Source organism: Hyphomonas oceanitis, assembly GCF_036964545.1.
GTDB lineage: Bacteria > Pseudomonadota > Alphaproteobacteria > Caulobacterales > Hyphomonadaceae > Hyphomonas > Hyphomonas oceanitis.
This window is the reverse complement of record NZ_JBALTL010000001.1, coordinates 840,445-898,115: the sequence shown is the minus strand read 5'-3', so window position 1 is coordinate 898,115 and position 57,671 is coordinate 840,445. Positions and strand designations below refer to the sequence as shown.

Below are 57,671 nucleotides of genomic sequence, written 5' to 3'. Positions count from 1 at the left end.
CCGGGGCCTTACAGCTTGGTAAAGCAGAACTTTCCGAAGTGTTGAAATCTCAACAGATCGGCGTTTCCGGGAAAGTTTTCTGACCCCTCCAAACCTGCCGCATCCGCTTTCCCGTAAGGGGAGTTCATGTATGTTGAGCGGCAGGGAAGTGCACGCCAAGAAAAAAGCAAAAAAAGTTCATGACAGACGAAATCCTGCCGCCGACCACAAAGGCGCCGCCTGTATCGGCCTTCCATGTCGATGACAGCGAGGCTGACAAGCATATCGTCGACGTGCTGATCGAGGAGCGCTGCCCGCGTATCCGGGAGCATTGGTCATGGCCGGTGGTACGTCCGGCGCTCTACAAGGTTCTCGGCTATGGCAAGGCGCGGCGGATGGCTGACGAGATTGTCCAGCTGAACGGGCGACAGTCCTTTGACCTCCTGTCAGACCAACTGTCCTTTGATCTCACGATTGATGGCATTCAGCGTATGCCGAAAACCGGCCGACTCATCATTGCCGCCAACCATCCGACGGGCCTTGCAGATGGGGTCGCCGTCTGGGACCTGCTGAAACAGGTGCGCGACGACATCATCTTCTTTGCCAATGCGGACGCGGTACGGGTGAATCCGAAATTCGAGGATGTCATCATCCCCGTCGAATGGGTTGCCGCCAAGCGCACGCCCGCCAAGACCCGCGAGACACTGAAGCGCGCGGCTGAAGCTTTCAGCGATGAGAAATGTGTCGTCATCTTCCCCTCCGGGCGGCTTGCCCGGCGTGTCGATGGTAGGTTGCAGGAAAAGGACTGGTTCTCGACGGTCATTGGTCTTGCCCGCAAGCAAAAGGCCCCGATCCTGCCGCTCAATCTCGATGCGAGAAATTCGGCGCTTTACTATCTCTTCTGTGACCTCAATGACGAGCTGCGCGACATCACGCTCTTCCATGAATTGCTGAACAAGCGCGGTTCGAAATTCAGCATGATATTTGGCCAGTTGATCGACCCGGCCGGGCTTGAAGGTGATGCAGGTGTTCTGACGGAGAAACTGAAGCTCCATGTCGCTTATGACCTTCTCACCAACCCCGACGCCGTGTTTACGCCGTAACGCTGTAGTGCTGGCAGCAAGCCTCACTTGAACTTGCCAGCGATGCGCTCTAGACGCGCTCGCCATGCTTGAAATCATTCCTGAAACACCCGCGCTACACGCCGTTGCCATCGAGTCCCTGTTCGATGTCACGTTCGGTCCGGGCCACTTCGCCAAGACGGCCGAACGTCTGCGCGAATTCTCTCACTCCCTGCCGGAGATCAGCCGCGTGGCTGTCTTGGATGGCGAGATTGTGGCTGTATGTCGTGTGTGGCCGCTTGTGGTCGGGGAGGCCCGAACGCGGGCCCTGTTTTACGGACCGGTTGCCGTGACGCCGGAACAGCGCGGCAGCCGGCTTGGCCAGGCTGTGACAGTAGCTGCGCTTGAGGCGGGTAAAGCTCGAGGCTGGCCTGCGGCGGTGCTCATTGGTGCGCCAGCCTATTTCTGTGAGATCGGTTTTGAAGTGACGCCGCGCGGGCAGCTTGTTTTTCCCGGTCCACAGGACCAAGGCCGCGTCATGGTGAAAAGCCTTGCAGGTGATGCGAGCCAGCTCTCAGGTCTGGTCACGGCGCTCTAGAAAGAGGGGGCTCAGCCCTTCTTGGGACGTTGATCCAGAGGCAGGGAATATTCCGCCGGCACGCCGTCAAGATACATGCCCTCGTGGAACAGTTCGCCCTGCATGTCGCGCGCGGTGCCGGGGCCGTTCAGGAAGCCCCTCGCGAACAGGCCCGCCATAACGACGCCGCTATCGGGAAGTGTCAGCACGCCATAGCCTTCATAGACGCCATCATTGGTCTCGCCTTGATAGCTCGCCATCAGGGCCGGGCCTTCATAGATATCCTCGGCATATTGCTCGATTGGCGGATAAGCGGCGGCGACTTCAAGGGCTCTGGCTTCCGCCGCGCGCGCGGCAAGCTGGTCTGGGGTAAGGGCTTCAGGCAGCGCCGCACTGTCTGATTCCGGTACCGGAGCGACCGGATCCTGCGGCATGGGGGCGCGAGGGCCGCATGCAACACACATTATCGCTACCAAGCTGGCGAGCGTCGTTCGGGAATCTGGCATGGCGGCCTCCTTGTGATGCGTTGGCAGTGTATCACACCGTGGGCTTAGACGACACATCCGCTCCGGGGCATGATTGCCAATTTCGCCTGCGCGCATTAGTTACCAATCAGGGCGTCTTGTGCATGGGGGTGACAAATGACGGATCTCCGCCTGATCCAGTATTTTGAAGCCGTCTACAGGCTTTTGAGTTTTTCCAAGGCCGCCGAGGAACTCCATCTGACGCACTCGGCCGTCACGCGCGCCATCAAGACCCTCGAAGACGCCTGGGACACACCGCTCTTCTATCGCACCACGCGCTCTGTCGTCCCGACAGAGGCGGGTGAGCGCCTGTATCCGCGGGCGGTGGAATTGCTGGCCTTTTCAGCGACTGTGATGCGCGAGACCGTATCCGGCGACCGGGAGCTAAAGATTGTCGGCGGGCCTATCGCCTATGACATCCTCCTGCCGACCGTCATCAATGCCTATCGACAGGTCGCGCCCCGCATGCGCGTTCGGGCCGATGTGATGTCGCCCCACGCCGCTGTTGAGGCCTTGGTGCAACGACATGCTGACGTGGTCATTTTCAACATGTCGACGCTGCAAGCCATGCCGCACGCCAGCCGGCTGCGATTTCACGAGATCATGTCTGAGCCCTACATCATGGTGTTCAGGCCAAACCATCCGATCATGGAGATGGACAACCAGTTTGAATCACTTCTGGCCTTTCAATGGGCCTTCCCTGGCTATCTTGACTATCTGGACGGTCAGCTTCCGGACGGAATGGCCGAAGCCTTGGCCAGCGCGGATGCGCCGCAATATACGCTCTACAGCCCGACCGCCTGCATGAACCTGTCGATGATGTCCGATATCCTGACCATTGTTCCGGTCTCTCTTGCGCAGGCCAATCTCGATAGCGGTCGCCTCGCCGGAAGGCGGCTTCCGGGGATCCCCGATTATCGTGTGGGGCTGGGCTTCCGGCGAGAGGCGGAACAGGAACCCCATATTCGCGATCTTCTGGGGTGTGTTGATTCCGTTGCACGAACGCTTAGCCGCGAAAATGCTCAACGGTTGAAAGAGTTATCGTGATTTCCCCTCAAAGGTTAACTTGAGACTGTTGCGCACAAATAAGCAACAATTACTCAATTGTACTCAGGAGTGTGCTGTCGTAACTGACCTTGGTCTTTGTGATGTGGCGCGTCCCCCACCCAGAGCCGCATCACGGCTAAAAGGCACTTTGCCAGGCAGTGTATCCCCGCTGCCTGGCATTTGCAGTTTTACGAGACCCATTCTCCCAATCGATTGTTTGATGCGAATTGAAGCGGCTGCCTATTGGCCCTCACGCCGCCACGCCAGAATCAACAAGATCACCAGCAGCGCCGCCGCAAGAATGCCTGGCAGCAGCGGTTGGCTCGTGGACGAGCGAACCGCATAGGCGCCGCGCTCACGCAGGCCAAGCCAGTTATTGCCAGCCGCCGCACCGCGTGCGCTTACGCGGCGTATATCCGGAATATCCGTACCCGCTGCATTCAGTCGGAATACGCCACCGCCGGTCTGTTTCGCGAAAGGCGCCATTATCTCGGTGCTGGACTGAAGGTCGGCATATTCCTTGGGATTGGCCGGGCCGTTCAACGCCACGGCTTCCAGCCCGCCAGCTTCGGCCCGGTAGAGTCCCAGCTGGTCAATAGGCGCTTCGGCCGTGAAGATGCCGGGGGCCTTCTGTCGCCAGATCGGTTCGAGAATGCGCCCTTCAGGTGTTTCAAGCTGGAGCGGCGGCGCCGTGTCGAGCAGTGTGCGCAGCTCCATCTTGGCGGTATCGCCTTCAGCCACGAGGCTGAGCCGGCGCTCTTCAAGCTCCGGCTCTTTCATCATCCAGTGGACGGTGCGCCGGATCAATTCCGAGAAGGGGCCGCCACCATCATGACCGCGCGCCCAGAGCCAGATCTGGTCGGACATCAGCATGCCCACGCGGCCCTTGTCGACACGGTCCACAATAAAGAGTGGCTTGTCGTCCGGTCCGCTCATCAACACGTCGCCAGCCTGTGCGGTGGCCTCGATATAGCGCATCCAGCCGCCCCATTTCTGGCCATCGAGCGGCGCCGTCACAGCGTGGCGCTTGCCAACTTCGGTCAGCTTCGGGATGAACTCGCCGGTGCGGATGCGTCCGGTCGGGGCGGCGGGCAGGACAGCGGCGAGGGGAGAGCGGGCGAGGCTTCCCGGCCCGGCGAAAGGCTCGCCTGCCGCAATCAGCAGGGCGCCGCCATCGGTTACATAGCGGGCCATGTTCGCGAGATAAGACTGGGTGATGACGCCCCGGCGCTCATACTGGTCGAAGATGATCAGGTCGAAATCCTTCAGCTTGTCCTCAAACAGTTCCTCGGTCGGGAAGGCGATCAGTGCGAGTTCGTCCGTCGGCGTATAGTCGGTCTTGTAGGGCGGGCGAAGGATGGTGAAGTGGACAAGGTCGACTGAGGGGTCGGATTTCAGAAGGTCGCGCCAGACACGGCCAGCCTGGTTCGGCTTGCCCGTAACCAGCAGCACGCGCAGGCGGTCGCGCACGCCAGCCAGTGTCGAGGCGGTGCGATTGTTCGCCAGCGTCAGTTCTTCCCGGCCCGGCGGCACTTCAACGACGATGACATTCTCGCCGCGCCGTTCGATCTCGATCGGCAGCGGCGTGTCCTCGCCCGCCTTCACCTTGACGCGCTCGGCCTGGCCGCCATTCAGCGACACGCTGAGTTCAACTTCGCCGCCATCCGGGTCATCGACGCGCACGACCAGGTTTGCGGTTTCGCCAACAATGCCGAAATTGGGAGCGTCCACGATCCGGACCCTCCGGTCGCCGCGATCAGGATCGCCCACGACGAGACCATGAACCGGTCCGATCGCGCTGCCCTGGTCCGCGCCGGTGGGCAGGTCGTGGACCTGACCATCGGTCACAAATATCGCGCCCGCAATCCGGTCGCGGGGAACATCCGCCATCAGGCCTTCGAGCGCACCATAGAGATGCGTGCCATCATCATGCGGGTCGGATTCCAGTACGCGGACTTCAAGCGACGTTTCGGCTTCAAGCTTTGACTTCAGCTCGGCAAATGCGGCATTGGCGGCGCTCGCCCGGTCGCCGAACTGCATGCTCTCGGATCTGTCGAGGATGAGTGCGGCCACTGAGGGCAGGGGCTCGCGTTCTTCTTCGACGAGAGATGGATTGGAAAGGGCGGCCGCGAGCAATGTCAAAGCCAGCCCCCGCGTCAGCGCGGCCCTGCCACGCAGCACGACATAGGCGCCCCACGCCAGTACAGCGACGGCGACGACCAGCCAGAAGACCGGCCAGCCGAGGAAGGGCTCAAAGCTGAGGCGTGTCGCATCGATCATTGCGGGTCTCTTTCAGGCGCTGGGCCCAATACGTCGCTCAGGTCATTCCCGGGGGCGGTGCCGCGCAAATCGTTCGGCACGCTCGCGCCACCATCCTCGGCGCCCGTGTTGCTGATTTCGCCTTCACTTTCGCCAAGGCGCTCGAGAAGCGCAGGCAGGTGAACCTGGTCGTCCTTGTAGTTGCCGGTCAGGACATACATCACGAGATTGACGCCAAAGCGGCGCGCCATTTCGCGTTGCTGCGGGCCGCCATCAACGGAATAGAGGTCACGGCCCCGGTCATCCACCGCCCAGGCGGACGCCCAGTCTGCATCCCCCACAAACAGGCGCGAGACGCCGTCGCCGCGCGGGGCATTGGGGCCCCCGGTTTTCTCGATCCACAGGCGGCGGTTTGCGAAGCGGCCGGGGAAATCGTCAAGCAGGTAGAAACTGCGTGCGAGGACATGATTGGCCGGTACAGGTTGCAGGGGTGGGGCATCGAGGCCCTCAAGCAATTTTTCAAGCGGGGCCACACTCGTGTCCGTGCCAACCGTTCCGCCTGCACGCGTGTCGATAATCAGCGCGCCGCCGGAGCGGAGATAAGTGTTGAGATGCGCAATGGCCGTGTCTGACAGCGGCGGGGCGTGGTCGGAGACGTTGAAGTAGATAAGCGGATAGAGTTCCAGCGCGTCGGTCTCGAGGTTCAGCGCGTCGGGCTCAGCCGGCTCGACGGACGTGCGCAAGCTAAGCACCGAGGAGAGGCCTGACAGGCCCGCCCGGGTACGCTCATTGAGGGCGCCATTGTCGGTTTCCACATAGCCGAAGCGCATTGTCAGGGCCGCGTCGATTTCTTTCTGTGTCGCATTGCCGGTGCGCGGAAGCGCATCGACTTGCGGCGCCGTCGAGACGCGGCGGAACGAGCCGTCCGGCATCTGCTGGTAACGATAGGACTGGGCCTCTGCGCTATGGGGCAGGGTAGTGGCCATGGTGCAGATCAGGAGCAGGGCTGCTGCGCCCTTTGCCGCGCGCCCCAGACGGGGCAGGTGGCCAGCCACGAGGAGGGCGATGAACAGGTCCACCACAAGCAAGATTGCAGCAATCGCAAGCAACGGCCCGGCAAGCCGCAGCGAGCGCGCCTCTGCATCACCCAGCAGGCGCGCCGACACCGGCCAGGTATCGATCAGGTTTGGTTTGGCACCGGCGCCAGCATTTAGCGCAAGGGTGCCTGAAGGGCCCTGATAGAGGCCCGGCGGATGGGCTTCGGATGGCTTTACCGTGTCGAAATCGCCAGCTTTCAGCGGCGCGGCACTGGCGCCCGCTGCAGCCAGACGACCGTAACCGTCAAGCACCAGCTGCGGCGTGTAGGCGCCTTCTGCGTCACTGACCGCTTCCCCGCGCCCGGCCGCAATGGAGCGGCGCAGCATCTGCTCGAACGTGGCGGAATAGGGCAGGTTCGACCAGTCTGGCCCGGCCGTGATATGGAACAGGATCAGCGTGCCGGACCCACGTGAGTCGGCTGTCACCAGCGGGCTGCCATCGGCGAGACGGGCCCATGTCTTCCGGCCGAGATCGGGCGCAGGCTTCGCGAGCACCTGCTGGCGAATGCGCACGTCGGCCGGAATGGGCAGGCCGGCAAAGGGCGATGCTGCGGGGAAGGGAGCCATGGCTTGTGGTTCGTCCCAGGCGAGGGCGCCACCCAGCGCGCGCGAGGATCGGCGCAGTGCCACGGGAAGCAGGTCATCGCCCTGAGACGCAAGGTGCGGCCCGGCAAAGCGGATGAGCGCACCGCCTTGCTCAACCCAGTCTGTCAGGCGTTTCGCATCTTCAGGCTGGATCTGGCCAATGTCGGTCAGGATGATCGCATCGGGCGACGTGGCGACGAGCGATTCAATGCTGCCTTCGGTGATCGAGGCAAAGGGTTCGAGCGCTTTGCGCACATAGTGCATATCGGAGAGCAGCGGCTGCGCGGCGGCGCCCGCATCCACGAGACCCACGCGGCGCGACCTGTCGGATGAATCCCAGAGCCAGACCGTGCCAGCGCCTTGGCGACCCGTCGCGGTAAAGCGCGCCACACGTGACAGGGCTGCGGCAGGAATGGAGAAGCTCGCCGTGGCTTCGCGTTCACCGTCCGCAAACACAACTTCGGATGTGGCAAGCGCGGAACCGTCGAGCGTGAGGGCGGACACAAAGCTGCGCTCCTCGCCGCGCGGCTGGACGCGGCGCGCGGTGACCGACACAGAGTCCGTTTGTGACGTGATGCCGGTGATTGCGGCCGGGCCGGTAGGCGGCGCAGCATAGACCGAGAGCGGCGCCATCGCGGCCAGTGCGGCGGCAAAGGCGCGCCCGCCTTCATCCTCAACGCCATCACTTGCCCAGAAAATGCGGTCCGGTTTCAGGCCGGAGTCTTTCAATCGTTTCAGCGCCTCGGTCCGGTCTGTGCCCCAGGGCTGCGGACGAAGCGAATTCAGCCGCTTGGCCATGTCGGCGCGCGACAGGCGCGTTGCGGGATCGGCATTCAGTGTCTGCGGCGCGGTCAGCAGGAGATGCGCCGGCGCATCGCGCCCACCCGTGTCGAGCGTTGCGGTCGCCGCATCCACCAGCTCGCTCCAGCGCGGCGCCGAGGGCCAGCCATTATCAACGACAACCAGCAGCGCGCCGCCGGCATCGGCGGCTTCATTCTTCGCGCCCGGCGCATAGACGGGCTGGGAAAGGCCCGCGATGGCGGCGGCGGCGGCCAGCGTGCGGATCAGCCAGACCCACCAGGGCGTTCGGGCGGGTGTTTCTTCTTTTGGTTCAACGCCTTCAAGCAGGCGCAAGGATGGCAGTTCGACATCCCTTGGCGCAGGCGGCGTTGCCCGCAGCACCCACCAGATGATCGGCAGCGCCAGAAGCGCGAACAGCGCCAGCGGCGCACCGAAGAGGAATGGGCCAAGCGCTGTCATCCGCGCGCCCCGAAACTCTCAAGCGCCATTTTCAGACGTGCGGCGCCATGCAGGCTGGGCGTGGCCGTCGTGTGGGTCACAAGGCGCCAGCCGATCTGGGTGGTGAGTGTCTGCAGGGCTTCGCGCTGTTCTGCAAACTTGCGCTTGTATTCATCCCGCATCGTCTCGGCGCGTCCAAGGATGCGGTCCACCATGGCCCCGGGCCGGTGCAGTTTCACGCGGCCCTGAAAAGGAAAGTCGAGTTCGATGGGCGCGGCGACCGCCAGCAGCACGCCTTCGGGGCATTTGGCGGCGAGCGGTTTCAGCCGCGCCTGCCATTCCGGGATCGGATCATAAAAGTCGGATGCAATCACCAGCGTGGCCGATGTGCGGGGCGGCGGCGGGAAGGGGCGACCCGCGCCATTGGTAATATCCTCCGACAGCCGATCAACCGCGCGTTTGCCGAAGCTCGGCGTGCGGCCAGCGCCAAGCGCGCCGATGCGCTCGCCGTCCTTGGACATCATCAGGCCAAGCGCCAGCATGAGGAGGCGTGCTTCGTCCGCCTTGGTGCGGATGTCGCCCTCGCCCTTCCAGTTGAAGCCCGGATGCGGGTCACACCAGAACAGCACTGTGCGCGCGGTTTCGAGTTCGGTCTCGCGCACGAAGAGGTCGTTGCCCTTGGCCGACCGGCGCCAGTCGACCCGGTCGGCGGCATCTTCCTGCGTATGGTGGCGATATTGCCAGAATTGTTCGCCCGTGCCCGCGCGGCGACGTCCGGCGCTGCCGATATGGGCGGCTTCAGAGGCCTCGGCCTTGAAGTTCAGGTTCGGCAGCTGGCGTGCCAGCGCCTCGGCTTCAGCGCGAAGATCGGAGGAGGGAGTCATTCCGGGAAATTCACGCCACCTTCCGCGCGAGGTCGTTGATCAGGTCGGTCAGGCTTGGCGCTTCGCCGGTCGGGTCGTAGCGCATCGCCATGCGGTGGCCGAGGCAGGGTTCGGCGAGGGCTTCCACATCTTCAATCGAGGGCGCGAGGCGCCCACGCAGCAGGGCGCGCGACCGTGCCGCCAGCATCAGCGCCTGCCCGGCGCGCGGGCTTGGGCCCCAGTCGACGAGACGCTGCACGCGGGCGTCGCTGGTCTGCTCGGGCCGCGCTTCGCGGATCAGATTCAGGATGGCCGAGACGATTTTCTCGCCGACCGGCATACGGCGCACGAGCGCCTGAATGGCGATGAGATGGTCTGCGTCGAGCGCCGCGCGCACGGTGCCTTCGGCGCCGCCGGTCGTCTCGATCAGGATACGGCGCTCGGTGTCCAGGTCCGGATAGGCGACATCCACTTTCAAGAGGAAACGGTCGAGCTGGGCTTCAGGCAGGGGATAGGTGCCTTCCTGCTCGATCGGGTTCTGCGTGGCCAGCACGTGGAAGGGGGCAGGCAGGTCATGGCGCATGCCCGCAACGGTCACATGACGCTCCTGCATGGCCTGGAGCAGGGCAGACTGGGTGCGGGGGCTGGCGCGGTTGATCTCGTCGGCCATCAGCAGCTGGGTGAAGATCGGGCCGCGCAGGAAGCGGAAGCTGCGCTGGCCTTCGGCCGTCTCATCCATCACTTCCGAGCCGAGGATATCGGAGGGCATCAGGTCCGGCGTGAACTGGATGCGCTGGTTTGACAGGCCGAGCGCGGTGCCCATGGCTTCAACGAGGCGTGTCTTGGCAAGGCCCGGCGCGCCGATCAACAGCGCGTGACCACCCGCCAGAACGGCCGCCAGGGCCAGCTCGATGACGCGTTCCTGCCCGAAGACAGCCTTGCCGATTTCCGCCTTGACCTGACGCAGGGTCTCGGTGGCGGCTTCGGCCTCGGCAACTATGTCATTCGTATCGACTGCAGTATCGGCCATATAAAGAGCGCCTCCGGCTTCACGTATCTGGTAAACAAACCTATGTCTAAGGCGTCATCATGGCGGAGTGAGACGTGAAATCCAGTCCCGACAACACATTGAGCCTAGAGGAGACGCTTAAGGCTATCCTGCCGGATGGCAAGCTGTCCGGGAAGCTGCCGCCTGTGGATTCGTGGAATCCGCAAAATTGTGGCGATATTGATATGGCGATCCGCGCCGATGGCAGCTGGTGGCATGAAGGTGGTCGCATGAATCGCGAGCGTATGGTGAAAATGTTCTCGCGCATCCTGCGCAAGGATGAAGACGGGAAAACCTATCTCGTCACGCCCTATGAAAAAGTCGTCGTGGACGTCGAGGATGCCCCCTTCATTGCTGTGCGCGTTGACCGTGCCGGTGAGGCCGGGCCGCAGCAGGCGCTCGCCTTCCTCACCAATGTCGGCGATGTGGCGGTGGCCGGGCCGGACAACCCCATCCGCGTCGAAACCGATGCCGAGACCGGCGAACCGGCGCCCTACGTACTGGTGCGCGGACGGCTGGAGGCCAAGATTGCCCGTGCGGCTTTCTATGAGCTGGTCGACATGGCAGAGACTGATCCGAAGGACGAGAGTGTTCTCGGGGTGTGGAGCCAGGGCGTATTCTTTCCCATTGGCGCGGCAGCCTGAGCCGGATGCCGTATACCAATCTCGATGATTTCCTGACGCGCGCCGCTGCCCGGCTGACGCCGCCCATGGACGAAATGACACTGCAGGACACGGGCGACATGGATTTCCTGACGCCGGAAGAAGTGGCCATCATCCGCCCTGCTGCAGTGCTGATCGGCATCCTTCCCCGCAAAAGCGGCCCAACGGCCCTCCTCACCGTGCGCCCGACCACCATGGCTTCCCATCCGGGCCAGGTCGCCTTCCCGGGTGGCAAGGTCGACCCCATCGACGTCGATGAGGTCGCCGCCGCCCTGCGCGAGGCCGAAGAAGAAGTCGGTGTCATTCCGGAGGATGTCGACGTGATCGGCAAGGCGGCGCCCTACGTGACGGGCACGCGCTTTCGTATCACCCCGGTTCTGGGCGTGCTTCCGGCCGATTTTGTCGCCGTGCCGGACCCAACGGAAGTGGCTGATGTATTCGAAACCCCGCTCGATTTCCTGATGAACACGGCCAACCACACGATGGGCCACGCCACGTACCAGGGAAAGAAGCGCGAGTATTACGAGATGCCCCATAATGGCTATCGTATCTGGGGTGTCACGGCCGGGATTATCCGCCGCCTTTACCAGACGCTATATGAAGGGGGCGATTAGGGGTTTGGAATGAGCCTTTAGGGGCTTATCTAGACAGAGACCTGAATTGGAGGGGACTTTTGGCCGGCAGACTCGTTTTTGAGCTCTTTATCTTTTCGATCCCGTTCCTCGTGTTCGGGCTCTACGTGCTGGTCACGACAAATGCGGAAGTCGAAGGGCGGCGCAAATGGCCGATCCAGATCCTGTTCCTGATCGGGCTTGGTCTGGCGACCGCTGTCTGGTTCCTGTTGATCCTGCTGGAAAAGAAGGAGCGCGATGTCTGCCATGAACCGGCCCGGTTCGAGAATGGCGTGATCATTCCTGCGCGCGATTATCCCTGCGAACAGAATGTGCGTGATGTGGGGGTCCCGCTGAAGCGTGATCCGGGCATCGTGCCGCAAGGCGCTGATGGTCCATCCGATTCGCATGATCCGTCGGAAATCCAGGCGCGCTATCCGGAAACCGTTGAATCCGACAGCCCAGATGATCCCGATTGACCCGATTTCGCCATCCTGGCTGAGCGGGGAGGGGACGCAGGCCGTCATGGCGGCGCTCGAAGCCGCGCGCCCCGGCGGATCGCGCTTTGTTGGCGGCTGCGTGCGTAACGTGTTTCGCGGCACGACGCAGGATGACGACGATATTGATATCGCCACGCAGCTGGAGCCGCCCGCCACGATAGCGGCGCTGGAGGCGGCAGGCATTCGCGCGCTGCCCACGGGCATCGATCACGGGACGATCACGGCCATCTTCAAGGGCCGCCCGTTCGAGATCACCACGCTGCGCCGGGACGTCGAGACGGACGGACGCCGCGCTGTCGTCGCGTTCACTCAGGATTGGGCAGAAGACGCCGCCCGTCGCGATTTCCGCCTGAATGCGCTTTATGCCGACCTGAATGGCCGGGTTTTCGAACCGATTGCCGAAGGCGTAGCCGATGCAGTCTCGGGCCGTGTCATCTTTATAGGGGATGCCGATGAACGCCTGCGCGAGGATTATCTGCGCATCCTGCGATTCTTCCGCTTCAACGCCTGGTATGGCGAGACGATTGACCCGGAAGGCCTCGCCGCCTGTGCGCGCCAGATGCAGGGTCTCGACAAGATTGCGGCTGAGCGCATCTGGAAAGAGCTGAAAAAGCTCCTCGCAGCGCCTGCCCCCTCTGCGGCAGTACTGGCCATGGAGGAATCGGGCGTGTTGGAACAGGTGCTGCCGGGCACCGAGGCTGGCGGTCTTGTCGCGCTGTGCGAGGCAGAGAAGCGGGCCGGCCTTAGCGCCGATCCGATGCGCCGTGTCATGGCGCTACTGCCCCGGCGCGGGCGGGAAGTGGACGCAATGGCCGCGCGCCTGAAGCTCTCGAATGAAGAACACAGGCGCCTGTCGGCCTGGGCCAGCGCCGGCATGGATCATGTCGAAGGCCTCGCCCCGCAGGACCTGCACGCCGCGATCTATGCCTATGGCCCCGAAGCGGTTGCGGATCGCGCCGTGGTGGAAGCGGCCCAGACCGAGCGAATTGATGCGCTCGCCGCACGCCTAGACACCATTACAGGCTGGAAGCGGCCCGTTTTCCCGGTCGGCGGGGATGACGCAATGGCGGCCGGGCTGAGCGGTCCAGAGGTTGGGCAGGCTCTTCGTGCGGCAGAAGCGGCCTGGATCGACGGCGATTTCACGATGGGCCGCACGGAATTGCTCGCCCTGCTCAAGCGCCCGGATTAGCGCCCCAGAGCGACGCGGTCATGTAGGACGCGAACATGAGCCAGCTGAGATAAGGAAGCTGGATCAGCGCGGCCGTTCGCGAATGCCGGTCAAACTCGCGCACCATCGCAAAGGCCAGCAGCAACAGGCCGGCCATGATGCAGAAGGCGAGCCCTGTATCCTCAAGCCCGAAAAAGGCGAGATTCCAGATCATTCCCACGCCGAGAAGCATGAAATAGAGGCCAAGCGCGCTGCTCGCGGCCCGGAAGCTTCCAGCCGCTTTCGATACCATCAGCGCGCCCGCCACGACCGTAATCAGTGCGACAGGCCAGGCGGTCATCACGGCCGTTCCGTTCGGCACAAGCGGCGGCTTTGCGAGGCCCGCATACCAGTCCAGTGATGCGCCGTTGACCACCATCAGGCCAAGGCCGCACGCCACCACGGCGCTGGCCACGACCAGAACCCCGCTTGCCCACGGAAAGGGATATTCGCGTACCACCACCATAGGGCGATTGTACGCGCCTAATGGCTATCCGTCATGACAGATCGTTGAAAACAGGGATTATTTCGCCATGCTGCATTGCGCAGGGCAGGATGGGCCTAGGGCCACTTCACCACGGGCGGCATGCTTGAGAGAATGCTGGTGACATTGCCGCCGGTTTTCAGCCCGAATGTGGTGCCCCGGTCATAGAGCAGGTTGAACTCGACATAGCGCCCGCGCTGGATCAGCTGCTCCTCCCGCTCGGCTTCGCTCCATGGCCGGTTCATGCGGCGGGCAACCAGTTTCGGATAGATATCGGCGAACTGGAGACCAACCTCCTGCGTGAACGCGAAATCGCCCTCCCAGTCGCTCGAATTGAACCTGTCGTAGAATATGCCGCCGGTGCCGCGCGGCTCATTGCGGTGGGCGAGGTGGAAGTAGGAATCACAATGATCGCGCATGGCGGTAAAATCTGCGCCGTCATAGGAATCGCACGCCGCCTTCATCGCGGCGTGGAAATCCACAGAATCTTCAAAGGCCTGATCACGCTGGTAATCGAGCAGGGGATTGAGGTCGCCGCCACCGCCAAACCAGCTGTCGCTGGTGACCAGCATGCGCGTGTTCATGTGCGCGGCGGGCACATGTGGATTGCGCGGGTGGGCGATCAGGCTGACGCCGCTGGCCCAGAAGTGTCCGTCGGATTGGTCAGCGCCGGGTATCTGGGCGGCGAAAGCTTCCGAAAATGTCCCGTGCACAAGGGAGAAATGGACACCGACCTTCTCGAACACCCGGCCACGCATAAGGCCCATCCGGCCCCCGCCAAGGTCTTCGCTGCCGTCTCCACGGGACCATTCGGTCAGTTCGAAACGGCCTGCAGGGCCTTTATAGAGCGGCGGGGCAGCCGCATCTTCGAGCGCTTCAAAGCGGGCGCAGATGTCTTCCTGGAGGGATTTGAACCACGCGCTTGCGCGGGTCTTGCGGGCATTCAGATCAGGTTCGGTCATGCTGCTTTTGATGCGCTGTTGGCGCTCCTGCGACAAGCGCGCTGTTGTCACAGGCCACAAGTCAGGATAACGCGCGTCGGATAAGTGTTTTACCGGGCTTCCCGTGTCGCCTTGCCGCAATGGGCAGGGGAGGGAGGCTTGTGTAATACGGGGCCAAGATTCTGCCTTGAAGGACGGGTACAGCGTGACTGATCAAACTGCACATTCCCATGACGAAGCCGTCGATGAAGATCGCCGCAACTTTATCCATATCGCCACGGGCGCTGTGGCCTTTGGTGGCGTCGCCTGCTTCGCGATCGCAGCCGTCGACCAGTGGAACCCCGCTGCCGATACGCGCGCCGCGTCGGCTCTGGATGTTGATATCTCGAAAGTGCCGCTGGGCGGCGAAATTCGCGTCCTGATCGGCGGCAAGCCATTCTTCATCCGTCACCGTACGCCGGCAGAGATTACCGCCGCCGAGAACGTCAACGTTGCCACGCTGCGCGACCCTGAAACGGACGACGAGCGCCTCCGCCCGATGCAGGATGGCAAGCTGAACCGCGCTATCCTGATCACGTCAGGCGCCTGTACCCACCTCGGCTGCGTGCCGGTCGGTCCTGCGCAAGGCAATGTGGGTGAGTATGGCGGCTGGTACTGCCCGTGCCACGGCTCGCAATACGATACATCCGGCCGCATCCGCAAAGGCCCGGCCCCGTCGAATCTCCCGGTTCCGAACTACACGTATGTGTCGGCAACCGTAGTCAACATTTCCCTCTAAGGAAGGATACCTCTGATGAGCGGACATGAATCATCCTACACGCCAAATACCGGCTTCGAAAAATGGCTCGACAAGCGCCTGCCCATCATTCGCTTTGCGAATGACACGGCAATCACCTTCCCGACGCCGAAAAACCTGAACTACTGGTACACGTTCGGCGGGATCCTCGCGATCTGCCTCGTCGTCCAGATCCTGACGGGTGTCATCCTGGCGATGCACTACGAGCCGAATGTCAACGGCGCCTTCGCCTCGGTCGAGCGCATCATGCGCGACGTGCCATTTGGCTGGCTGCTGCGCTATATCCACTCCAACGGCGCCTCGATGTTCTTCTTCGCCGTCTATATCCACATGTTCCGCGGCCTCTATTACGGGTCGTACAAGGCCCCGCGCGAAATCCTCTGGATCCTCGGCTGTGTGATCTTCCTGCTCATGATCGCTACAGCCTTCCTCGGCTACATGCTGCCATGGGGCCAGATGTCCTATCACGGCGCCAACGTGATCACGTCGCTCTTCGGCGCCATCCCGCTGATCGGTGAAAGCCTTCAGACATGGATCCTCGGCGGGCCTTCGATCGGCAACCAGACGCTCCAGCGCTTCTTCTCGCTGCACTACCTGCTGCCGTTCATGATCGCCGCTGTCGTGATCCTGCACATCTGGGCGCTTCACGTGCCCGGCAACAACAACCCGACCGGCGTTGAAGTGCAGGATGTGGAAAAGGACACTGTGCCGTTCCACCCTTATTACACGATCAAGGACGGCTTCGCGATTGTGTTATACCTGATCCTGTTCGCAGCTTTCGTGTTCTACGCCCCGAATGCGCTCGGCCATGCCGACCAGGCCATTGAGGCCAACCCGCTGGTCACCCCGGCGCACATCGTGCCCGAATGGTACATGCTGCCATTCTACGCCATCCTGCGGGCCATCACGTTCGACCTCGGTCCGATCCCGGCCAAGCTGCTCGGCGTTATCTTCATGTTCGCGGCCATCGCCATCCTGTTCGTGCTGCCATGGCTCGACACGTCGAAAGTGAAGTCGATGCGTTACCGTCCGGTCGCGCGTCAGTTCTTCTTCGGTTTTGTCGTGGTCTGCCTTCTGCTCGGCTGGTGCGGTGCGAAAGCCCCTGATGCAGCTGTTATCCCGGCGCTTCAGGGCGATAAGGTGCTCGTTGTCAGCTATACCGAGAACGGTCAGGAAGCGACCAGTGAATACAAGGGTGGCGGCGAAGCCTATCTTGACGCCAAGCGCTTCATGGAAAGCCTTCCCGAAGATGCCAACCCTTCACTGGCCGCTGTCGCCGCGCCGACTTTCCAGTTCGCTCAGCTCTCACTGATCCTGACGATCTGCTACTTCGGCTTTTTCTTCATGCTCTTCTTTATCGGTCTGTCCGAGAAGCCGAAGGAACTGCCGGAATCCATCCATAAATCCGTGCTCAAGCGCCACAAGGCGTCGACAGCCACCGCCGTTCCGGCCGAATAGGGAGCCTCGAGGGAATTCCATGAAAGCGTTCCGCATCCTCGCTGCCGGTCTTGCCGGTCTTAGCCTCGCAGCCATGGCGCATGCCGAAGGCGGCGCCGCAGCCCACCCCCATGAACCAGAAGGTGGCTGGCCATTCGACGGCATCACCGGCCAGTTCGACATGCCATCCCTCCAGCGCGGCTATCAGGTCTATCGGGAAGTCTGCTCGTCCTGCCACTCGATGAAGCTGTTGAGCTATCGTAACCTGGGCGAGCCCGGCGGCCCTTTCTACGATCCGGCCTATCCGAATCCGAACGACAACCCGTTCGTCAAGGCGCTTGCCGCCGATGTCGAAATCCAGAGCCCGACGCCGAATGAAGTTGGTGACTATGATTTCCGTCCCGCCATGCCGGCTGACCAGTTCCGCTCGCCTTACGCCAACGTGAACGCTGCCCGCGCCGCGAACAATGGTGCGGCCCCGCCGGATCTCTCGGTTATCGTGAAGGCCCGCCACGGCGGCGCCAGCTACGTTTACAGCCTTCTCTCCGGCTACCCGCATGAAGATGCGATCAGCACGCGTGAAGTGACCCCGGCCGCCGTGACGACTCCCGCGTCGGACAATGGCACGCCTGATGACCCAAGCGATGACGTCGCTGAAGTATCGACGCCTGCCGAAATGCAGACGATTATCGACATGTCGAAGGTCCATGTTGCAGGTCACGAAGCGGCTGAAGGTGAGCACGGCGATGCCGGCCTGCTGATCCAGCCTGCTGGCCAGTACTACAATCCCTACATGGCAGGCGACACGACGCCGCAATATATCGGCGATCCGCGCGAGTCTCCTCCCGGCGGTTTCCTCGCCATGGGTCCTCAACTGACCCCGGGACGCGTCACCTACGCTGATGGCACTGAGGCGACAACGGAACAGATGGCCCATGACGTGGCCCAGTTCCTGGCCTGGGCCAGCGATCCGAAGCAGATCACCCGCAAGTCGCTCGGCCTGCCGGTCATGATTTATCTGGGCATTCTGTCGGTCCTGCTCTGGTTCTCCTACAAGCGCATCTGGCGCAAGGTCGAGCACTAGGCGCCTTGCCGGCAAAGGCACACAATTCAGCCGTCCGCCACGCGACCGTGGCGGACGGCTTTTTGATTGAAGCCCTGACGCGCCGCATCTGGATCGGCCGTGTCAGCGCTGAATCCGCCGTCTTTCGCGAAACGCCGGAAAGCGTTTCGGCCCAGCTTGCCAAGGGCGGCGGGGTTATTCTTGAAGTCGACGGTGAGCCGATCGGCTCGGGCCGGTTTGTGCCCGTGCCGGGGCCCGGCGGGCAGGGCAACTGGATCGAGATCAAGCGTATCGGTGTGCTACCGGGCTTTCAGAAGCGCGGGTTTGGCGCCGTCATTCTTGAAGAGCTGGAACGCATGGGCCGGGCGCGAAAGGCTGAAGGTGCGCAGCTCGCCATCAGGGCGGATCAGCCTCGCCTGATCGTGTTCTACGAAGCCCTTGATTACGTGCGTGCAGATGATGTTGAGCTGACGACACCCAACCCGCTTTCCCCGCCGCCTTTCGGCATGCGCAAGATATTCAGGACTGATACATGACCCAATGGACACTCGGCATAATCGGCGGCTCCGGCCTCTACGAGATCGAAGGCCTTGAGGACCGCCGCGAAGAGACGGTCGAGACGCCCTGGGGCGCGCCGTCCGATACGCTGGTGCGTGGCCGTATCGGCGATGTCGAGCTAGTTTTCCTGCCGCGCCACGGCAAAGGCCACCGCCTCACGCCGACAAGCGTTCCCTACCGCGCCAATATCGCAGCGCTCAAGGCGGCCGGTGTGACGGATGTCCTGTCCATTTCGGCCTGTGGCAGCCTGAAGGAGCAGTATGTTCCGGGCCATTTCGTCGCCGTGGACCAGTTCATCGACCGTACAGTGGGCCGGGAATGCACCTTCTTTGGTCCGGGAATGGTCGCGCATGTCTCCATGGCGCGCCCGGTATGCTCCCGTCTGTCGATGCTTGCGGCCGATGCTGCCGCGTCTGTTGGCGCCGAAATGCACCGCGGCGGCACCTATCTCGCCATGGAAGGCCCGCAATTCTCGTCGCTGGCGGAATCGAAACTCTATCGCCAGTGGGGCTGCGACGTTATCGGCATGACGGCCATGCCCGAAGCCAAGCTCGCCCGCGAGGCAGAGCTGCCCTACGCCACCCTCGCCATGGTTACCGACTATGATTGCTGGCGCGAGGAAGAAGAGGCGGTCAGCGTGACCAATGTGCTGGAAATCATGGGGCAGAACAGCGCGCTGGCCCGTCAGGCCGTTGTGAAACTGGCGCAAACGCTGAGCGGAACGGAGCGTACCCTGTCGCCTGACGGCATCGATACATGCCTCGACTATGCCTTGATCACGGCGCCTTCGGGTCGAGACCCTGAATTGCTCGCGAAACTTCAAGTGATTGCAGGGCGCGCTCTGCAAGGTTAAGGTTTCCTTTCAATTGACCAATGGCTGGCCTTGGGAGGCGGCGGGACGATTGAAGGGGACCTCAGAATGAGCGAGTCGGATTTCTATACCTTCTTCACCGGCGGCCTCGGTCTGCTGATTGCCGCTGCGCTGCTGATCGCCTGGCAGCTCTGGCGTGTCCGCGATGACGAACGTGAGGGCGCCAAGTCTGCGCTCGAGGGCGTCAGCCACGAATTGCGCATCAACCTGCAGCGCATGGTGACGGAAGTTGCCCAGCTTGCCGCCAACCATGAGGCCGGCCCGGACGCACTCTTGCCGATCCGCCATCCCCAGCTCGATGGCGTCAATTCCACCATGATCCGCGCCAATCGCAACGCCATAGCGGTTGTCGGGGCGACCTATCAGGAGCTTGAAGCCCGCAAGATGAGTCTCCGGGCTGTTCTCGCCCAGGGGCGCGATCCCGCTGCAGCGCTTGATGATTCCATGGACGCCGTGATCAACGGCATTGCCACGCTCTACATGTGGGAAGTCCATAATGGCGCCCGTCCGTCTGATGCCGGCACCGTGCGCAGCTGGCACGTTCGCGACTGGATGAAGAGCCATGGGTTCACGCAGGATGCCCTGCCGGGCATGTATCTGCGCGACGAAGTTGTCGAACGCCTGCGCACCTATGGCCTGCATCTGACGCCTCAACCGCTGACCCATACGGCGCATGAATATTACAATATGCAATATGACAGGCATGCCGACATACGCGGTCCGCTCTGGCGCCGCAAAGTGGACAAGGATGTGGATGAAGTTGTTATCGAGGAAGATGACGATGAAGTGACAGCGACTCCTGACGATGCAGTCACCAAAGAGGCAGAATTGCACTGATCGCCTGAAGGGCGAAACGGGGCGGTTTCGGGGCATTTTACAGGCAGCAGGAACCGTAGCGGTCACTTGGGCGTCAGTTGCTCAGGACCAGCAAACGGAGCCTCGTCATGAAACGCACACTCACTGCAACTGCCGCCATCGTGGCCCTTCTTGCCATGCCTGCCTATGCGCAGGTTTCCGGCATCGACACGACCACCACACCGTCAACAGACGCCTCGATTGATATAGCCCCTCCGGCCATGGAAACCGGTGCTGACATCATGGCTGACGGCGAGCCCTATCCTGATGATGTGATGGATATTGAGACGCGCGAAGAGGCTGGAATGGCCATTTCTGGACCTGAGGCCAATGCCGAAGCCGAAGTTGCCGCCGATGCTGAAGCCCAGGGTGATGCTGATGCCGAGATCGACACTCAGATCGACAATGAATTCGAGCCGGAACCCGATCTGGACATCAGCTCTCACCTCGATCTGAAAGTTGACAAGGAATAGGTTGACCCTCCCGACCTCAGACGAGCTGCGTCCACCCCTGCAGGCTCGCCATGAGTGGCCCGGCACGCGTGTTTCCACGCGGGCCGGGCCTTTTACGTTTGCGGAATAGGGGTAAGGTGCTTCAAGCGAGTGCTGATGCGACGAGGAGAGATCACATGAAATACCTGCTGGCCGCGCTGGCCCTCTCACTGCCGCTCGCAGCCTGCGCAACACCGCGGGCGCCAACTGCGCCGGCTCCCGTGGTAGAGGCTGTTGATGCGGCGGCGGAGACGGCAGCAATCGTTGCTGTTCTCAACGCACAGGACACAGCCTGGAACCGGGGCGATATCGACGCCTTCATGGATGGCTATTGGCGCTCGCCAGAGCTGCGCTTTGCCTCCGGCGGCAATATCACCCGTGGCTGGGACGAAACGAATGCCCGCTATCACCGCGTCTATGGCACGCCAGAGCTCATGGGCACACTGACAACAACGGATTATGAGATTGTCATCCTCTCGCCCGACGCAGCGATTGCCCATGGCGCCTGGATGCTGGAGCGCGATGGCGATCGGCCATCCGGCCTCTACACATTGGTCATGCGCAAGATAGATGGCGAGTGGCTTATCGTTTCCGATACGACCACTTCTGCCGACTGAATCAGATTCCGCATTTGCATGGCGCGTCAATGCAGGCAAAAACGCTTGCGGGGACGGAGAGTCACGCATGACGCGCGCAACACTTGATCACGAGACCAGCAATTTCCAGCTCGAACGCGAGATCGAGCGGCCGTGGTTCCGTCATCTCATCACCGTGCTCATCGTTATCAACGCGGTCATTCTCGGCGTGCTGACCTATCATTCCCAGCTGCCGCGCGGGGCTGTGCTGGCCATGGAAATCTTCGACCATGCGGTCACGTGGATCTTTGTCGTCGAGATCGGTCTGAAGCTCGTCGTCTATCGTATGCAATTCTTCAAGTCGGGCTGGAACTGGTTCGATTTCGTTGTCGTTGGCGTATCGATGGCCCCGGGCGGCGCCGCCTTCAGCGTTCTGCGGGCCATGCGGGTGCTGCGTATCCTGCGCCTCTTGCACATCGTGCCGGTGATGAAGCGCATTACCGAGGCCCTGATGAAAGCGCTGCCCGGCATGGGTGCGATCTTTGCCGTCCTGGCGCTCGTTACCTATGTCGGCGCGGTCATGGCCACCAACATGTTTGGCGAGACCGATGATCCGGACGTTGCACTCCTCTTCGGCGACCTGCCAAAATCGGCCTATTCGCTGTTTCAGGTCATGACGATGGACGGCTGGCGGTTTGAAGTGGTCCAGAAGGTGATCGATGACGGCAATCCCTATGCGTGGATTTTCTTCATTATCTTCATTTTCATCGCCAGTTTCGCCATCCTCAACCTTTTCATCGCCTTGGTCGTTGACGCTCTTGCATCGGAGCAAAAAGCGCTTCTGGAAGAAGGCATTCACGATATCGAGGAGGAAATCGAAGAGGAATTCGACGAGGCGGAAGACCAGCGCGGCGATATCATTAAGCTTCTGACTGCCCTGCGCGCCGAGATTGCAGAGCTGAAACAGGCGGTTGAAAATCGCGATCATTAACCCTGCGTCAAGCTGCGCGCTTTTGCTTCACGCATATGTCAGTCCTGCTCACTCACATTCTGCGCAATTCCTGCTATAAGAGTGCAGGATGAACCTATGGTCTCGACTGCTGGAGGGCGGACACCGCCCGTTTGAACCGGATTCGTCCGATCCCGAGCCTGAGGGCAATGATTGCGCGCCCGACCCCAATGATGTCGGCTTCACCGCCGCTGTCGTCGGGCTGGGGGCCAAGCTGGCCATGGCCGATGGGGCGGTGACGGATCAGGAAATCATGGTCTTCTCGCGCGTCTTCCGCGCCGCGCCTGAAGATGCTGACAATGTCCGCCGCGTGTTCAATATCGCCCGCCAGACTGTTCGCGGCTATGAAAGCTATGCGCGCCGCATCGGCCGGAAATACAAGAACCGGCCTTGCCTGCTGGAAGGCGTACTGGATGGCCTGTTCCAGATTGCCGGCGCCGATGGTGTTATCACCGATCCCGAAATGCAGTTCCTCGCCACAGTGGCCGAAGCGTTCGGCTTCAGCGATGCCACGTTCCGCCGCATTCGGGCGAGCCATCTCGGGCCTGACCGCGACGATCCCTATCATATACTCGGCGTGCCCCATGATGCGGAGTTCAAATCCATCCGCGCGGCCTATCGCCAGTTAATGGCCGATAACCATCCAGACCGTATCGTCCATATCGGTGCCCCGCGTGAGTTCGAAGATGCCGCCCATGCCAAGGCCGCCTCGATCACGGCCGCCTATGCCCAGATCCGCACGGAACGGGGCCTCCTGGTGCGGCCCGACTAGGCAGTTCACGAAATTGGCATAAGGGTCGCAGCAAGCGCGATTGACGCGGTGCCATGATGCCGCCATCTTGATAAGTGATAAAAGGATCTGTCATGACACAAAATGCATCAGGCCTGTTTCCCTTCACGCTCGCTGGCGCTGCGCGCGGCGGGATCGCTCTATTCATCCAGGTGATGATCGGCATGGTCCTTCTGGCCGCTGCCGGCATGTTTGCGGTGATGACCGCCTTTGCGGGCCTCATCCTCGCGGGTGCGGCTCTGGTCATGCGTTTTGCGGGCTCTCGTAGCACGCCAACGATGCGCCCGCGGACTGAAGGTGAACCATTGACACTCGAAGCCCGACGCACACCCCGCGGCTGGACCGTCGAATAGACGCCGATCTCCACAATCGTCTAACGCAATCGGATTTTACCTGCCGGAACGGTTTCGGCATGGCTTGTCCATGAGTTTGACATGAAACGGTTCGCCGGTTTTCGCAGCCGGAAACGCCTGCGCCTGCGTCCCTAGCGGTCGAAGAGTTTCGAGACGCTTTCCTCGTTGGCGATGCGCCGGATGGCCTCGCCGAGGAGGGGGGCGATCGGGAGAACCCGGATCGATTTGGATTTAAGCGCCGAGGCCGAAGGCTGGATCGTGTCGGTCATGACCAGTTCGTCGAGCACCGAGCCTTCGATCCGCTTGACCGCTTCGCCCGACAGAACGCCGTGCGTGACATACGCGGATACGGAAACGGCGCCGTGTTCCTTCAGCGCCGCTGCAGCATTTGCGAGGGTTCCGCCTGAGTCGCACATGTCATCGAGCATGATGCAACGGGCGCCTTTGACTTCACCGATAATGTTCATCACTTCGGACTTGCCGGCTTCAGGGCGGCGCTTGTCGACGATGGCAAGGTCGGCGTCGATCCGCTTGGCGAGTGAGCGCGCGCGGACCACACCGCCGACATCGGGCGACACGACAATGATCTTGTCCTTGTGGAAGCGTTCCTTGATGTCGTCGACCATGACCGGTCCACCGAACAGGTTGTCGGTCGGAATATCGAAGAAGCCCTGAATCTGGCCCGCGTGCAGGTCCACCGTCAGCACGCGGTCAGCACCGGCTGAACAGATGAGGTTGGCAACCAGCTTGGCGGATATGGGTGTGCGGCCATCGGTTTTACGGTCCTGACGGGCATAGCCGAAATAGGGGATGACGGCCGTGATGCGGCGGGCCGAGGCGCGCTTCAGGGCGTCCATGCAGATCAGGAGCTGCATAAGATTGTCATTGGCAGGATAGGAGGTCGACTGGATCACGAAGACGTCTTCGCCGCGAACGTTCTCGTCAATGCGGACGAAAATTTCCTGGTCGGCGAAGGATTTCACTTCGGAACGCGTCAGGCGCATGTCCAGATAGTCGGCGATGGCCTCAGCCAAAGGGCGGTTTGCATTGCACGACAGTAGTTTCATGGATCGATCAGCCTTGATTACCCGCCACCCGTGTCGCTTTTGTAACAAAGCCCTGCGAGTCGCAACCGGCAAACGCGGTTGATTTCACGATAGGCCCCAGAAACACGCACGGGGTGAATGTGAAATCCTTCCAGGTTGCGCGTCAGTCTTTCAGCAGGATCACGGAGCCGTTGCGGCCATAATCCGCCTCACCCCGGTTATTGCGGCGCCGGTTGGAAAAATACATGTCTTCCAGCGCGCACGTATCGTGGCCAATATCGGTAACCCCGCCAATACCCACGGCGTCGAGCCGCTGGCGAACGAAGCCCGGCAGGTCGAACTGGAAGCGATCCCCGATGCCCGGGCGAAACAGGACTTCGCTGCCGGGCGATCCAGCCATGAACGTGTCGCGAAATTCCGGGCCGACTTCATAGCTCGCCTGTCCGATGGTCGGGCCGATGGCGGCATGAATGCGCGCGCGTTCCGCGCCCATGCGCGTCATGGCCGAGACGGTCGCTTCGAGCACGCCGCCAAGCGCGCCTTTCCAGCCGGCATGCGCCGCGCCGATGATTCCGGCTTCAGCATCCGCAAAGAGGACCGGCGTACAATCCGCCGTCAGGATGCAGAGGCCTATTCCGGGCCTGTCCGTTACCATGGCATCGGCCTGAGGTCGTTCCGTCCAGGGCGTTTCGACGGGTACGACGCTGGCAGAATGCACCTGGTAGCAGGAGAGCAGCTGCCGCGCGCCGAGTGTTGCAGACACCAGCAGGCGATTGCGAGCCACATTGTCCGGCTTGTCGCCAGAGCCTTCGCCGACATTGAGGCTATCATAAAGTCCGCTTGAGACACCGCCCTGCCGACCGAAGAATCCATGCGTGACACCGGGCAGGCCCAACAGCGCCTCGCTTGTCGTGAAAGGGATGCCGGCGCTCATCGGGCTGGCTCGGTTTCAGCGCGGCGGGCAGGTACAGGCAGGCTACACACATCAAGCACCATAGGCGGCACATGCACGACGGCCGGGATGCCGGAATAGTCCCGCTTGGATCGTTTCAGGGCCTCCCATGCCGGGCTGGGCGTTGCCATCACCTCATAAACCGGACGTGACGCTTCGGGCAGATCCGCCGCCAGCGAGGCCTTCAGGATTTCATTTCCTGCGAGACGGTCAGCGCGTGCTGCAAAGGCGTCTTTTGCCGCGTCTTCGCCCTTGTCGAAGAAATCCGGAATGTCCGTTTCGTCGACGGGATCAACCCGTTTCAGGCGGTGTATATTGTCCATGCCGTCAATCACCCGGCCGAAAACGGTATAGTTCCGATCCAGATAGCGGCGCGGCGCCAGCGGAATGAAGAATTCGATGGAGGCCGTATCGGCGCCTGTATCCCGCGCCATGCCAAGCGCGCCGGGACAGTTCAGCAGCCATTCCTGCTCGCCCTCGCGCCCGGCCGCAAAGCCGCCACGGTGGCCAGCTGTTTCAGCAAACAGGTCTGCATTGCCGAGCGGCGTAAATCCCTCCGCAGAAACGGTACGCTCTGCCTCCAGCGGCAGGAGCGGCCAGTCGCCCAGCCGCTGTTCGAATTCGAGGCCGGCTTGCGCCACATGACCTTCGATGACCCGATAGAAATATTCGCCATCATAGGTTCCGGCCCGCACCGCCTGCCTGAACTCCGCAACGTGTGCAGGCGCGGCATCGGCGGCCAGCTCAATGGCGACAGTCCCTGTCGTGGTTTCGAGGATAACAAGGTTTTCGGGATCGACGCGGCGCCATTCGGCTTCCGGCGCGCCCATATCCCCTGTTTGCGCCATGGCGCACCCCATCAGGGCCCACGCCGCTCCGACTGCTCCGATCCACCGCATCCTCTGCATCCCCTTTCAATCAGACCTCTGGCGCAGTTGCCGCTTCGCTGCTAAGCGCCTGCGCCATGTACCAGATAACCGCTAAAGGCGCCCGCGCGCCAATCGAAACTGCATGGGACGCGCTCGCCTGGGCCGATCCGTCGCCTGCAGGTGCCGTGGATGCCAAGGAAGACGGCCGGCTGGCCTGGCGCCTCGATGCCTTTTGCGAAACCCTGGAAGAGGCCGAGGAATGCGTCGATATCATTACCGAAGCCTCGCCCGAGTTGATCGCGCGCATTGAAGAATTGCAGGACCGCGACTGGGTAACGCTGTCGCTCGAAGGCCTGCCGCCCGTCGAAGCCGGTCCGTTCATCGTTGCGGGCAGCCATGCCCTCGCGCGCACATCGCCCGGCAAGATCGCCGTCCTGATCGAAGCCGGCCCCGCCTTTGGCACTGGTCACCATGGCACAACGCTCGGCTGCCTTCTGGCGCTCGACGAAGTGCGCCGCCGCCGCGCCATCGGCAAGGTGCTGGATCTCGGCACCGGTTCCGGCGTTCTGGCCATTGCGGCCATGAAAGCCGGCGCCCATTCCGCCATCGGCACGGATATCGACTTCGACAGCGTGCGCGTTGCCAATGAGAACGCCGAGAAGAACCATGTCTCAGGCTTCACCGCGCTACATATCACCGGCGCCAATACGCCCCGCATCCGGCAGGGCGGGCCCTATGACACGGTCTTCGCCAACATCCTGATGAAGCCGCTGATCGGCCTTGCGCCGACCATCGCGCCGCTCACGGCGCCCGGCGGCACGATCATCCTGTCCGGCCTGCTGCACCATCAGGCAGGGCCGGTTCGCAGCGCCTTTGCCGCGCGCGGTCTCAGCTTCCAGCACCGCATCAAGAAGGATGGCTGGTCCACGCTGGTCTTCCGCAAGCCTGGCTGACACGGCCCTGTGAGCTGCCAGCGGCTTTCCAAGGGGGCCGCGCGGCGGTAAGACAGCAGCCATGAGACAGACATTTGACATCAAGGGCGGGCCGCAAGACGGCCGCACCCACTTGCCGCTCCTTCGCAAGGCGCTTTCCGCAATGAATCTCGACGGCCTCTATGTGCCGCATGATGATGAATACCAGAACGAATACCTGCCGGACGCCAATGAGCGCCTCGCATGGGTCAGCGGCTTTACCGGCTCGTTCGGCAACGCGTTCGTGTTCACAGACCGCGCCATCCTGTTCGCCGATGGCCGCTACACATTGCAGGCCGCCGACCAGACCGATCCAGCCCTGTTCGAGGTCCAAGGCATTCCCGAGCCCGGCGCCTTTGGCTGGCTCGCCCAGCAGGACATGTCCGGCAAGACCATCGGCTATGACCCCAAACTGATCAGCCCGAACGAAGTGGCCCAGCTCAAAGCGGCCGCCGCTTCCGCAGGCGCCAATCTTGTTGCGGTCGCCGAAAACCCGATCGACCGCGCCTGGGAAGGCCGCCCTGAGCAGCCAACCGCCCCCGTCGTGCCGCATGATGTGGCTTATGCTGGCGTTGAACATGCCGAAAAACGCGCCAGCCTCGGCAAGGCCCTGAAGGCCGACAAGGCCGATGCGACTGTCATCACGTCCCCTGCATCTGTGGCTTGGGCGTTCAATATTCGCGGCGGCGATGTCAGCTGTACGCCGCTGCCGCTTGGCCGCGCCATCGTGCGCGCTGACGGATCAGCCGAGCTGTTCCTCGATGAAGTGAAAGTCAGCGACGCCCTCCGCACCCATCTCGGCAATGGCGTCACGCTGCGCCCGCTGTCCGAACTCGAAGCGGGCCTGCAAGACCTGAAGGGCAAGACTGTCAGCGTCGACCCGGATGTCGCCTCGGCCTGGTTCTTCGATACGCTGGAGGCCGCAGGGGCCAAAGTGCTGAAGCAACGCGATCCGGTCGCCCTGCCAAAGGCCTGCAAGAACGCGGCAGAGATTGCCGGCACGACGGCGGCGCATAATCGCGACGGCGTGGCGCTGACCAAGTTCCTTCACTGGCTCGATACCGAAGCCCAGAGCGGCAAGGTCACCGAGATCGAAGCTGCCATGAAGCTGGAAGCCTTCCGCGAGGAATATTCCGGCCTGAACGATCTCTCCTTCCCGACCATCTCAGGCGCAGGCCCGCACGGCGCCCTCCCGCACTACCGCGTATCGACCGCGTCGAATCTGGTTCTGGAAAAAAATTCCCTCTTTCTCGTGGATTCCGGCGGCCAGTATCTCGACGGAACAACGGACGTCACGCGCACTGTGCCCATCGGCAAGGCGAGCGACGACATGCGCAAGCACTACACGCTCGTCCTCAAGGGCCATATCGCGCTTGCCGCCGTGCGGTTCCCGAAAGGAACGACAGGCACCCACCTTGATGTGCTCGCGCGTCACGCGCTCTGGCAGGCCGGGCTCGATTACCAGCATGGTACGGGTCATGGCGTCGGCGTGTATCTCGGCGTCCACGAAGGCCCGCACCGCATCGCAAAGCCATGGAACGCCGTGCCGCTCGCACCCGGCATGATCGTGTCGAACGAGCCCGGCTATTACCGCGAAGGCCAATACGGCATCCGTATCGAGAACCTGCAATATGTGACCCCGCCAGCCGCCATTCCCGGGGGCGAGATCGACATGATGGGCTTTGAATGCCTGACATGGGCGCCATTGGCGCGCGACCTCATCGAGGTCGACCTGTTGTCAAAAGCCGAGCGGGACTGGGTCAACGCCTATCATGCGCGCGTTCTGGATGTCCTGTCTGGCCAGCTTGAGGGCGATGTGAAGGCGTGGCTTGAACAGGCCTGCGCAGTGATCTGATCGCGTTAACGAAAAAGCATATTGTTCTTGCTTTGTTCCAATGGTATTGGAACAGGCATGATCCTGTCCATTTCGATCCGTGATTTCGTTCTGATTGACCGCCTGGACATTGAGCCGGGCGCTGGCTTCACCGCGCTTACGGGCGAAACAGGGGCCGGCAAGTCGATCATTCTTGATGCTCTGTCGCTCGCCATGGGCGCGCCCGCTGACCGGTCCTTCATCCGGAATGGCGCGACGCAGGCGAGTGTTGCGGTCGAGTTCGGACCGCCGTCGCGTCACCCCGTCTGGGCTCTGTTACAGGAGCAGGGCATCGATGCCTCGATGGACGAAGCCCTGACGCTGAAGCGCGTCGTCCGCACCAGCGGCCCGGCCCGGGCCTTCGTAAATGATCAGGCCGTGAGCGCAGCGCTCCTGGCCGAGATTGGCGAAATGCTGGTCGAGATCCATGGCCAGCATGCGGCCTCGGCCCTGATGCGGCCCTCCATGCATCGCCGCCTTTTGGACCAGTTTGCCGGTAATGAGGCGCTCCTCTCAGCCTGTTCGACGGCTTTTGACGCCCTGCATGAGGCGCGCGAGACGCGGGCGCGGCTTGAGGCGGAGCAAGCCGAGGCCATTGCAGCGCGTGAATGGCTGGGGCAGGCGGTTGAGGAACTTGAGCGGCTGGCGCCGGTTTCGGGTGAGGCTGAAGAGCTGACCACAAGGCGCATGCGCCTGATGCAGTCCGAGCGGGTCACCGAGGCCGTCAGCGAGGCCGAAACCGCCATGGATGGCGCAGATATGGAGACGGCGCTCTCGCGCGCCGCGCGGGCCGTCGAGCGCATCTGCCGCTTGCCGGGCTTTGAAGGCTCTGATGAGACGCTGCCAATTGCGGCACGGGCAGCCGCAGAGGCGATTGAGCGGGCGATCATCGAAACGCGTGAAGCGGGCGCGGCCGTGTTCGGTCTCGAACGGCTGATCTCTCATGACACGTCTGCGCTCGAAAGCGCCGAGTCGCGCCTCTTTGCGCTGCGCGCGCTTGCCCGCAAGCATATGACAGAGCCTGAGGCCCTGCCGGACCTGCTCGCGAAATTGCGCGGTCAGCTCGACCTCGCTGAAGCGGGCGAAGATGCCCTGATTGCCGCGCGCAAGGCAGAAACGGTGACGCAGGCGCGCTACCATCAGGTGGCAGAGAAGCTGACTGTTGCCCGCAAGGCGGCCGCCGGCCAGTTGGAAAAGGCCATCGCGAAAGAGCTGGCCCCGCTGAAGCTTGGCCGGGCCACCATTGGCATCTGCGTTGAGGCCCTGCCGGAAGGGGATGGCGGCGCTTATGGCGCTGACCGCGTGGAATTCGAGGCCGAGACCAATCCCGGCGCCGGGTTCGGGCCCCTGCGCAAGATTGCCTCCGGCGGTGAACTTGCCCGTTTCTCGCTGGCACTGAAGTGCGCGCTGGCCGAGGCAGGCTCGGCCCAGACCCTCATCTTCGATGAAGTCGACCAGGGCGTCGGCGGGTCTGTTGCTGCGGCCATCGGGGAGCGCCTCGTTCGGCTGGCTGGCGCGCGACAGGTCTTTGCCGTGACCCACAGCCCACAGGTTGCCGCCTCGGCTGCAGCACAGTGGCTTGTTGAAAAAGACACTGATCGTGCTGGCGGGACGCGCGTTCGCGGGCTAGATGACAGCGCTAGGCAGGAAGAAATTGCCCGAATGCTGTCTGGCGCCGAGGTCACCGAAGAGGCCCGCGCCGCCGCAGGGAGGTTGCTGGAGGATGTATGAGCCAACCCGTCCCCGTCGAAGCGCTGACGCCTCAGCAAGCTGAAGAAGAGCTGGCACGTCTGGCCGACGCGATCCGCGAAGCCGACGAGGCCTATTACCAGAACGACGCCCCGAGCCTGACCGATGCGGACTATGATGCGCTGCGCCAGCGCAATCTGGCCATAGAAGCACGCTTTCCCGAACTGAAACGCGCCGATAGCCCGACAGGCAAGGTTGGCGCCGCTGTCAGCGATGGCTTCTCCAAAGCGACCCATGGCGCGCCCATGCTCTCGCTCGACAATGCTTTCTCCGACGAGGACGTCGCCGAGTTCGTCGGGCGCATCCGCCGCTTCCTCGGCCTCGCGGAAAGCGAGCCTGTCGCGATCACCGCCGAACCGAAGATTGACGGCCTTTCCCTCAGTCTGACCTATGAAAAGGGCCAGCTCGTGCGTGCCGCCACACGCGGCGACGGGCAGGTCGGCGAGGATGTCACCGCCAATGCCCGCACGCTGGGGGATGTGCCCGAAGCCCTTGCCGGGAAGGGCTGGCCGGACAGCGTCGAGATCCGCGGCGAGGTCTACATGTCCCATGCCGATTTTGCCGCACTCAATGCCCGTGAGTCCGAGGCCGGCCGTAAGGTCTTCGCCAATCCGCGCAATGCGGCGGCCGGCAGCCTCCGCCAGCTCGATATTGAAATCACCAAATCCCGCCCGCTGAAATTCTTCGCCTATGCCTGGGCCGCCGCGAGTGCGCCTTTTGCTGAAACCCAGACCGATGCGATCGCGCTCTTTGCAAAATGGGGGTTCGACGTGAACACGCTGATGACGCGTGCGCAGAGCGTCGAAGGCCTGATCGCCGCCTATCGGGATTTCGAACGCCAGCGCGCCAGCCTCGGCTATGACATTGATGGCGTTGTCTACAAGGTCGACCGACTGGACTGGCAACAGCGGCTCGGCTTTGTCAGCCGCGCGCCGCGCTGGGCCATTGCGCACAAGTTCCCCGCCGAGAAGGCGACGACGCTGCTCGAAGGCATCGACATACAGGTCGGGCGTACCGGTTCGCTCACCCCGGTCGCGCGTCTGACGCCCGTCACAGTTGGCGGCGTGGTCGTGTCGAATGCCACTTTGCACAATGAAGACGAGATCGCACGCCTTGGCGTCAAAGTCGGTGACACAGTCGAGATCCAGCGTGCCGGGGATGTCATCCCGCAAGTCCTGCGAGTGGTCCGTGAAGGGTCCGGGAAGCCCTTCGAAATGCCCCATGAATGCCCCGTCTGCGGTTCCGCAGCGGTCCGGGATGTCGACGAGAAGGGCGAGTCGGATGTCCGCCGCCGGTGCACGGGTGGCCTGGTTTGCCCCGCCCAGGCCGTCGAACGGCTGAAGCATTTCGTGTCCCGCAAGTCGCTTGATATTGACGGCCTTGGCGCGAAACAGGTGCAGCTCTTCTACGAAAAGGGCGTCGTGCGCGCCCCGCAGGACATCTTCCGCATTGAGCAACGCATCGCAGAGCTGGGCCTGCCACCGCTGTCCGAATGGGACGGGTTCGGTGCCCAATCCGCCAAAAAGCTCCTCACGGTTATCGACGCCCGCCGCAAGGTGCCCTTTGCACGGTTCCTGAACGGTCTGGGAATACGGCATGTCGGGCAAACAACGGCCAACCAGTTCGCTCGTCACTTCCTCTCGTGGAACACGTTCTGGAGCCTTGTCGAGGCTGCAGCAGAGCAGGGACCGGATGGTGAAGCGACGGCAGAGCTGATGGGCATTGATGGTATTGGCGGCGCAGCCGTTGGCGCCCTCAGCGCCTTCGTCAACGAGCCGCACAATGCCGATATGCTCTCTGCGCTCCTGTCCGAAGTCACGGTCGAGGACGAGACGGCCGCAGCCAGCGACAGCCCGGTAGCGGGCAAAACGGTCGTCTTCACCGGTACGCTGGAGCGGATGACGCGCGACGAAGCCAAGGCGCGGGCAAGCTCCCTCGGCGCAAAAGTATCCGGATCAGTTTCGGCGAAGACAGATATCCTCGTCGCGGGCCCCGGCGCAGGCTCAAAGCTCTCCAAGGCCGAAGCCCTGGGCGTCAAAACTCTTACCGAAGATGAATGGCTGGCCCTCATAGACGGGGCCTAAGACCTATTTCCCGCCGGGAAGGATCTTCTGGATCAGGGTGCGCTTCGGCACAACGGCCTCGGGATCGAGCCCTTCCTTGGTGAGCAGTCGGTAGCTCATCTTGTACCAGACGCTGGTCGGATAGTTGTAGCCAAGCGTGGCACCTGCCGCGAGTGCCTGATCGCGCAGGCCAAGCGTCAGGTAGGATTCGACAAGGCGGTGGAGGGCTTCTGGCGTGTGGGACGTGGTGTCATAGGTTGTCACCACCGTCTTGAAGCGGTTCACGGCAGCCAGTGTCTGGTTTGATCGCAGGTACCAGCGCCCAATTTCCATTTCCTTGCCAGCGAGCTGGTCGTTGACCATGTCGATCTTCAGGCCGGCATCACGCGCATAGGAGGTGTCAGGATAGCGGCGGGTCACGTCCTGCAGCGCGGCGAGTGCCAATTCGGTCGTGCGCTGATCGCGGCCGATATCGACGATCTGGTCGAAATAGGAGCATGCGATGAGATAATAGGCGTAATCGGCTTCAGAGCCGCCGGGGTGCAGGCTGAGATATGACTGGGCTGCAGAGATGGCTTCATCATAGTCGCGTGCCTGATAATTGGCATAGGCCGTCATGACCATCGATTTGCGCGCCCATTCGGAATAGGGGTGCTGGCGCTCGACTTCGTTGAAGAGGAGAATGGCGCGTGGATAATTGCGCTTGTCCAGCTGGACGGCAGCGGCGTTGTACAGCTGTTCGACCGGACGCTCGACATAGGCGAGTTCCTGCTTGCGCTTGCTGCCGGACTGGCAGCCTGAAATGGCAACAACAGTGGCCAGAATCAGAAGGCTTGGGCGGAGTTTCAGAAGGGACATGCCGGTCGGGAACTTTCAGCTGTGAATGTCTTCAGCTTGATTAGCCTGATCTGTACGGGATTTCCAAGGATCATTGTCATGCGGCGTGTTAAGTGGTCGCAATGAAGCCTCGGCAGTCGGGGCTGTCTTATACTGAAACCCGGGCGCGAACGGGCATTTCCGCCTCGATATCGGCGTCTGTTTCCCAGCACCAGGCGGACGGCGTGGCCAAAAGCTTGCGCACAAGCGCATTGTTGAGCGCGTGACCGGGCTGGACGGCGTCATAGCTGCCAGCAATCGGAGCGCCGGCCAGCATCAGGTCGCCGACAGCATCCAGCATTTTGTGGCGCACGAATTCATCTTCGGCGCGCAGACCTTCAGGGTTCATCACAGCGCCGTCGTCGAGGACGACCGCATTATCGAGCGAACCGCCGCGGGCCAAGCCATTGGCGCGCAGCATTTCCACGTCCCGCGCAAAACCGTAAGTGCGGGCGAAGGCAAGGTCGCGTGCGAACATGCCCGGCGCCAGGCGCAGTGCCATCTGTTGAATGCCGATGACGGAATCGTCGTATTCGATACGGGCGCGAAGCGTCAGCACGGCATCATCGGCCGGTGACAGCGTGGCGCGTTTCGGGCCGTCGATAATCTCGACAGTCTCAAGAATGCGGATGCGGCGACGCGGGGCAGACTGTTTCTTCAGGCCGGCCTGAAGCAGCAACTCGCAGAAAACGGCCGATGAGCCATCCATGATCGGCACTTCGGGGCCATCAATATCGATGATCAAATTGTCGATACCCATACCGGCAAGAGCGGCCATGAGGTGTTCAACCACTGCAACCGAGACCCCCGCCTCATTTGTCATCGTCGTGCCAAGGCGCGTGTCAGACACGGCATCGGCATGGGCATGGATAGTGATGTCACTGGCATCAAGATCAGTGCGGCGAAACACGACGCCGGTGCCAACAGGAGCAGGTTTCAGGACAAGCCGGGCTTTTTCGCCGCTGTGAACGCCGATGCCGGCGCAAACCGCCGGACGTTCAATTGTCTGCTGCATCTGCATTCTACTTAACCTTATCGACTCGCCACTTCAGGCTGCAATCTGGAGGTGCTTGGCCGCAAGTACAAAACACGCCTTGTTTCGGCGTGTTACAAAAAGAGCCGTGATCTACATCACGGCCCTGTATTTGTTGCATTTATTTTGAAATAATGTAGCTGAGCAGACCGTGTATTTTATGGCCGGATCAGTGGTTTGCCGAACGGCGCAGGAAGGCCGGGATTTCGAGGTCGGCGTCATCGAACGGGGCTGCTTCGGGATGGTCATCCGGGGAAGATATGATCTGGCCTGGAACGTGCGCTTCAGGCGCGTCGTCATTCTCGCCCTGCGGATTGCGGCGCCATCCGAACAGGTGGGAAAAGCCGGACGCGCCCTGTTCCGGACGCGCCTTGTCCGGGGCAGGGGCTTCCTTGCGCGATCCGAAGACAGCGTCTGCGGTCACTTCATCTTCGCCTTCTGCGCCTTCATAATGGTCCGCGGGCAGGGGTTGGCCCTTGAAGTCGGACCGTGGGTCGCTTTCTTCGGAACGCATCGGCGACGTATGGCCGGTGATGACCAAGGGGCGCTCGTCGGCCTCGGCGGCTTCGGATTTTGTTTCGACTTCTTCCGCTATCGGCGCAGCGATGGGCTGGCGAACCGTTTCGCGAACGGGCTGCGGTTCGGCTTTGATTTCCTCGCCGGATTCAATACCGGCCGCAACCACTGACACGCGGATCTTGCCCTCAAGCTCTGGGTCAAAGGCCGAGCCGAGAATGATGTTGGCGTTTGGGTCGATCTCGCGACGTATCTCGTTGGCCGCTTCGTCCAGTTCGAATAGCGTCATGTCATAGCCGCCAGTGATGTTGATCAGAACACCCTTGGCACCTTTGAGGCTGACTTCATCCAGCAGCGGGTTATCGATGGCGGAACGGGCGGCCTCAAGGGCGCGGCCTTCGCCTTCAGCTTCGCCCATGCCCATCATGGCTGTGCCCATGCCGCGCATGATCGAGCCGACATCGGCAAAGTCGAGGTTGATAAGACCCGGCATGACCATCAGGTCAGTGATGCCGCGGACGCCTGAATAGAGCACGTCGTCGGCCATGCGGAAGGCTTCGGCAAAGGTGGTGCGGTCATTGGCGATGCGGAAGAGGTTCTGGTTCGGAACGACGATCATCGTGTCGACATGCTTGCGGATGTCGATCAGGCCCTGATCGGCGAGCGCCATGCGGCGGGCGCCTTCAAAGCCGAATGGCTTGGTAACAACTGCGACTGTCAGGATGCCCATTTCCTGCGCCGTACGTGCGATGACAGGCGCGGCGCCGGTTCCCGTGCCGCCGCCCATGCCGGCAGCGATGAACACCATATGGGCGTCGGTCAGGTATTCCTTGATCTCGGCGATCGACTCTTCGGCTGCTTTCGCGCCGATTTCAGGCCGCGCGCCAGCGCCAAGGCCGGAGGTCGTTTCAGGGCCGAGCTGGATGCGCTGCTCTGTCTTGGAGCGGTTGAGCGCCTGAGAGTCAGTGTTGGCGACGATGAATTCGACGCCTTGCAGGTTAGCCTCGATCATGTTGTCGACAGCGTTTCCGCCTGCGCCGCCAACACCGAAGACGAGAATCCTGGGCGTGAGTTCATGTGTCATTCGCGTACCTCAATCAACATTCCGGAACCGGGTTGAGGCCACCTTGGCCCCTCACGGCTAAAAGACAGTTAAGTGAAGACAAAAGGTGTCAGAAATTTTCTCTGAGCCAATGGAATGCCTTGTTCACTGCTCCGCTGCCTGTCTCGGTCCCATAATCCTTCACTGCGACGCCTGCCCCGGCTGCGTCCACGAATCCCAACTCCGAATACAGTAGCAGACCCGAGGCTGTGGAAAAAGCAGGCGTTCCCAGTGTTTCGCCAAGAAATTCGGCAATTGTCGGGCGGCCGAGCCGAACAGGCGCGTTGAGGATACGGGAAGCCACATCGCGCACGCCCGACAACTGGCTCGCGCCACCGGTCAGAACGATGCGGCGGGGGAGGACCGAGCGCACACCGCTGGCATCCAGCGTTTTTTTCACAAGCTCGAAAGTCTCTTCGATGCGTGGGGCAATGATTTCGGCAATCGCGCCTTTTTCCATGCGCATACCCTGCAGGCGGCCATCATCGCCAAGGCGCGGGGCTTCGATGCGTTCGGCAAGGCCGGGGCCTTCCAGATTGGCTGTACCGTAGACGGACTTGAGCCGCTCGGCGGCTGCGAATGTCGTGCCGATACCCTGCGCGATGTCGCTGGTGACATGTGTGCCACCTGTGGGCACCAGGCCAAGCCATGCTGGCGAGCCGTTGAGATAGACCGAGACAGCGGTCACTCCAGCGCCCATGTCGATACAGATGGCGCCGTTCTCGATCTCGTCATCAATCAGCGTGCCGGCGCCGCTCGCGATGGAAGAGGGGACAAGGGCCGAGACGCCCAGATGGGCGCGACCGACACATTCGACGAGGTTCTTGATGATGGGGCGCGGCGCCGTAACGACGGAGAGCAGGATGCCCAGCTGTTCGGCGTACATGCCCGCAGGCTGGCGCACGCCTTCCTGCTGGTCGACACGGTAGGCGACAGGCCATGCGGCCAGAACATCGACGCCTTTGGAGGGCGCTTTGGAAAGGGCGAGCGCCTGCAGGCGCTTGATTTCCTTGTGCGTGATGGAACGTCCGCCAATCTCAATTGCGGCTGTCACCAGCGTGCAGGCGAGCTTTGGGCCGGTTATGCCGAGGATGACTTCGCTGATCTGCTCGCCGGCTTCACGCTCTGCATCTTCCACAGCGAGGCGGATGGAGCGCTCGAGGCCTTCCATGTCGGTAATCGCGCCACCATTGAAGCCGCGCGATTGCTGGCGCCCGCCGCCGAGAATCTGGAAACGGCGTGGGCCGCTGCCATCATTCCGGCCGATGAGGCAGGTGATCTTGGAGCAGCCAATGTCCAGCGCAGCCACTGTGCCGCTGCGGGAGCCATTCATGGCGATGCGTCTGGACTGTACATTTGCCATCAGGAACGGGCCGCCTCTGCAACTTTGATTGCGCCGCCTTCAAGCGCGGGTGACAGGTAGACGCGGCCCTTGTTGCGCAGGTCGATCATGGTGACCGGGCGCTGCAACAGGGCAGTGCGCGTCTGCAATTTGGTCAGACGGGCGAGGGCGCTTTCCATGCCGGTGTCTTCGGGCAGGCGAACCGTGGCGCCATTTACAAGGCGAACATCCCAGCGGCGATCAGCAACGCGCGTGGCGATGGCGAGCCGGGCGGCGACATCGGGCGCCTCCTTCAGGGCTTTGACGAGGGCAGGCGCGGCAAGCGGCGCGCCGCGGCCAGCCAGACGCACGAGGGTCTTGTGGTCATCGGCATTGGCGTCCGGAAGGATGCGACCGAGGCCGTCGACAACAGTCCATTCCTTGCCGTCGTGCCAGAGGGCAACCGGCTCTGCCGCATCCGCGATGATCACGATCTGGCCGGGCCAGAGGCGGTGTACACGCACGTTCAGCACCTTGCGGGTGGCTTCAACGCGGTGGCGGATCAGTTTCGGGTCGGCACGGAACATGTTTTCGCCAGGCTCGATCATTGCGGCGGCGCGCACATCGTCGGCCAGTGCAGGGTTCTGCTCAAGGCCGAGCACGGAGACATCATTGACCGACACGCCCGCCATACGGGCCGTATCATCCATGAAGCCGCCAAAGCGCGTTTCGATCTGTGACAGCGATCCACCCATCCAGGCGGCCGTTGCCACAATGATGGCGATCAGCATGACCAGCCCGAACAGGATGGACGAGACGCGGATTTCCTCGCCCGTCGACTCATCGACGATGGTGGCGGGGCGGCGGCGCGAACGGGAAGGGACAGACTGGTTACGGCTTACCTTTGGCATGAAGCATCCTCGATCATCCATGCGACAAGCGCTTCGAAGGACATGCCAACGAAAGCAGCCTGTTCGGGGACAAGCGAGGTGGGCGTCATGCCGGGCTGTGTATTTGTTTCCAGGATCACGAGGCGGTCTCTCTTGTCGTCATAGCGAAAATCGGACCGCGTCGCACCCCGGCAGCCGAGCGCCTGATGTGCCCTGAGAGCTGCGTCCATCGCGGCTTCGGTCACGTGAGCAGGCAGGTTTGCCGGGATCACATGCTGCGATCCTCCAGCCTGATATTTCGCATCAAAATCGTAATAGTCCCTTAAGGTCGTGATCTCAGTGACAGCGAGGGCCCGGTCGCCGAGAACGCCGACCGTCAGTTCCCGCCCGGGGATGAATTCTTCGGCCATGAGATTGTCGCCATAATGCCAGCTGGGCCCCAGCAATTCCTGCGGCGGTGTATTGGCCCCTTCGCGTACGATCAGCACGCCAAAGCTGGATCCTTCCGCGACCGGTTTGACGACATAGGGGGGCTTCAGGGGGTGGCTTGCGGCAGCTTCCGCGCGCGTAACGCGCTTGTCAGCGGCGATGGGCAGGCCAGCATCGCGATAGACGGCCTTGGATTTCAGCTTGTCCATGGCGAGGGCCGAGGCCAGAACGCCAGAATGGGAATAGGGCAGGTCCATCACTTCGAGCAGGCCCTGCACACAGCCATCCTCACCCCAGGGGCCATGCAGGCCGTTCAGTACGACATCGGGTTTCGCTTCGCTAAGCTGTGCAGCCAGATCGCGCCCGGCATCAATCTCGACGACATCATATCCTGCACCGCGCGCAGCCTCAGCCATCTGTTTGCCTGATGATAGCGAGACTTCGCGTTCGGAAGACCAGCCCCCGTAAATGACTGCTACGCGCTTCATGGCCTGTCCTTCTTGCAAGTTGAGTGCGGGTTTTCTGCCGCTTGCCACCGCCTATGCCGCACGAAAGCGGCATGAGTCAGGCGAAACCGGATCATGCTCCGGCTCAAGTTACGAAAAAGTCACCAAGAGGGTATTGCCAACATATGACTACATATGTAGTCATATGTTATCGAATTACGATACGATCTGATGCCTAGCGCCGCATGCGTCCCAAGACAAATTATGCCAGGAAACACGCTCACATGAAACACCCGGTTCCGATTTGCGCAAGCGTCTTCCTTGCGCTGGCAGCGCCCCATGCAATCGCCGCCGAGGCGATTGAAGCGAACACGGGTGAGACGCCAACTGTCTACACACCAGAAAATTTCGCCCAGTTCGCGCCGCGCACCGCCCTCGAAATGGTCGAGCGTATTCCGGGCTTCTCGATTGACGATGATGATGACGGGTCTCGTGGCTTTGGTCAGGCGACCGGGAATGTTCTCATCAACGGACAGCGCGTTTCCGGCAAATCGAACGGTGCTGAGTCTGTGCTCGGCCGCATCGCGATTGCCAATGTCGCGCGTGTTGAACTGCTTGATGGAACGGCTCTGGGAATTCCGGGCCTGTCAGGCCAGGTCGTCAACGTGATTACGCGGGACACGGCCGGCATTTCCGGCACCTGGCACTGGAAAACCCGTTCCCGTGAAAACCTGCCGCCGACTTATAATGACATGGCGCTAAGCCTCTCAGGCGGGAAGGGTGCGCTCAGCTGGACAATGGAGGCCGAGAGCGCCCCCGAGCGCGGTGCTGACGCAGGACCTGAACGCATAACCGACGCAACGGGCACGCTGATCGAAACCCGCAAGGAAGATTATACCCATGCGGCCGAATATGCCTCACTTGCCGGATCGCTCGCCTGGAAGCCGGTGGGGGGCAATATTGCGAACCTGAGCGCCAAGGTTGGCATCTATGAACCGGATGACAAGGAGGTCTCGAAGCTGTTTCCCGTCGGCGGCCCTGAAGGGCGACGCCTCTTCCAGGGGTCTGAAGATGAAAAGACAGTGGAGCTGGGCGCAGACTATGCCTTCGATCTGGGGCCGGGGCGCCTGAAGGCGATTACACTGGCCCGCCGTGAGGAAAGCCCGACGACAGATCGGGTGCGTGGGGGCAATCTTGACGGGAGCGACGCGTTCGATTCCCTCTTCAACCAGACAGTCTATGAAGGCGAATATATCCTGCGGGGAGAATATGCCTGGGTGCCCGCGCCTGGCCGTGACTGGCAGGTCTCGCTGGAGGGCGCCTTCAACTTCCTTGAGGCCCAATCCCAATTGTTCGCATCGGAAGACGGGGCGCCGCTGACCGAGATATTCCTGCCCAATGCGAACTCTCGCGTCGAAGAGCAGCGCGGTGAGCTGACGGTCACGCATGGCCGTGCCCTGTCAAAAAGTGTCAGTCTTCAGGTTTCCCTCGGCGCTGAAATGTCTGAACTATCCCAGACGGGCGATGCAGAGAATGTGCGGACTTTCACACGGCCGAAGGGTTTTGCGAGCGTGTCCTGGCAAGTCGATCCGTCCCTGAAGCTTGTCACACGACTTGACCGTGAAGTGGGCCAACTCGATTTCTTCGACTTCATTTCGTCTGTGAACCTCAATCAGGGAAATGGCAGTCAGGGAAATTCCGAGATAGTTCCTGAACAGGTGTGGAAGCTCAGCGTCTCCGCCGAGAAGGATTTTCACGACTGGGGCGCGGCGACGCTGACCATCTTCGGTTCAGACATCGAAGATATTGTCGATCGGGTGCCGATCGGTGCAGGCGACGGGCCAGGCAATCTCGATTCTGCGTGGCGGATCGGCGCCGATATGGACGCGACAGTGAAATTTGCGAAGCTGGGCCTGACTGGAACACAACTGACATTTCATGGCGAATGGCGCGATTCCCGTGTCACTGATCCCCTGACCGGTGCAGACCGGCCGATCAATGGCGACAACGTGTATTATCTCAATACTGAACTCAGGCGCGATATTCCCAAGACGGACTGGGCCGTGGGACTGTTCCTGGAATCCTATAATGAAAACGAGGTCTACAGGCTCGACGAAGTGACCCATCAGGGCAACCAGCCCGCATTTTCCTATGTCTATGTCGAGAACAAGGACCTGCTCGGCATGACCGGTACGTTGACGCTTGGCAACATCCTCAACCAGCATGACTGGCGTTGGCGGGAGACCTACGCGCCCAACCGGCTCGGCACGCTCGTGACCCGCGAAGCGCGCTCACGCGATTTCGGACCGATCGTGTCCTTCAAGCTCAAGGGCACGTTCTAGGCAGGCCGCCCGATGCGGCGTACTTCCCAGCGCAGCTGGACGCCGCTGTGATCCATGACGCGGGCGCGAACGGTCTCGCCCAATGTTTCGAGATCGGCGGCAGTCGCCTCACCCGTATTGATCAGGAAGTTGCAGTGAAGCTCAGACACTTGCGCGCCACCGACCCGCAAGCCGCGACATCCGGCTGCGTCAATCAGTTTCCAGGCCGAGCGCTGGTTCGGCGTGCCGGGTGGATCAGGATTGGCGAAGGTAGAGCCAGATGTCTTTTCGCGGATGGGCTGGGTCTCTGCCCGACGTTTCTGCAGGGCTTCGATATCCGCCAGAATGTCAGCCGGAGCGCCTGTATCATTGCCTTCGAGCAGTAGGCGGGTGACGATCAGGTCATCCGGCAAGTCAGTGTGACGATAGGAAAAATGGGCTTCAGGCCGGGTGCCAGGCCGGGCCGGGCCGCGATAGGCAACGCGGCTGCCATCACGCCTGACGCCATGAAGGCTCACGAGCACATCACGCAATTCCTTGCCATAGCAACCGGCATTCGTCCGTGTAGCGCCGCCAAGGGACCCCGGAATCCCTGACAGGAATTCCAGTCCCTTGATGCCGTTTTCTGCGGCGGCTTTCGCGACCGACAGGTCCAGCGCCCCCGCGCCTGCAGAGAGAGAAATGCCATCCTCAGCTTCGACCTTGCCCCAGACCTTCCCCATCAGGCGCACGACCACGCCTTCAATGCCGCCATCGCGCACGATCACGTTGGACCCAACACCCAGAACGGTGACGGGGATGGCGGGGTCGAGCTGCGTCAGGAAATCAGCGAGATCATCGGCGTCGGCCGGTAGGAACAGCCAGTCTGCCGGTCCGCCCACACGGAACCAAGTATAGGGGGCAAGGTTCGCCTGCGCGATCAATTTGCCCCGAACGGGGGGGAGGGAAACGGTGCTATTCACGGCGGATGGCGTCGCCGGAACTTGGCCGTCTGTCAAGCGGGCGGTGGCCATAGGCTGCCCAAGGCTTGGGCGCGAGCGCCCTTAAATTCCCCCAGAATGACCCAATCGGCGTGGCGCTGTTGACCTGTTGGAACCCAGTTGAGAGCGTGACCGTAGTCTGTAGGACTGAAAGGACCGATCTGATCGCACCGAAAGAGCAATTCAAGCACAGGACACGCTGGATAAAGCGCTTCCGGCCCCCGGTCGCCTTCGCGTTGCTGGCCGTCGCGTGTCGCCTGGGCCCCCACTTCCTGCCAGACAATCGCGAAATGCCGTCGGCACTCGGCGAGGCGCTCAATGTTCTGGCAAACGTGCTGATTGTTGGCGCAATCGGGTGGGCCCTTACGACCACGATCGATGCACTTATCAAGCGCCGCCTTTCCACGTTGAAAATGGACCAGCCCGATGACCTGACCGCACGCAAGTTGGCGACGCGGCTGGATGTCACGCGGCGCGTCTGGGTGGTGATCGGGGCGATCGTCTCGGTCGCTGCGGCACTAACCGTTATCCCGGGCGTCAGACAATTCGGTGTTAGCCTGTTTGCGTCCGCAGGGATTGCGGGTCTCGCAATCGGTCTGGCGGCCCGCCCGGTGCTTGGCAATCTGATCGCAGGCCTTCAGATCGCGTTTACACAGCCGATCCGGATCAAGGATGCTGTTGTCGTGGAAGGCGAGTGGGGCTGGATTGAGGAGATCGGACTTTTCTATGTCGTCGTGAAGATCTGGGATTGGCGCCGCCTCGTCGTGCCCGTGTCCTATTTTATCGAGAAGCCGTTCCAGAACTGGACCCGGCAGTCGGCTTCCATCATTGGCAGCGTCTTCTGGTATGTCGACTATCGCGCACCCGTAAAAGAGATGCGCGAGAAGCTGACAGAAATCTGCAAGGCCACGCCGCTCTGGGATGGCGATGTCGTGAACCTGCAAGTGTCTGAGACCAAGGACAATGCCACGCTGACGATCCGGGCGCTCGCCAGCGCCCGCAATTCACCGCAGGCTTGGGACCTGCGCTGTTACATCCGTGAGGAAATGATCGACTGGCTGCAGAAGGAACATCCTGATGCCCTGCCGCGCGTACGCGCCGAGGCGCAATTTTCGGATGCGGGACTGATGACCGGCAAGGACCCGCGCAACGACCTATGACCCAGGGCGGCGGGCCGAATCCGGCAGCATGGCCAGGTCGCGGGCTTGTTCCACCCATTTGTCGCGCGTAATGCGGCCCTTGAAGTGCTCCAGCTTTCCATCGACCCACTGGATATCCTGCGGGCTCCATTCGGCCACCTGCCAGAAATAGAACACGCCCACTTCATGCAGCAATTCGCACAGCATCGGGCCAACACCGTTGATGCGTTCAAGGTCATCGGCATCACCGAAGGCTGCCTCGACAAGCAGGTTGGCCTCGTCATCCTCACGCCGTGCCTCGTTGATGGGGTCGAGTTCGCGTGGCGGTGGGGGAGGGGGCGCGACGGGCGTGGCGGAAACGGCAGGTGAGGGCGAGACTGCAGCAGGCGCTGTCCGCGTCCTTGATGCGCGCTCTGTTTTTGGAGTGGTCTGTTCAGGCCGCGCCCGGAGCGTATGGTGGATGGCTGCGAGGCCATACTCGATGGCGTTAAGCCGGTTCTCCATCGCCTCAAGGTCGAGATTTCCCTCAATGGCCTGAACGGCGTCCAGCACAGGCGTAAAGTCTGTTGGCGTCTGCGTGAGGAAGGCTTCCTGCAGGCTGGCGATACGGCGTTCAACGGGTGCAAGGTCCGGCGTTCCCGGCATTCCGGTTCGGATGGCCGACACGGTTTCCTCCAGCGCTGCGAGGCGCTCATACATCGGCGCCAGGTTTGGCTCGGGAATGGTGAAGGTCGCAATGGCATGTTCGACGCTGACGAGTCGCTGGTAGACGGCGCCCATGTCCGGCATCTCGATGCCCGATACCCCGGACGCGACCGCCGTTATATCCGCAGACAGTTTGTCCATGTCGCGTTTTTGCGCCACTTCGAGCCGTTCGCCGAGTTGCGTCAGGCGGCTTTCAAACTCCGAGAGACGGGTCTGGACCGGGCCAAGGTCGGTCGCAGGGCGGTCAAGACCGGCAATTGTCAGGTCGAGCCGGGCCAGTCCGCTATGCAGCGGGCCGAGATCGACTTCGGGAATCTTGAACGCCGACAGCGTTTCCTCGATCTTGCCGAAGCGGGCTTCAACTGGCTGCAGGTCGGTATTGCGCAGCTCGCTGACGGCGCGGGCAATAGAAGTAACAGCGGCATCCAGCGCAGTCAGACGGTCATCCAGTTTCGTGAAACGCGGATCGACATCGGCAACGCGTGTTCCCAGCCCTGACAGGCGCTCGTCCAGAGCGTTAAGGCGCGGGTCTTGCGCCGTCATGCGGCCCTCGATGTCAGTAAGGCGCGAGGCGATGCCGGACAGGTTCGCATCCACGCCGTCAAACTTGCCATGCAGCGGCGCTAGGTCGGTTTCCGGCACGGTAAAGCCAGAGACAGAGGATTCCAGCGCGGCAAGCCGCTGATTGACCGGGTCCATGTCCGGCATGCGCAGCGAGCGGACCGCCGACGAGATCAGTGCCATGCCGGCTTCATAGTCTTCGCGGGCCGCAGGTTCCGGGCGAGCCTCGATCGCAGCGAGGCGCTCGGTAATCAGCTCATAGGACTCGGTGACGTCCATCTGCCGGTTCTTCAGCCACCAATAGGCAAGCACGGCGCCCAGCACGGCGGCCAGGAGCAGGAGCGGGAAAATCTGGGCAAGAAGAAAGAACATGGTTTTGAACTCGGGATTCCAGAAGGCCCGATCGGGCGGCTTGGGTCAATCAGATGCACGGACGACGCGAATTTCGATCCGGCGGTTATGGGCGCGGCCTTCGGCCGTCGTGTTGTCGTCAATCGGGCGGCGGGCCCCGAAGCCTTCGGCGATCAGGCGGTCAGCAGGAATGCCCCGCTCGATCAGCGCCTCGCGTACGGCTTCAGCGCGGGCGTCACCGAGTAGCTCGTTGGCATTCGCGCTGCCCATGCTGTCGGTATGGCCTTCAATTCGCAGGGTTCCGGGGCAGTTCGCTGCGGCATCTGCCACCGACTGCAGCAGGTCATCACTCGACGGGTCGATTTCCGCGCTGGCGAGCGCAAATTCGATATGCGTGGTGCCCAGCAGGTCCGCCAGCGAACTGTCGCACGTAGCGACGGCCTCATTCGGCAGGATGTCGACATTGCCAAGACGCCCGATCGGCAGCGGCTGGGCGATGAGCTGTTGAATGCGGGGCACGCCGTCATTCGGCAACTCGCAGCGGAGCGAAAACTCTTCATTGAGGAAGGTCGCAACGCCTTGGTCGCACTGGCCAACGGCGGAGATGCCTTTCAGGGCGACTTCGGTATAGGCCGGATTATCGGCAACGTGCGTGACCGTCAGCAAATCATCAACGCGTGCAATGTGCTGTCCATCGACAAGGCCTTCAGCGGCGGCAGCGAGTGAGCTGCGGGTCACTTCATCCGGCACGTTGCCTTCGAGTTTCAGGATGCCGTCCGACACCCTGAAGGTCCATTCCGGCTTACGGGTCGGGTTTGTCGACGTAACGGGGGCTCCATAGCGTGCGCGCACGCGGGTCACCGGGCGCTCGTCGCCAAACAGGGCAGGCATGCGCGCCGCACGCACCAGGGAAACGAGCTGTTCCCCTTCCATCGGCGTTGCGGGCTGGCCTTCCAACCAGACCTGCTGTCCCGAGACAACGGCCTGCGCCCATCCCGCATCATTCGTTTCAATTACCTGCTCGGTCGAGCGAATGACCGACTGTTCAATGACGTATTTTGCAAAGGGGCCCATGCCGATCCACAGGAGCACAAGCAGGCCAAAGGCTGGGACGAAACCATAGGGCATGAAAGGCAGGCGCCGGGCCGACCGGTAGCGCACGTGTCGCGACGCGGTTCGCTTTTCCAAGAGGCTGAAAGTGGCCATTATCCCGATCCCGGCGCATTCTGCGCTGTGTCATGTAACAGTGTGCGGCAAAGCGGTGCAAGCTGAGTGTCCTGATACGGGAATCTACGTTGATCAACCGAAGGGCAGCGCAGACCACACGCGCATCAGAAGATAGATTGCTCCGGCCTGACCTGCGGCGGCCGCGATCAGTAAAAAGCCATCCCGTGCCGTGAGGCCCAATCCGAAGAGGAGCACGGTGAGGCTGGGCAAAACGGGGCCGAACGGCACCAGACCCAGCGGGAACATCACCAGCGCGGCCGCGATGCAGACGAGGGCCGAAAGGCTGATGAAGGGCGGGCGCGACAGGAAAGCGAGGCGCGGTTTCAGCACCTTGTCCACGGGGCGGGCGTATTGGCTTGCATTCTCCACGCCCGTAACAAGCGCCGATCGTGGGAACGAGAAGTCGAGAATGCGCTTGGGCACCCACGGAAATGCACGGCCCAGGACGATCTGTCCGGCAATCAGCAGGATCACGAGGGCAACCAGCCAGCTTGTGCCTGGAATGATCGTCAAAGGTGAGATCGCAATGAAACCCAACAGTAGCAGGATCGGCCCATAGGAGCGCCGGCCGACTGCGTTCAGCATATCACGCACGCTGACGTCTTCGCCAGCTGTTTGCTCGCTCAGGCTCGCGAGGAGCGATTCCAGGTTGTTTACCTTGGCCATGCCCGCTTCCTAACGCGATCCGATGTGTCTGCACACATGAATCGCGTCAGGTGTGGGATGGTTCCCTAGGCGGCCTTACGCTTGGCCTTGCGGGCTTCAAGCTTGTTGACCGCATGGAGATAGGCCTTCGCACTGGCGACCAGCGTGTCGGGGTCAGATGAGCGACCCGTAGCCATGATGCCTTCACCGTTCAGGCGAACCGAAACCGTCGCCTGCGCATCGGTGCCGCCGGTCACGGCATGGACCTGATAGAGATCCAGCACGCTATCATGCGGCACGATCTGGCGGATCGCGTTGAACACGGCATCTACGGGCCCGTTGCCACGCGCGATGGCGTATTTCTCTTCGCCTTCAACCGTCAGGTCGATCTCGGCTGTTTGCGGGCCATCAGTGCCGCAGACGACGCGCAGGCGCTTGAACACGATGCGTTCGCCTTCGGCGGCCAGCTGGTCGTCAACGAGCACGGCAATGTCGTCATCGAAGACGTGCTTCTTCTTGTCGGCCAGTGTCTTGAAGCGCTTGAAAGCGTCGTTCAGGGCGTCGCCTTCGAGGAAATAGCCCATGCTTTCCAGCTTGTCGCGGAAGGCATGGCGACCGGAGTGCTTGCCCATGACCAGTGAGGTTTTCGCGACGCCGACATCTTCCGGCTTCATGATCTCGTAGGTCTCGGCATTTTTCAGCATGCCATCCTGGTGGATGCCGCTTTCGTGCGCGAAGGCGTTCTTGCCGACGATGGCCTTGTTGTACTGCACCGGGAAGCCGGTGATGCGGCTGACCATGGCTGAGGCGCGCGACAGGTAGATCGGATTGATGCCGGTCGCGAAGGGCAGCGTATCCTCACGCACCTTCATCGCCATGACGACTTCTTCCAGCGCGGCATTGCCGGCACGTTCGCCGAGGCCGTTGATTGCGCATTCGATCTGGCGGGCACCATTGGCGACAGCCGAGATCGAGTTGGCGACGGCGAGGCCGAGGTCATTGTGGCAATGAGCCGACCAGATGGCCTTGTCGGAATTCGGCACGTTCTCGATCAGGCGGCGGAAGAGGGCGCCATATTCATCGGGGTGCGAATAGCCGACCGTATCGGGCACGTTGATCGTTGTGGCGCCGGACGCGATGGCGACGTCAATGCACTTGCAGAGGAAGTCGAAATCGGTGCGCGTCGCGTCTTCAGCGCTCCACTCAACGTCATCTGTGTGGTTGCGCGCCTGAGCTACGGAGCGGCCGACAGCTTCGAGTACGGCATTCGGGCCCATTTTCAGCTTGTGCTTCATATGCACGGGGCTGGTCGAGATGAATGTGTGAATGCGCGGGCGCGCGGCTTTCTTCACTGCTTCGGCGCAGCGTTCGATGTCGCCCGGCGTGGAGCGGGCGAGGCCGCAGATGACGGCGCTCTTGGACTGGGCGGCGATGGCGCTAACAGCGGCGAAGTCGCCGTCGGATGCAGCGGGGAAACCGGCTTCGATGACGTCGACGCCCATGTCTTCCATCAGGCTCGCGAGTTCGAGCTTTTCTGTGTGGGTCATGGAGGCGCCGGGCGATTGCTCGCCGTCACGCAAAGTGGTGTCGAAAATACGGATATGTGGATTGGCAGTCATGATGTTTGCGGGCTCTGCTTAATGAGAAAAAGGGGGGCTGGAAGCATTCCCCTGGCCGCGCAACTGCCTGTTACCTAGGCGGTCGGCTCCGGCCAGGGGCCGGTAAGCAGGAGGCAAAGGGGCAAAATCTTGCACATAGCTGGTTTAATCATCTTGTTTCGGCCCCGTGTCAACTGGGTTGTCGCGTATCAAAGGGACAGATTGCCCCTTTGGACCCATGCGCGTCCGGGCATAAAGCGCGATGGCGGCATAGATCGCGGCGGCGATGATGGCGGCGAGAACGGCAAGGCCGGGATTGCCTTTCATGGCGGCAAAGAGGCTCTGCCCGGCAAAGGCGATCAGCGCGATTTTAGGTAGGATACCCAGCGCCATGCCCAGCGCAAAGTTGGTGTACTTTGCCGAACTGACGCCGAATGCCATATTCACCATGACAGCGGGCCCGGTCGGGACATTGCGTATCAGCGCGCTGGTCGCGAAGGCATTGCGCCCGACAAAAGACGACAGGCGGTTGGCGGTCGCCCCTGCATAGCGACGGAACATTTGCTCGCCCGCCAGACGACCGAGCCAGAAGGCAAGGGAGCCGGCAAACATGTTGGCGATCCACGCATAGGCAAAGCCGAGCCAAGGGCCAAACACGGCCACAGCTGCTGCAATCAGGGCGAATTGCGGCACGCCCAGAAAGGCGGCGACGCAGAAAACGAGGATGATGGCGGGTAGGCCCCAGGGGCTGCCGGCGACGGTTTCCATCCAGGCATTGAGCGCCTTTTCGCTCGGCATGATGCCAAGTTTGCCGAGGGCGAAGAGGATGATCACGCCGAGCAGCAGCGCACCGCCGAGGAGCAGGGTCCTGCGGGCGGGTTGGCTGGCGGTCTTGTCCATCTCACTCATGGGCGCATCGAATGGAACCAGCGCGGGCGTGCGTCAAGCGGCGCGTTGCACTGCGCTTAAGCCGCCGCTGCGCCCTCTGCAGCCGCTGCGGCGCTGGCCCAGGCCCACTGGAAATTGTAGCCGCCGAGCCAGCCCGTCACATCGACGCATTCGCCGATGAAATAGAGTCCTGCAACATGGCGGCTTTCCATGCTTCGCGATGACAGGCCGGACGTATCTATCCCACCGGCCGTCACCTCTGCCGTGCGCCAGCCTTCCGTGCCTGCGGGGCGGACTTTCCAGTCCTTCAGCGCCCCCGCAAGGGCCTCCAATGTGGCATGTGATGTGTCAGCCAGGCGTAAAGTGTGGGTATTCCCGGACCGTTCCTGGACCATTCCCGCCAGCCGCTTGGGAAAAAGCGTCTCAAGGGCGGAGCCAAGCGTCTGCATCGGCCGGTCGCGCTTGGCCGCTTTCAGGGTCTCGGCAATGTCGGTGCCTGGCAGGAGGGAGAGAGTCACTGGCTCGCCCGGCGACCAGTAGGAGGAGACCTGAAGGATGGCTGGCCCCGACAGGCCGCGATGGGTGAACAACATGGCCTCGTCAAAACTGGCGCTCCCAGCCTGCGCGCGAACATCGCAGGCCACTCCCGAGATGGAGGCAAAGTCTTCCTGGTCCGCGCCGGTAAAGACGAAGGGCACAAGCGCGGGGCGGGTGGGAATGATGTCATGTCCGAACTGGCGGGCGATATCATAGGCGAGGCCGGTCGCGCCCATCTTCGGAATTGAGAGGCCGCCCGTTGCGACCACGAGCTTGGGTGCGGTTAGCAGGCCGCCCGACGTGTCCACCGTGAACAGGCCATCGGCATGGGTAACTGACTTTATCTCTGTGCTGAGGCGCAATTCGCCGCCGGATGCTTCCATCTCGTTCAGCAGCATCTGGATGATGGCGCCTGATTTCTGGTCGCAGAAGAGCTGTCCGAGTGTCTTCTCATGCCAGGTGATGCCGTGGCGTGCGAGAAGGTCGATAAAGTCGGTGGGCGTGTAGCGCGCGAGCGCTGACTTGGCAAAATGCGGGTTCTGCGAAATGAACCGGTCTGCGGCCGTATGGATGTTTGTGAAATTGCATCGCCCGCCGCCGGAAATGCGTACCTTTTCCGCAGGCTTTGACGCATGGTCGAGCACGATCGCTTTGAGCCCCACCTGTCCCATGCGTCCGGCACAGAAGAGGCCAGCCGCGCCGGCGCCGAGAACAATGGCATCATAAGTGGAGGGGGAGGCGGTCATCGCTGGCCTATGCCGCAGCGGGCCGCAAAAGAAAAGCGCGCTCCCGAAGGAGCGCGCTTGGCGGTTCTGCACGTTTCACTCCCTCTGGAGTGACGCCGTTCGTCTTATGCGGTGACGGACTGGCGCTGTTCGGCATGTTTGCCTTCGCAGATTTCCTCGACGATCTTGGCGTTGAAGTCGCCCAGGTCATCCGGCGAGCGTGATGTCACGAGGCCGGAATCGACGACGACTGACTGGTCGAGCACGCGGGCACCTGCGTTCTTGAGGTCCTGCTGGATGGCCGGGAAGCCGGTCATCTCGCGACCATTCACGAGGTTGGCCGAGATCAGCAGCTGCGGACCGTGGCAGATCGCGAAGACTGGCTTCATCTGCTTGAAGAAGGCCGAGGTGAAATCCTTGGCTTTCTGGTTGGTGCGCAAAGCGTCAGGGCTAAACAGGCCGCCGGGGATGAGCAGGGCGTCGAAGTCTTCGGCCTTTGCATCATCCAGTATCATGTCGACCTTGAATGTGTCGCCGTGCTCGCGGTGCTTGTTCGCCTGGATTGTACCGTGCTTAAGCGAAACAATTGTTGTCTCGCCGCCAGCGTTTTCGATGGCTTCCTTCGGTGAGGTCAGCTCGATCTGTTCAAATCCATCTGTGGCGAGGATAGCGAGTTTTCGTCCTTGAGCGCGTTGAGTCATAGATATGTCTCCTTGCTTCTAGTGTTCTGGTGCGTCGGCAGGCCACGCGAGAGGTCTGCGCCGCTTCAGGAATATCCCTGTGCCTGATCAATGCCCGGAACCTGTAATGGTTGCAGGTGAAACTGTTACACTTGGGTAATGCGCAAGACGTGCGTAGACAGACGTTATTTTGTTTGTCCGCCGTCGACCGGCAAGACGGCCCCCGTGACGAAACTCGCAAGCGGGCTGAGCAGGTAGGCGGCGGCCGATCCGATTTCCTCCGGCTTGCCGAAGCGGCGCAGCGGCACTTCGCGGCGGATCCATTTCTTCCAGGAATCGCCGCGCTCGCCTTCGGAACGGGTCTCCCAGTCGCCGCCCGGGAAGATGATGTTGCCCGGTGCAATCGCATTGACGCGCACGCCTGATGGCCCTGCAACGCGGGCGAGTTCCTTGGCGAGGTGGTTCATGGCGGCTTTCGACGTGCCGTAGGTGACCGGGGTGCCGAGGGCGCCGAGGCCTGCAATCGACGTGATCATCAGGACCGAGCCTTCCTCGCGCGGCGTCATGCGGCGCAGGGCCGAGCGCGCCAGCTTGAACGCGGAGTCGAGGTTCTGGCTGATGCCGCCATCCCAGGTCTCGTCGTCGACTTCAAATCCGGGAGGGCAGGGGTGGAGGCCGACATTGGCGACGGCGCCCCAGAGCGGGCCGAACTCGGTCTCGATGGCGTCGATCATGGAATCGATGGTCTTGGAGTCGCGCAGGTCACCGGCGCGAGCCCAGAGTTTGTCTTCGCCATATTGCTTGGCGAGTCGGGCGCGCTGTTCCTCAAGCGCCTCTGCGCCGCGTGCAGCAATGGCGACCTTGGCGCCCTCCGCGAGGCAGGCCTCGACAATGCCGAGCCCGATGCCCCGGCTGGCGCCAGCGACGAAGATGACTTTATTCTTCAGACCGAGATCCATGACTTATTCTCCCTGTTTTTTTGTTTGTATGTTTTGAGGCGGTGGCGCGGTGTCGGCCAGCGGCGCTTTGCGGCTGATCACGAAGGCGGCGCCGATGGCGAGGAAACCGAGGCTGCCGGCCATGGGCCAGGGGTGCTTCCAGAAGAGGAAGATCGTCCCGGCGGCGGCGAGCGCCATGCCAGCCAGCGCCGCAGCCTTGCCGCGCATGCCGATCCGGCCTGTCTCAACAAATGTCTGGATCTGGGGGCCTATGCCGGGGCGGGCATAAATCCACGCGGCCCAGCGCGGGTCGGACCTGACAAAGGCAAAGGCCGCGACGATCCAGAAAATGGTCGTCGGCATGACGGGCAGCACCACGCCAATCGCCCCCAGCACGAAAGCGAATATTCCAAGGATGCGCCAGGCCCACATGCTGGCATACATCGGGCGCAATGCGGCGGCTGGCAAGGCAGATAAAGACTGCGCCGTCGGGTGAGCTGTCTGACAATATCGCAATATTCCTTTGAATTGACCCAATCGCGCCCTGTTGGCGCCGTGCCCAAGCGGTGTATGGATACCAATAGAAAATGCAGGAGAGGTTCATGGCGCAGTTCGGAACGGGCACTCGAGGCAAGTACAAGGCTGTCATGGCAGCGTTGCTCTTCGGTCTGGTTGCGGCGTGCGGAGGTGGTGGCAAGGACAAGCCTTCCGACGAGGCCAGCATGGCCGGCGAAGTCGTCCAGCGCTCTCCCAAGGACCAGGTGGCCGCGCGCCAGCGGGAACAGCGCCGCCAGAAGGCCCTTGCCGCGCAGGAGCAGGAATTCTCCTATTTCCGCTATCGCATCGACACCTCGGGTGAGCAGCCGCTCGCCTGTCTCGTCTTCTCCGCCGCGCTCGACCCCAAGGCCGACTATTCGCCCTATATCGAATTCCGCCCGGCCTTCCGGCCTGCGCTCAGTGTCGAGGGGCGCGAGCTTTGCGTGGGTGGCCTGACATTCGGCACCAGCCGCACGGCGACCATCCTGTCCGGCCTGCCTTCCGCTGATGGGCGCACGCTGAAGCGTGAAGAGAGCGTGCCGATCGATTTCGCTGACCGGCCGCCCTATGTCGGCTTCAAGGGCGCAGGCGTAATCCTGCCGCGCGAGGATGCGGACGGCCTGCCCATCGAGACCGTCAATGTGAACAAGGTGACCATCAAGGTCTCGCGCATCAATGATCGCGCGCTGGCCTTCAAGAGCATCACACAAGGCGAAACCACGGCGCAGGGCCGCTACTCCTATTCATGGGGTGAAGACAGCCCGAGCGAAGTCGAGACCGAGCTTTGGTCCGGTACGATGGAGATTGCGGCCGAGCAGAATGCGCCGGTGATCTCGGTTTTCCCGCTGCAGGACGTGATCGGCACGATGGAGCCGGGCGCCTACTACGTGCGCATTGAGGATGCCGCGAAGCTCGACCCGCAGGAGGGTCCGCCCGCCTCGTCCAGCCGCTGGATCATGCTAACCGATCTGGCGATCACGGCCTATCAGGGCGAAAACGGCCTCGATGTCACCCTGCGCTCGCTGCAGGACGGCAAGCCCGTACCGGATACGACAGTCCAGCTTGTGGCAATGAATAATGAAATTCTCGCCGAGACGCGCTCCAACGAGCAGGGCCGTGTTGCGTTTGACGGCCCATTGATCAACGGCGCCGGCAATCTCGCCCCGAAAATGATCCTCGCCTATAGCGCCAAGGGTGAACTGGCGGCGCTGGACCTGACACGCGCGCCTGTGGACATGTCCGAGCATGTGGCCGGTGGGCGCCGCACGCCGGGTATTGTTGACGCCTATGTCTATACCGAGCGCGGCATCTATCGCCCCGGCGAGACGGTGCAGATTTCTGCGCTGCTGCGCGACCGCGCAGGGCGTCAGGTCGAGAAGCGCGCTGGCAATCTCGTGATCTATCGCCCCAACGGGCTTGTCGCGGAAAAGGTGCGCTTTGATGCGCCGGACTCTGGCGCGGTGCTCGACAGTTTCGAGCTGCCCAAGGGCGCCTCGCGGGGCCAGTGGCGTGCGGCCATCGAGATTGACGGCCTGTCGGAAACCTCCGGCGCCGCGACCTTTGCGGTGGAAGACTTCGTGCCCCAGCGTATCGCGGTTGACCTGAAAGCCGACGACAAGACGGCAATGAAACTCGGCGGCACGCGCGAAATCAGCGTCGCCTCGCGCTTCCTCTACGGTGCGCCCGGGGCAGGCCTGACGGTGAAGGCCGAAGCCCGGCTCGAGCCACAGCCGAACCCGTTCCCCGCCTTTGACGGCTTTGCCTTCGGTCGCTTCGACGCGACCTTTGAAGAGCGCATCATCGAACTGCCTGACCAGACAACCGATGGAGCAGGGGCGGCCATTGTGCGGGTCGCGCCCGGTAATGCCGGCAGCAATGCAGGCCGTCCGCTGCGGATCAATACGGTCGTCAGCGTGCTTGAGCCCGGTGGCCGCGCGGTGACCGATAGCGTGCGCATCCCGTATCGCCCGGAAAGCCTTTATATCGGTCTCAAGCCCGGCTTCGATGATTCCGTCGAAGAGGGCGGAGATACGGTCTATCAGGTGGTGGCGGTCAATTCCGATGGCGCCGCCGTGGCCCAGCGTCTCGCCTGGAAAATGCTGGCGATCGACTATCACTATGACTGGTATCGCGATGGCGACGAGTGGCGCTGGCGCCGGTCGCGCACCGTGACCAAGGTGAATGAAGGTGTCGTCTCGACAACCGCGGGCGGCACGGCCGAGATCAAGGTCAGCGGCCTTGAATGGGGCAGCCATGAACTCGTGGTCGAAGCTGAAGGCGTCAATGTCGGCGCGGCGGCCAGCGACGATTTCTATGTCGGCTGGGGTGGCCGTGTCTCCGACGATGGTGTTGAAGCGCCGGACCGTGTCCGTGTCATGGGCCCGGAACGGTCGCCAACGCCCGGTCAGACAGCCGAGATCACCATCATCCCGCCCTATGACGGGCAGGCCCAGATCGTGGTCGCGACAGACCGCGTTCTTTCGGTCCAGAACCTCAATGTGACGGCGGGCGGCACACGCGTGTCCCTGCCCGTGACCGAGGAATGGGGCGAGGGCGCCTATGTCATGGTCAATGTCTATACCGAGCGTGACCCTGTATTGCAGGCCAAACCGCGCCGCGCTGTCGGCGTGGCGCACGTGCCCGTCAACATGGATGCGCGTACGTTCAAGCTGACCGTGAATGCCCCGAAAGTGGCCCGTCCGCGCGGCGAGCAGGTCGTCGAAGTCGATTTCGGCGGTGGCCCGCGTGAACCTGTCTATCTGACCCTCGCGGCTGTCGATGAGGGCATCCTCCAGCTCACCAAGTTCAAGAGCCCGGACCCGGTCGCCTATTATTACGGCCAGAAGGCGCTGGGCGTGGAACAGTATGACGATTATGGTCGCCTGCTCGATCCGAACATGGGCCTGCCTGCCGAAGTGCGCACCGGTGGTGACCAGCTCGGCGGCGAAGGCCTGACCGTTGTGCCGACCAAGTCGGTCGCGCTCTTCTCCGGCCTCGTCGAGGTCGGGCGTTCGGGCAAAGCCAAAGTCCGCTTTGATATACCGGACTTCAATGGCGAGCTGCGCATCATGGCTGTGGCCTGGTCGAAGACCGGCCTTGGTCAGGGCGACGCGAAGATGACCGTCCGCGATGCGGCGCCATCCGATCTCATCCTGCCGCGCTTCATGGCGCCCGGTGACGAGGCCTTCCTCACCGCCAGCATCGACAATGTCGAACTGCCGGCTGGCGAGTTCACCGCTGACATCTCCAGCGCGGGACCGATCGAAGTGGCTGAAAGCCGCCTCACGCGCACGCTGCAGACCGGCAAACGCTCTGACGCGCCTGTGCGTGTCGAAGCCAAGAGTGAAGGCATCTCGCAGGTGCGCATCGCCGTGACCGGCCCGGACAAATATGCCGTCCAGCACACCTATGACATCCAGACGCGCTCGCCCTACCTGCCCGAGACACGCTCCACGAGCGCGCTCATGCAGCCCGGCCAGCAATATTCGATCGATCCGAAACTGCTCGCTGGCTATGTGCCGGGATCGGCCGATGTCACGGTTGGCTTCTCCAGCATCCCGGTCGACCCGGCGACGCTCTATGCCTCGCTCGACCGTTATCCCTATGGCTGTACCGAACAGACGGTCAGCCGCGCGATGCCGCTGCTCTATTCCGAGCAGCTGGTCGCGATGGGGGCCAAGGGTGCGCGCGACAATGCGCGTGACCGGGTCCAGACTGCCGTCAATACGATCCTGAACCGTCAGGGGGCTGAAGGCGCCTTCGGTCTCTGGCGCGAAGGCGATGGCTATGCCGCGCCTTGGCTCGGCGCCTATGCGACGGACTTTGTCTATCGCGCGAAAGCGGCCGGTTACAATGTGCCGGACGAGGCGCTCGACCGGGCCTATGGCGCCCTGCGCGCGATATCGACCGGCGATCAATGGCGCGTCTACGGCTATGATACGGACGTCTATGAGAGCCGTTATTCCAACGACACGCAGGAACAGATGATGTTCCGTTCGGCGGCCTATTCGCTCTATGTCCTGGCCAAAGCAGGGGAGGCGGATATCTCGCGTCTGCGCTACCTGCACGATCGCGAACTGTCGAACATCGACAGCCCGCTCGCGCGTGCCCAGATCGGTGCCGGCCTCGCCTTCATGGGCGACCGGGCCCGCGCAACCTCGGCCTTTGAATCAGCCGAGAAAGCACTCGGCTACCAGAACACCGGCGATTATTACCAGACGC

51 protein-coding genes (1 of these 51 running past the window's edge) are annotated in these 57,671 nt (G+C 62.1%); 25 read left to right on the top strand and 26 right to left on the bottom strand.

The annotated features are described in order from the left end of the window. The first annotated feature begins 179 nt into the window (after window positions 1-179). The gene (locus tag V7651_RS04430; protein WP_335612361.1) at window positions 180-1,082 is read left to right on the top strand and encodes a 1-acyl-sn-glycerol-3-phosphate acyltransferase; all 903 of its coding nucleotides are present in this window, start codon (window positions 180-182) and stop codon (window positions 1,080-1,082) included. Window positions 1,083-1,146: 64 nt separating this feature from the next. Beyond that, window positions 1,147-1,638, top strand: coding sequence for a GNAT family N-acetyltransferase (locus V7651_RS04425; RefSeq protein WP_335612360.1), 492 nt, complete (start codon window positions 1,147-1,149; stop codon window positions 1,636-1,638). An 11-nt stretch (window positions 1,639-1,649) separates the two neighbouring features. Here the strand turns inward: V7651_RS04425 and V7651_RS04420 are convergent, their stop codons facing one another. Further along, complete coding sequence (locus V7651_RS04420) at window positions 1,650-2,123, bottom strand: MORN repeat-containing protein (RefSeq protein WP_335612359.1); 474 nt, start codon at window positions 2,121-2,123, stop codon at window positions 1,650-1,652. A 135-nt stretch (window positions 2,124-2,258) separates the two neighbouring features. Between V7651_RS04420 and V7651_RS04415 the strand changes: the two genes are divergently transcribed. Beyond that, the gene (locus tag V7651_RS04415) at window positions 2,259-3,188 is read left to right on the top strand and encodes a LysR family transcriptional regulator (RefSeq protein ID WP_335612358.1); all 930 of its coding nucleotides are present in this window, start codon (window positions 2,259-2,261) and stop codon (window positions 3,186-3,188) included. Window positions 3,189-3,428: 240 nt separating this feature from the next. Here the strand turns inward: V7651_RS04415 and V7651_RS04410 are convergent, their stop codons facing one another. The 4 genes from V7651_RS04410 to V7651_RS04395 are packed head-to-tail and all read right to left on the bottom strand — an operon-like array spanning window position 3,429 to window position 10,261. Next, entirely contained in the window at window positions 3,429-5,468 is a 2,040-nt protein-coding gene (locus tag V7651_RS04410) for a hypothetical protein (protein ID WP_335612357.1), read from the bottom strand. Next, the gene (locus V7651_RS04405; RefSeq protein ID WP_335612356.1) at window positions 5,465-8,389 is read right to left on the bottom strand and encodes a DUF4159 domain-containing protein; all 2,925 of its coding nucleotides are present in this window, start codon (window positions 8,387-8,389) and stop codon (window positions 5,465-5,467) included. The genes V7651_RS04410 and V7651_RS04405 overlap by 4 nt, the downstream gene beginning before the upstream one ends. Continuing rightward, window positions 8,386-9,252, bottom strand: coding sequence for a DUF58 domain-containing protein (locus tag V7651_RS04400; RefSeq protein WP_335612355.1), 867 nt, complete (start codon window positions 9,250-9,252; stop codon window positions 8,386-8,388). The genes V7651_RS04405 and V7651_RS04400 overlap by 4 nt, the downstream gene beginning before the upstream one ends. A 10-nt stretch (window positions 9,253-9,262) precedes the next feature. Further along, entirely contained in the window at window positions 9,263-10,261 is a 999-nt protein-coding gene (locus V7651_RS04395; RefSeq protein ID WP_335612354.1) for an AAA family ATPase, read from the bottom strand. 74 nt (window positions 10,262-10,335) lie between these two features. On the opposite strand from V7651_RS04395, the gene V7651_RS04390 reads away from it, so the two are divergent. From V7651_RS04390 to V7651_RS04375, 4 genes are read left to right on the top strand one after another with little or no spacing between them, the layout of a single operon-like run. Continuing rightward, a complete protein-coding gene (locus V7651_RS04390) occupies window positions 10,336-10,923 on the top strand; it encodes a DUF1285 domain-containing protein (RefSeq protein ID WP_335612353.1) in 588 nt (195 codons plus the stop codon). A 5-nt stretch (window positions 10,924-10,928) separates the two neighbouring features. After that, window positions 10,929-11,555 (top strand): CoA pyrophosphatase, encoded by a 627-nt coding sequence (locus V7651_RS04385; protein WP_335612352.1) that lies wholly within the window; start codon window positions 10,929-10,931, stop codon window positions 11,553-11,555. A gap of 59 nt (window positions 11,556-11,614) precedes the next feature. Beyond that, entirely contained in the window at window positions 11,615-12,031 is a 417-nt protein-coding gene (locus tag V7651_RS04380) for a DUF6111 family protein (RefSeq protein ID WP_335612351.1), read from the top strand. Then, complete coding sequence (locus V7651_RS04375; protein ID WP_335612350.1) at window positions 12,018-13,241, top strand: CCA tRNA nucleotidyltransferase; 1,224 nt, start codon at window positions 12,018-12,020, stop codon at window positions 13,239-13,241. Before V7651_RS04380 ends, V7651_RS04375 begins: the two co-directional genes overlap by 14 nt. Here the strand turns inward: V7651_RS04375 and V7651_RS04370 are convergent. Further along, complete coding sequence (locus tag V7651_RS04370) at window positions 13,225-13,674, bottom strand: TspO/MBR family protein (protein WP_335612349.1); 450 nt, start codon at window positions 13,672-13,674, stop codon at window positions 13,225-13,227. The two genes, V7651_RS04375 and V7651_RS04370, sit on opposite strands and share 17 nt — an antisense overlap. Before the next feature lie 146 nt (window positions 13,675-13,820). Next, window positions 13,821-14,705 carry an oxygen-dependent coproporphyrinogen oxidase gene (gene hemF / locus V7651_RS04365; RefSeq protein WP_335612348.1) on the bottom strand — a complete coding sequence of 295 codons (885 nt, stop codon included), beginning with the start codon at window positions 14,703-14,705 and terminating at the stop codon, window positions 13,821-13,823. 184 nt (window positions 14,706-14,889) lie between these two features. Between hemF and petA the strand changes: the two genes are divergently transcribed. The 11 genes from petA to V7651_RS04310 all read left to right on the top strand — a co-directional run bounded on the left by petA (window position 14,890) and on the right by V7651_RS04310 (window position 23,482). After that, complete coding sequence (gene petA / locus V7651_RS04360; protein ID WP_335612347.1) at window positions 14,890-15,462, top strand: ubiquinol-cytochrome c reductase iron-sulfur subunit; 573 nt, start codon at window positions 14,890-14,892, stop codon at window positions 15,460-15,462. Between the two features lie 15 nt (window positions 15,463-15,477). After that, complete coding sequence (locus V7651_RS04355; RefSeq protein WP_335612346.1) at window positions 15,478-16,938, top strand: cytochrome b; 1,461 nt, start codon at window positions 15,478-15,480, stop codon at window positions 16,936-16,938. Window positions 16,939-16,957: 19 nt separating this feature from the next. After that, window positions 16,958-18,001 (top strand): cytochrome c1, encoded by a 1,044-nt coding sequence (locus V7651_RS04350; protein WP_335612345.1) that lies wholly within the window; start codon window positions 16,958-16,960, stop codon window positions 17,999-18,001. A 5-nt stretch (window positions 18,002-18,006) separates the two neighbouring features. Next, entirely contained in the window at window positions 18,007-18,516 is a 510-nt protein-coding gene (locus V7651_RS04345; protein ID WP_335612344.1) for a GNAT family N-acetyltransferase, read from the top strand. Further along, complete coding sequence (locus V7651_RS04340) at window positions 18,513-19,391, top strand: S-methyl-5'-thioadenosine phosphorylase (RefSeq protein ID WP_335612343.1); 879 nt, start codon at window positions 18,513-18,515, stop codon at window positions 19,389-19,391. Before V7651_RS04345 ends, V7651_RS04340 begins: the two co-directional genes overlap by 4 nt. A gap of 66 nt (window positions 19,392-19,457) precedes the next feature. After that, window positions 19,458-20,246: a hypothetical protein gene (locus V7651_RS04335; protein WP_335612342.1), complete on the top strand. Its 789-nt coding sequence runs from the start codon at window positions 19,458-19,460 to the stop codon at window positions 20,244-20,246. 107 nt (window positions 20,247-20,353) lie between these two features. Then, window positions 20,354-20,737 (top strand): hypothetical protein, encoded by a 384-nt coding sequence (locus V7651_RS04330; RefSeq protein WP_335612341.1) that lies wholly within the window; start codon window positions 20,354-20,356, stop codon window positions 20,735-20,737. Between the two features lie 155 nt (window positions 20,738-20,892). Further along, the gene (locus tag V7651_RS04325; RefSeq protein WP_335612340.1) at window positions 20,893-21,372 is read left to right on the top strand and encodes a YybH family protein; all 480 of its coding nucleotides are present in this window, start codon (window positions 20,893-20,895) and stop codon (window positions 21,370-21,372) included. A gap of 67 nt (window positions 21,373-21,439) precedes the next feature. Further along, window positions 21,440-22,321, top strand: coding sequence for an ion transporter (locus V7651_RS04320; RefSeq protein ID WP_335612339.1), 882 nt, complete (start codon window positions 21,440-21,442; stop codon window positions 22,319-22,321). An 88-nt stretch (window positions 22,322-22,409) separates the two neighbouring features. After that, window positions 22,410-23,111, top strand: a complete 702-nt coding sequence (locus V7651_RS04315) for a molecular chaperone DjiA (protein WP_335612338.1) — start codon at window positions 22,410-22,412, stop codon at window positions 23,109-23,111. A gap of 92 nt (window positions 23,112-23,203) precedes the next feature. Further along, complete coding sequence (locus tag V7651_RS04310) at window positions 23,204-23,482, top strand: hypothetical protein (protein ID WP_335612337.1); 279 nt, start codon at window positions 23,204-23,206, stop codon at window positions 23,480-23,482. 131 nt (window positions 23,483-23,613) lie between these two features. Here V7651_RS04310 and V7651_RS04305 read toward each other — a convergent pair whose 3' ends face one another. From V7651_RS04305 to V7651_RS04295, 3 genes are all read right to left on the bottom strand, one after another. Then, window positions 23,614-24,549: a ribose-phosphate pyrophosphokinase gene (locus tag V7651_RS04305; RefSeq protein ID WP_335612336.1), complete on the bottom strand. Its 936-nt coding sequence runs from the start codon at window positions 24,547-24,549 to the stop codon at window positions 23,614-23,616. A 142-nt stretch (window positions 24,550-24,691) separates the two neighbouring features. Next, entirely contained in the window at window positions 24,692-25,462 is a 771-nt protein-coding gene (gene pgeF, locus V7651_RS04300; RefSeq protein WP_335612335.1) for a peptidoglycan editing factor PgeF, read from the bottom strand. Further along, on the bottom strand, window positions 25,459-26,379 hold the full coding sequence (locus tag V7651_RS04295) for a peptidylprolyl isomerase (RefSeq protein WP_335612334.1): 921 nt from the start codon (window positions 26,377-26,379) through the stop codon (window positions 25,459-25,461). The genes pgeF and V7651_RS04295 overlap by 4 nt, the downstream gene beginning before the upstream one ends. Window positions 26,380-26,444: 65 nt before the next feature. Here V7651_RS04295 and V7651_RS04290 point away from each other — a divergent pair, with 65 nt between their 5' ends. From V7651_RS04290 to ligA, 4 genes are all read left to right on the top strand, one after another. Continuing rightward, a complete protein-coding gene (locus V7651_RS04290) occupies window positions 26,445-27,302 on the top strand; it encodes a 50S ribosomal protein L11 methyltransferase (protein ID WP_335612333.1) in 858 nt (285 codons plus the stop codon). 61 nt (window positions 27,303-27,363) lie between these two features. Beyond that, window positions 27,364-29,175: an aminopeptidase P family protein gene (locus tag V7651_RS04285; protein WP_335612332.1), complete on the top strand. Its 1,812-nt coding sequence runs from the start codon at window positions 27,364-27,366 to the stop codon at window positions 29,173-29,175. 57 nt (window positions 29,176-29,232) lie between these two features. Next, window positions 29,233-30,924 (top strand): DNA repair protein RecN, encoded by a 1,692-nt coding sequence (gene recN / locus V7651_RS04280; protein WP_335612331.1) that lies wholly within the window; start codon window positions 29,233-29,235, stop codon window positions 30,922-30,924. After that, window positions 30,921-33,026, top strand: a complete 2,106-nt coding sequence (ligA, locus tag V7651_RS04275) for an NAD-dependent DNA ligase LigA (protein ID WP_335612330.1) — start codon at window positions 30,921-30,923, stop codon at window positions 33,024-33,026. The genes recN and ligA overlap by 4 nt, the downstream gene beginning before the upstream one ends. A gap of 3 nt (window positions 33,027-33,029) precedes the next feature. Here ligA and V7651_RS04270 read toward each other — a convergent pair whose 3' ends face one another. The 6 genes from V7651_RS04270 to V7651_RS04245 all read right to left on the bottom strand — a co-directional run bounded on the left by V7651_RS04270 (window position 33,030) and on the right by V7651_RS04245 (window position 39,660). Next, complete coding sequence (locus V7651_RS04270) at window positions 33,030-33,863, bottom strand: outer membrane protein assembly factor BamD (RefSeq protein ID WP_335612329.1); 834 nt, start codon at window positions 33,861-33,863, stop codon at window positions 33,030-33,032. A 127-nt stretch (window positions 33,864-33,990) separates the two neighbouring features. Then, the gene (gene lpxC / locus V7651_RS04265) at window positions 33,991-34,896 is read right to left on the bottom strand and encodes a UDP-3-O-acyl-N-acetylglucosamine deacetylase (protein WP_335612328.1); all 906 of its coding nucleotides are present in this window, start codon (window positions 34,894-34,896) and stop codon (window positions 33,991-33,993) included. Between the two features lie 187 nt (window positions 34,897-35,083). Next, window positions 35,084-36,514 (bottom strand): cell division protein FtsZ, encoded by a 1,431-nt coding sequence (gene ftsZ / locus V7651_RS04260; RefSeq protein WP_335612327.1) that lies wholly within the window; start codon window positions 36,512-36,514, stop codon window positions 35,084-35,086. A gap of 88 nt (window positions 36,515-36,602) precedes the next feature. Next, on the bottom strand, window positions 36,603-37,895 hold the full coding sequence (gene ftsA, locus V7651_RS04255) for a cell division protein FtsA (protein ID WP_335612326.1): 1,293 nt from the start codon (window positions 37,893-37,895) through the stop codon (window positions 36,603-36,605). Next, on the bottom strand, window positions 37,895-38,764 hold the full coding sequence (locus tag V7651_RS04250; protein WP_335612325.1) for a cell division protein FtsQ/DivIB: 870 nt from the start codon (window positions 38,762-38,764) through the stop codon (window positions 37,895-37,897). Before V7651_RS04250 ends, ftsA begins: the two co-directional genes overlap by 1 nt. Further along, window positions 38,752-39,660: a D-alanine--D-alanine ligase gene (locus V7651_RS04245; RefSeq protein WP_335612324.1), complete on the bottom strand. Its 909-nt coding sequence runs from the start codon at window positions 39,658-39,660 to the stop codon at window positions 38,752-38,754. The genes V7651_RS04250 and V7651_RS04245 overlap by 13 nt, the downstream gene beginning before the upstream one ends. A gap of 242 nt (window positions 39,661-39,902) precedes the next feature. On the opposite strand from V7651_RS04245, the gene V7651_RS04240 reads away from it, so the two are divergent. Continuing rightward, complete coding sequence (locus V7651_RS04240) at window positions 39,903-41,960, top strand: TonB-dependent receptor plug domain-containing protein (RefSeq protein ID WP_335612323.1); 2,058 nt, start codon at window positions 39,903-39,905, stop codon at window positions 41,958-41,960. Here the strand turns inward: V7651_RS04240 and murB are convergent. Then, a complete protein-coding gene (gene murB, locus V7651_RS04235; protein ID WP_335612322.1) occupies window positions 41,957-42,952 on the bottom strand; it encodes a UDP-N-acetylmuramate dehydrogenase in 996 nt (331 codons plus the stop codon). The two genes, V7651_RS04240 and murB, sit on opposite strands and share 4 nt — an antisense overlap. A 257-nt stretch (window positions 42,953-43,209) precedes the next feature. Between murB and V7651_RS04230 the strand changes: the two genes are divergently transcribed. Continuing rightward, window positions 43,210-44,079 carry a mechanosensitive ion channel family protein gene (locus V7651_RS04230; RefSeq protein ID WP_335612321.1) on the top strand — a complete coding sequence of 290 codons (870 nt, stop codon included), beginning with the start codon at window positions 43,210-43,212 and terminating at the stop codon, window positions 44,077-44,079. Here V7651_RS04230 and V7651_RS04225 read toward each other — a convergent pair. The 9 genes from V7651_RS04225 to V7651_RS04185 all read right to left on the bottom strand — a co-directional run bounded on the left by V7651_RS04225 (window position 44,074) and on the right by V7651_RS04185 (window position 53,345). Further along, complete coding sequence (locus tag V7651_RS04225; protein WP_335612320.1) at window positions 44,074-45,696, bottom strand: hypothetical protein; 1,623 nt, start codon at window positions 45,694-45,696, stop codon at window positions 44,074-44,076. The two genes, V7651_RS04230 and V7651_RS04225, sit on opposite strands and share 6 nt — an antisense overlap. A 45-nt stretch (window positions 45,697-45,741) precedes the next feature. Beyond that, a complete protein-coding gene (locus tag V7651_RS04220; RefSeq protein WP_335612319.1) occupies window positions 45,742-46,881 on the bottom strand; it encodes an OmpA family protein in 1,140 nt (379 codons plus the stop codon). 93 nt (window positions 46,882-46,974) lie between these two features. Beyond that, window positions 46,975-47,568: an exopolysaccharide biosynthesis protein gene (locus V7651_RS04215; protein WP_335612318.1), complete on the bottom strand. Its 594-nt coding sequence runs from the start codon at window positions 47,566-47,568 to the stop codon at window positions 46,975-46,977. Window positions 47,569-47,633: 65 nt separating this feature from the next. After that, window positions 47,634-49,166: a 2-isopropylmalate synthase gene (locus tag V7651_RS04210; protein WP_335612317.1), complete on the bottom strand. Its 1,533-nt coding sequence runs from the start codon at window positions 49,164-49,166 to the stop codon at window positions 47,634-47,636. Window positions 49,167-49,310: 144 nt separating this feature from the next. Beyond that, window positions 49,311-50,054, bottom strand: a complete 744-nt coding sequence (locus V7651_RS04205; protein ID WP_335612316.1) for a TVP38/TMEM64 family protein — start codon at window positions 50,052-50,054, stop codon at window positions 49,311-49,313. Between the two features lie 56 nt (window positions 50,055-50,110). Next, a complete protein-coding gene (locus V7651_RS04200; protein ID WP_335612315.1) occupies window positions 50,111-51,316 on the bottom strand; it encodes a BaiN/RdsA family NAD(P)/FAD-dependent oxidoreductase in 1,206 nt (401 codons plus the stop codon). 104 nt (window positions 51,317-51,420) lie between these two features. Further along, a complete protein-coding gene (locus V7651_RS04195; RefSeq protein WP_335612314.1) occupies window positions 51,421-51,996 on the bottom strand; it encodes a type 1 glutamine amidotransferase domain-containing protein in 576 nt (191 codons plus the stop codon). Window positions 51,997-52,160: 164 nt separating this feature from the next. After that, on the bottom strand, window positions 52,161-52,934 hold the full coding sequence (locus tag V7651_RS04190) for an SDR family NAD(P)-dependent oxidoreductase (RefSeq protein ID WP_335612313.1): 774 nt from the start codon (window positions 52,932-52,934) through the stop codon (window positions 52,161-52,163). 3 nt (window positions 52,935-52,937) lie between these two features. After that, complete coding sequence (locus V7651_RS04185) at window positions 52,938-53,345, bottom strand: YbaN family protein (protein WP_335612312.1); 408 nt, start codon at window positions 53,343-53,345, stop codon at window positions 52,938-52,940. A gap of 170 nt (window positions 53,346-53,515) precedes the next feature. Between V7651_RS04185 and V7651_RS04180 the strand changes: the two genes are divergently transcribed. Further along, window positions 53,516-57,671 carry the 5' portion of an alpha-2-macroglobulin family protein gene (locus V7651_RS04180; RefSeq protein ID WP_335612311.1) on the top strand. It continues 818 nt past the right edge of the window, so the window shows 4,156 of its 4,974 coding nt (coding positions 1-4,156); the start codon lies at window positions 53,516-53,518; the stop codon falls past the right edge of the window.

Coding starts and splice junctions, on each gene's coding strand:
- V7651_RS04375 (WP_335612350.1), top strand. CDS start 12,018: ATGATCCCGATTGACCCGATTTCGCCATCCTGGCTGAGCGGGGAGGGG.
- V7651_RS04240 (WP_335612323.1), top strand. CDS start 39,903: ATGAAACACCCGGTTCCGATTTGCGCAAGCGTCTTCCTTGCGCTGGCA.
- ligA (WP_335612330.1), top strand. CDS start 30,921: ATGAGCCAACCCGTCCCCGTCGAAGCGCTGACGCCTCAGCAAGCTGAA.
- V7651_RS04410 (WP_335612357.1), bottom strand. CDS start 5,468: ATGATCGATGCGACACGCCTCAGCTTTGAGCCCTTCCTCGGCTGGCCG.
- V7651_RS04405 (WP_335612356.1), bottom strand. CDS start 8,389: ATGACAGCGCTTGGCCCATTCCTCTTCGGTGCGCCGCTGGCGCTGTTC.
- V7651_RS04250 (WP_335612325.1), bottom strand. CDS start 38,764: ATGCCAAAGGTAAGCCGTAACCAGTCTGTCCCTTCCCGTTCGCGCCGC.
- V7651_RS04325 (WP_335612340.1), top strand. CDS start 20,893: ATGAAATACCTGCTGGCCGCGCTGGCCCTCTCACTGCCGCTCGCAGCC.
- V7651_RS04185 (WP_335612312.1), bottom strand. CDS start 53,345: ATGTGGGCCTGGCGCATCCTTGGAATATTCGCTTTCGTGCTGGGGGCG.
- V7651_RS04425 (WP_335612360.1), top strand. CDS start 1,147: ATGCTTGAAATCATTCCTGAAACACCCGCGCTACACGCCGTTGCCATC.
- V7651_RS04200 (WP_335612315.1), bottom strand. CDS start 51,316: ATGACCGCCTCCCCCTCCACTTATGATGCCATTGTTCTCGGCGCCGGC.
- V7651_RS04385 (WP_335612352.1), top strand. CDS start 10,929: ATGCCGTATACCAATCTCGATGATTTCCTGACGCGCGCCGCTGCCCGG.
- V7651_RS04230 (WP_335612321.1), top strand. CDS start 43,210: ATGCCGTCGGCACTCGGCGAGGCGCTCAATGTTCTGGCAAACGTGCTG.
- V7651_RS04395 (WP_335612354.1), bottom strand. CDS start 10,261: ATGGCCGATACTGCAGTCGATACGAATGACATAGTTGCCGAGGCCGAA.
- V7651_RS04330 (WP_335612341.1), top strand. CDS start 20,354: ATGAAACGCACACTCACTGCAACTGCCGCCATCGTGGCCCTTCTTGCC.
- V7651_RS04195 (WP_335612314.1), bottom strand. CDS start 51,996: ATGACTCAACGCGCTCAAGGACGAAAACTCGCTATCCTCGCCACAGAT.
- V7651_RS04295 (WP_335612334.1), bottom strand. CDS start 26,379: ATGCGGTGGATCGGAGCAGTCGGAGCGGCGTGGGCCCTGATGGGGTGC.
- V7651_RS04225 (WP_335612320.1), bottom strand. CDS start 45,696: ATGTTCTTTCTTCTTGCCCAGATTTTCCCGCTCCTGCTCCTGGCCGCC.
- ftsZ (WP_335612327.1), bottom strand. CDS start 36,514: ATGACACATGAACTCACGCCCAGGATTCTCGTCTTCGGTGTTGGCGGC.
- V7651_RS04210 (WP_335612317.1), bottom strand. CDS start 49,166: ATGACTGCCAATCCACATATCCGTATTTTCGACACCACTTTGCGTGAC.
- V7651_RS04430 (WP_335612361.1), top strand. CDS start 180: ATGACAGACGAAATCCTGCCGCCGACCACAAAGGCGCCGCCTGTATCG.
- V7651_RS04270 (WP_335612329.1), bottom strand. CDS start 33,863: ATGTCCCTTCTGAAACTCCGCCCAAGCCTTCTGATTCTGGCCACTGTT.
- pgeF (WP_335612335.1), bottom strand. CDS start 25,462: ATGAGCGCCGGCATCCCTTTCACGACAAGCGAGGCGCTGTTGGGCCTG.
- V7651_RS04285 (WP_335612332.1), top strand. CDS start 27,364: ATGAGACAGACATTTGACATCAAGGGCGGGCCGCAAGACGGCCGCACC.
- V7651_RS04205 (WP_335612316.1), bottom strand. CDS start 50,054: ATGAGTGAGATGGACAAGACCGCCAGCCAACCCGCCCGCAGGACCCTG.
- V7651_RS04335 (WP_335612342.1), top strand. CDS start 19,458: ATGAGCGAGTCGGATTTCTATACCTTCTTCACCGGCGGCCTCGGTCTG.
- hemF (WP_335612348.1), bottom strand. CDS start 14,705: ATGACCGAACCTGATCTGAATGCCCGCAAGACCCGCGCAAGCGCGTGG.
- V7651_RS04340 (WP_335612343.1), top strand. CDS start 18,513: ATGACCCAATGGACACTCGGCATAATCGGCGGCTCCGGCCTCTACGAG.
- V7651_RS04220 (WP_335612319.1), bottom strand. CDS start 46,881: ATGGCCACTTTCAGCCTCTTGGAAAAGCGAACCGCGTCGCGACACGTG.
- lpxC (WP_335612328.1), bottom strand. CDS start 34,896: ATGCAGCAGACAATTGAACGTCCGGCGGTTTGCGCCGGCATCGGCGTT.
- V7651_RS04245 (WP_335612324.1), bottom strand. CDS start 39,660: ATGAAGCGCGTAGCAGTCATTTACGGGGGCTGGTCTTCCGAACGCGAA.
- V7651_RS04415 (WP_335612358.1), top strand. CDS start 2,259: ATGACGGATCTCCGCCTGATCCAGTATTTTGAAGCCGTCTACAGGCTT.
- V7651_RS04400 (WP_335612355.1), bottom strand. CDS start 9,252: ATGACTCCCTCCTCCGATCTTCGCGCTGAAGCCGAGGCGCTGGCACGC.
- murB (WP_335612322.1), bottom strand. CDS start 42,952: ATGGCCACCGCCCGCTTGACAGACGGCCAAGTTCCGGCGACGCCATCC.
- recN (WP_335612331.1), top strand. CDS start 29,233: ATGATCCTGTCCATTTCGATCCGTGATTTCGTTCTGATTGACCGCCTG.
- V7651_RS04215 (WP_335612318.1), bottom strand. CDS start 47,568: ATGGCCAAGGTAAACAACCTGGAATCGCTCCTCGCGAGCCTGAGCGAG.
- V7651_RS04315 (WP_335612338.1), top strand. CDS start 22,410: ATGAACCTATGGTCTCGACTGCTGGAGGGCGGACACCGCCCGTTTGAA.
- V7651_RS04290 (WP_335612333.1), top strand. CDS start 26,445: ATGTACCAGATAACCGCTAAAGGCGCCCGCGCGCCAATCGAAACTGCA.
- V7651_RS04190 (WP_335612313.1), bottom strand. CDS start 52,934: ATGGATCTCGGTCTGAAGAATAAAGTCATCTTCGTCGCTGGCGCCAGC.
- V7651_RS04355 (WP_335612346.1), top strand. CDS start 15,478: ATGAGCGGACATGAATCATCCTACACGCCAAATACCGGCTTCGAAAAA.
- V7651_RS04420 (WP_335612359.1), bottom strand. CDS start 2,123: ATGCCAGATTCCCGAACGACGCTCGCCAGCTTGGTAGCGATAATGTGT.
- V7651_RS04320 (WP_335612339.1), top strand. CDS start 21,440: ATGACGCGCGCAACACTTGATCACGAGACCAGCAATTTCCAGCTCGAA.
- V7651_RS04310 (WP_335612337.1), top strand. CDS start 23,204: ATGACACAAAATGCATCAGGCCTGTTTCCCTTCACGCTCGCTGGCGCT.
- V7651_RS04305 (WP_335612336.1), bottom strand. CDS start 24,549: ATGAAACTACTGTCGTGCAATGCAAACCGCCCTTTGGCTGAGGCCATC.
- ftsA (WP_335612326.1), bottom strand. CDS start 37,895: ATGGCAAATGTACAGTCCAGACGCATCGCCATGAATGGCTCCCGCAGC.
- V7651_RS04350 (WP_335612345.1), top strand. CDS start 16,958: ATGAAAGCGTTCCGCATCCTCGCTGCCGGTCTTGCCGGTCTTAGCCTC.